The sequence below is a fragment of the Streptomyces longispororuber genome, assembly GCF_014656095.1.
Classification (GTDB): Bacteria; Actinomycetota; Actinomycetes; order Streptomycetales; family Streptomycetaceae; genus Streptomyces; species Streptomyces longispororuber.
On the sequence record NZ_BNBT01000033.1, the window covers coordinates 1 to 55,867 of the forward strand.

The window sequence follows — 55,867 nt, forward strand, 5'->3', positions numbered from 1 at the left end:
TTGCGCCGCCTGGCCCTGCGCCTCGGCGGCGCGGCCTGACCCGCGGGCGGGCGCCCGCCCGACCCTCATCAGGCCAGGCCCGCGTGCCGCAGCGACGCGCGGGCCGGGTGCCCCTTTCCGCGCCGGGGGCCACCGCCCGTCCCGCCGGTTCGGGGACCGGTACGTGAACGTCCGTGGCCGCACACCCTTCCCGGAAGTGAACACTCGCGCGACCGCGTCACGAATGGGTCTCCGGGCCCTTTCCGGGGCAACTCTCCCCCGCCCGCCGCTCGTCTGCACAGCGTCACCCAAGTCGGGTGCGGCCAGCGCGGAGAGGGCGATGATGAGCGACGTCGCGGTCAGTGTGATCATTCCGGTCTACAACGCCGCCGAGTTCCTGGACGAGTGCCTGGAGTCGGTGGTGCGGCAGACCATCGGCTTCGAACACGTCGAGGTCGTGGCGGTGGACGACGGCTCCACCGACGGCAGCGGCGCGCTCCTCGACGCCTGGGCCGAGCGGTACCCCGAGAACATCCGGGTCGTGCACCAGGAGAACTCCGGCGCGCCCGGCGGCCCCCGCAACCGGGGCATCGACCTGGCCAGGGGCACGTTCCTCTTCTTCGCCGACCCCGACGACCACCTCGGCGAGGACGCCCTGCGCCGCATGGTGGAGGTCGCCGAGCGCAACGACTCCGACGTCGTCCTCGGCCGCGTCCGCGGCGTGGGCCGGGGCGCGCCCGCCGAGCCCTACGCCGCCAACGTCGAGCGCGGCGACGTGTGGTCGGTCAAGGGCGTCCACACCCTCACCCCGCACAAGCTGTTCCGCCGCTCCCTGGTGACCGAGCACGGGCTGCGGTTCGCCGAGGGCGCGCGGCTCGCGGAGGAGCAGCCGTTCATCCTGCCCGCCTACCTCAAGGCGCGGTGCATATCGGTGGTCGCCGACTACGACTGCTACTACCTCGTGGACCGCGAGGGCTTCGCCCACCTGACCAAGCAGCAACCGCCCGCCGAGGCGTTCTTCGCACCGGTGCGCGCCGGGCTGCGGTCCGTCATCGAGCTCACCGAGCCCGGCGAGCGGCGCAACGAGCTGATCGAGCGCATCGCGCGCATCCAGATCCTGGCCAAGTTCGGGCCGCGCTTCCACCACCGGTCCGCCGAGCGGCAGGAGTCGTACGCTCGGATCGCCGCCGAGGTGCTCCACGAGTGCGTGCCGCCGGAGGCGGTCGCCTCCCTGCCGCGCCTCATCCGGGTCCGCGACCGGCTGCTGCGCGAGGGCGGCCGGCTCAGCGAGCTGCTCTCGCTCTCGCGCCACGACGGCCTGTCGTGGACCGAACTCGAACCCGGGCGCGACGCGGTGGAGTGGCTCGACGGCGGCCGGAGCCTCGCGGTGCGGGTGCGCAGCCCCTACTACCTCGACGGCGGCGTCGCGGACGTCCGGCACAGCCTCGTGCTGCGCCACCCCGACGGCTTCGAGTGGCAGGTCCCCGCCGCGCGGGCCACCGCCGTCGGCGGGCCCATGACCGCCCAGGTCGTCCTCGACCTGAGCAGCCTGCACCAGTACGCGCTGCTGCCCGGGAAGTGGGAGCTGCTGCTGCGGGCGGCGACCGGCGACGGCAAGCGCCACGAGTTCCCGCTGAGCCTGCCCGAGCCGGGCGGCCGCCGCCGGCGCCGGGTGTCCCTGCACCGGGGGCGGCCCATGGTGGTGTGGCTCTCGCACCGCTCGCGGAAGGCGCGGGCCGTGCTGGTCGCCGCGGACTGGCGCACCGTCGCCCGCCGGGCCCTGCGCCGCCCGCGCCGCTGAGGACGGGCCGGGGGCCGGTGGCCGTACGCCGCTGACGCGACCGACCAGGGCCGGTCGTCGTACGTCGCTGACGGCGGGCCGGGGCCCGGGCGCCGTATGCCGCTGGCAGCGGGCCGGGCCCGGGCGCCGTATGCCGCTGGCAGCGGGCCGGGGCCCGGTCGTCGTACGCCGTTGTACGACCACCGGGCCCCGGGTTCCCCTGCGGCGCCCCGGGCCTGGCGCCCGGGTGCGCGACCGCGGTGTTCCGCGCCTCAGCCCAGGCGCGCGACCAGTGCCCGGTACTGGTCCCAGAGCTCCGCCGGCGTGTGCTCCCCGAACGTGTTGAGGTGCTCGGGGATCAGCGCCGCCTCCTCCCGCCAGACCTCCTTGTCGACGGTGAGCAGGAACTCCAGGTCGGCGGCGGGCAGGTCGAGCCCGCGCGTGTCGAGGGACTCGGGCGTCGGCAGGACGCCGATCGGCGTCTCGACGCCCTCGGCCTTCCCGTCGAGCCGCTCGACGATCCACTTCAGGACGCGGCTGTTCTCGCCGAAGCCCGGCCAGACGAAACGCCCGTCGGCGTCCTTGCGGAACCAGTTCACGTAGTAGATCTTCGGCAGCTTCGCCCGGTCCTTGTCGGCGCCGACCTTGATCCAGTGGGCCATGTAGTCGCCCATGTTGTAGCCGCAGAACGGCAGCATGGCGAACGGGTCCCGGCGCAGCTCGCCGACCTTGCCCTCGGCGGCGGCCGTCTTCTCGGAGGCCACGTTCGCGCCGAGGAAGACGCCGTGGTTCCAGTCGAAGGACTCGGTGACCAGCGGCACCGCGGAGGCCCGCCGCCCGCCGAAGAGGATCGCCGAGATCGGCACGCCCTTGGGGTCCTCCCACTCGGGCGCGATGATCGGGCACTGCGCGGCGGGGACGGTGAAGCGGGCGTTGGGGTGGGCGGCGGGCTCGCCGGACTCCGGCGTCCAGTCGCGGCCCTTCCAGTCGGTGAGGTGGGCCGGGGTCTCCTCCGTCATGCCCTCCCACCACACGTCGCCGTCGTCGGTCAGCGCGACGTTCGTGAAGACGCTGTTGCCCCACAGGGTCTTCATGGCGTTGGCGTTGGTGTGCTCGCCCGTGCCGGGCGCCACGCCGAAGAAGCCCGCTTCGGGGTTGATGGCGTACAGTCGGCCGTCCTCGCCGAACCGCATCCAGGCGATGTCGTCGCCGATGGTCTCGACGGTCCAGCCGGAGATGGTGGGCTCCAGCATGGCGAGGTTGGTCTTGCCGCAGGCCGAGGGGAAGGCCGCGGCGACGTACTTGGACTCCCCCTGCGGCGGGGTGAGCTTCAGGATGAGCATGTGCTCGGCGAGCCAGCCCTCGTCGCGGGCCATCACCGAGGCGATGCGCAGGGCGTAGCACTTCTTGCCGAGCAGGGCGTTGCCGCCGTAGCCGGAGCCGTACGACCAGATCTCGCGGGTCTCGGGGAAGTGCGAGATGTACTTCGTGGAGTTGCAGGGCCAGGGCACGTCGGCCTGGCCGGGCTCCAGCGGGGCGCCCAGCGTGTGGACGGCCTTCACGAAGAACCCGTCGGAGCCGAGTTCGTCGAGGACCGGCTGGCCCATTCGGGTCATCGTGCGCATGGACACGGCCACGTAGGCCGAATCGGTGATCTCGACGCCGATCGCGGACAGCGGCGAGCCGAGCGGGCCCATGCAGAAGGGCACGACGTACATGGTCCGGCCGCGCATGGAGCCGCGGAAGATCCCCTTCTCGCCCGCGAAGACCTCCCGCATCTCCGCCGGGTCCTTCCAGTGGTTCGTCGGCCCCGCGTCCTCCTCCTTCGCGGAGCAGATGAACGTGCGGTCCTCCACACGGGCGACGTCCGTCGGGTCGGACGCCGCGTAGTACGAGTTCGGCCGCTTGACCGGGTCCAGCTTCTTGAACGTGCCCTTGGCCACGAGCTCCCCGCACAGGCGCTCGTACTCGGCCTCGGACCCGTCGCACCAGACCACGCTGTCCGGCTGGGTCAGTTCGGCGATCTCGTTCACCCAGGAGAGCAGCTCCTGGTGGTCGGTGGGGGCGGCGCCCGCGGACAGCGGGTACTGATGGGGCATCGACGACTGCACCGACTGCGCCGCCGGAGAGGACTGCGACGACGGGGAGGACTGCGGGGTCGGGGAAGGCTCGGTGGACAGCGAGGACTGCGAGGAAGAGGGAGCCGCGATATCGCGCGCCACGATTGCTCCTATACGAGGGGTTTTAGGTTGAGGCCCCGTGGGGGCTGCGACCCGGACGCTTCACTGCATTTCGATCTTCTGGCGCTCATCCGGTGCCGACCGCACTCATTTGATCATCCGTCGCTGCCGCGCATCTGTCCAGAGGGCTTCACACGTGAGCGGGGTGAGCATGGCCACTTGTAGGATCGGGATTCACCGCTTTGATACGTAACTTACGGTTCCGTAGGTACGATGCGGCACATGACCGCTACCGTCCCCGACGCGATCACGAACGACGCCGCTGACGGCGGAAGTCCGTCCACCTCCGTGGGTGAGGTGGCCGCCGCAGTGCTCGAACCCGTCGCCGCCGCCGCGCGCCCGGTGAAGCCCAAGCTGCGCGGCTGGCTGCACGCCGGGATGTTTCCCGCCGTCGTGGTCTCCGGCGTCTTCCTGACCGCGCTCGCCGACTCCACCCGCGGCCGCGTCGCCTGCGGGATCTACGTCCTGACCGCCTGCCTCCTGTTCGGTGTCAGCGCGCTCTACCACCGGGGGGACTGGACGCCCCGCGTGGACCGCGTCCTGCGCCGCCTCGACCACGCCAACATCTTCCTGATCATCGCGGGCACGTACACCCCGCTCACCCTGCTCCTGCTGCCCGACGCCAAGGGCCGGTGGCTGCTGTGGGGCATCTGGGCCGCGGCCGCCGCGGGCATCGTCTTCCGGGTCTTCTGGGTCGGCGCCCCGCGCTGGCTCTACACCCCCTGCTACCTGGCCATGGGCTGGGCCGCCGTCTTCTTCCTGCCCGACTTCCTGCGCACGGGCGGCATCGCGGTGCTCGTCCTGGTCGTCGTGGGGGGTGTGCTGTACAGCGTGGGCGGGGTGGTCTACGGCATCAAGCGCCCCGACCCGTCACCGCGCTGGTTCGGCTTCCACGAGGTCTTCCACTCCTTCACGCTGGCGGCGTTCGCCGTGCATTACGTGGGGATCTCCCTGGTCGCCTACCAGCACGCCTGACGCCCCCTGGGGGGCGGGCTCACCTCCTGGGCCGCCGGGGTCGTGGTTTTCGCCGCGGCCCCGTTTTTCTTGGGCTGTGTCGGGTGCCTTCCAGCTCGGGGGCCGATGGCGCTTCGGCGGGTGCGGGTGGGTTGTGGTTGCTCGCGCCGTTCCCCGCGCCCCTTTGGGGCGCTGCGCGTTCGGGGCGCTGCATGTTCGGGGCGCTGCGCGTTCGGGGCGGTTCGCGTCGTGGCAGGCTGGGCGGATGAACGGTCCGGAGATTCTTGTCGACTTCGCCCCCGGCCTCGCGCTGTTCGTCGCCCACGAGCGGCGGGGCGGTCCCACCACGGCCGTCACCGACGGCGTCTCGTCGCTCGGCCACGTCGTGGAGTCGCTCGGCGTGCCGCTCACCGAGGTCGGGGCCCTGGTCGTGGACGGGCACGAGGTGCCCCCGGCGCACGTGCCGGCGGCGGGGCAGCGGGTCGAGGTGCGGGCGGTGCCGCGCCCGCAGCGGCTGACGGAGGACCCCGAGGAGCCGCTGCGGTTCCTCCTCGACGTGCATCTGGGCACCCTGGCCCGGCGCCTGCGGCTGCTCGGCGTCGACGCGGCGTACGAGAGCACGGACATCGGCGACCCGGCGCTCGCCGCCCGCTCGGCCGCCGAGCGGCGCGTGCTGCTCAGCCGGGACCGGGGCCTGCTGCGCCGCCGGGAGCTGTGGGCCGGGGCGTACGTCTACAGCGACCGGCCCGACGACCAACTGCGCGATGTCCTGCACCGCTTCGCGCCCCGCCTCGCCCCCTGGACGCGCTGCACCGCCTGCAACGGCCCGCTGCGGGCGGCCCGCAAGGAGGACGTGGCGGACCGTCTTGAGGGCGGCACGCGCGGCACGTACGACGTGTTCGCGCAGTGCGGGGCGTGCGGGCGGGTGTACTGGCGCGGCGCCCACCATGAGCGGCTCGACGCCATCGTGCGCCAAGCCCTGGCGGAGGCGAAGGGCCTGCCCGCGCCGGGCTGACGCGGGGCGGACACGACACCGGGGTGGGGGGGGGGGGGGGGCCCCCCCCCCCCCCACCCCGGTTCAGGTCCGACTGGTGTCACTCAGGGTCAGTTGCCCCAGGTGCCCTGGTTCACGGCGCAGTTCCAGCCGTTGCCGCGGACCTGGAACTTCACCTTGTAGCTGTTCTTGTTCAGCAGGCGGGTACGGACCTGCACGCCCAGCTTGGCCTTGCCCTTGAGCGTCTTGGTGTAGACGGTGACGCTCTTCGACGTCTTGTGGGTGATCTTGCCGCCCTTGGCGGTGGCCCGGCCGAAGCGGATGTTCTTGACGTTCGTGACGGTGAACTTCACCTTGCCGAACTTCTTGGTGCTCTTGTTCTTGATGCCGAAGTACAGGCCGTTGCCCGTCACCCAGCCGCCCGAGCCGATGTAGAAGCGGGAGGTGTAGACGATGTCGATCGGGCAGCCGGAGCTGCGCGTGGCGGACGGCGCGGCGCTGCTCGGCTTGTCGGCCGAAGCGGAGCGCTGGGTGGCGTCACCCGACGCGGAGGCGGTGCCGGCGAGGCCGAGCTGGCCGACGGTGACAAGAGCGGCGGTGCCCAGAGCGGCGGCGGTGATGCGCGTGCGGTTCACTACGGTGAGTACCTCTCCCCCGTGGTCCCTCCCGGGACCGACTGACGAAACGATGCGGAACATTCACAGCGCGCCTTTACGTCGCCGTGACGCCCGTATTGTTATCACGCCTCCGGTCACACAAACGGCACAAGGTCACCCCTGGGCCCCAGCCGTGACAGAAGCCGGACATTCGCGAGGCAGCCGCGAGCGGTGAATCACCGTCAGGGCTGCCTCGGGAGCGGCCTGAATCAGTCCTTCCGGTTCGTTCAGCGCAGGGCGCCCACCGTCGCCGCGAGCTCCGCCGGGTCCGTGGTCGGGCGGTCGCACACGAAGCCGCGGCAGACGTACGCCGTCTCGCGGCCGTCCACGGCCGTCCGGCCGGCGAGCAGCGGCAGTTCCCCGTCGGCCGGGCCCGCGGCCACCGCGGCGCCGGGCGCCGTGCCGAGCAGCGCGACCCGGTGCATCGCCCCGTACACCGCGCCGACCACGGCCACATCGCGCTGCCCGCCGAGCGCGGCCTCGACGGCGGCGAGCCCGTGCCCGATGAACCGGGGCGCGCGCGGCGCGAGCGCCTTGACGACGCCGAGCGCCCGCTCGGCGGCGCGCCGGTGCAGCTCGATGCGGGTGTGCGCGGCGTAGGTGAGCAGCGCGCCCGCGGCGGCGGTCCAGCCGGAGGGCGCGGCGTTGTCGGTGGGGTCCTGGGGGCGGCGGATGAGCCGCTCGCCGTCGGCCGCGGTGTCGTACAGGGCGCCCGTCTCGTCGTCGGTGAACTGCACCAGGACGTGGTCGAGGAGCAGGCCCGCGAACTCCAGCCAGACGCCTTCGCCGGTGACGGACGCGAGCGCGAGGAAGCCCTCGGCGACGTCGGCGTAGTCCTCCAGGACCCCGGCGTTGGCGCCCGCGCGGCCGTCCTTGGAGGTGCGGGCGAGCCGGGCGCGGTCGTCCATGTGGACGCGGACGAGCAGGTCGCCCGCGCCGACGGCGGCCGCCACCAGGTCGGGCCGGTCGAAGTAGGCGCCGGTCTCGGCGAGCGCGGCGACGGCGAGGCCGTTCCAGGCGGCGACGACCTTGTCGTCCCTGCCGGGCGCGGGCCGCCGGGCGCGGGCGGCGAGGAGCCGCTCGCGCAGGGACGCCACGCGCTCGGCGTCGGCGACCACGCCGTCGGCCTGCGGGAGTTGCAGTACGGAGGCGCCCTCCTCGAAGGTGCCCTCCTCGGTCACGCCGAAGTAGGCGGCGGCGAGTTCGGCGTCCTGCTCGCCGAGGACCTCGCGCAGTTGCCCGGGGGTCCAGACGTAGTACGCGCCCTCCGTGAGGCGGCCCGCGGCGTCCTCGCTGTCGGCGTCGAGGGCGGAGGCGAAGCCGCCCTCGGTGGTGCGCAGTTCGCGGACCATGAAGTCGGCCGTCTCCAGGGCGATCCTGCGGGCCTGCTCGGAGCCGGTGGCGCGCCACAGGTGGGCGTAGACGCGGCACAGCAGGGCGTTGTCGTACAGCATCTTCTCGAAGTGCGGCACGGTCCAGTGGCGGTCCACGGAGTAGCGGGCGAAGCCGCCGCCGAGCTGGTCGTAGATGCCGCCGCGCGCCATGCGCTCGCAGGTGTCGGCGGCCATCTGGAGGGCGCCCTCCGAGCCGGTGCGGGCGTGGTGGCGGAGCAGGAACTCCAGGACCATGGAGGGCGGGAACTTGGGCGCGCCGCCGAAGCCGCCGTGCTGCGCGTCGTAGTCGCGGGTCAGGCCGAGCAGCGCCTTGGCGAGGTCCTCCTCGGTGGGCCGGCCGGCGTCGCCGAAGGCGAGTTGACGCTCCGCCAGGTCCTTGACGATCTTCCCGGCGACCTCGTCGACCTCGTCGCGGCGGTCCTCCCACGCGCGCCGGACGCCGTCGAGGACCTGCCGGAACGACGGCATGCCGTGGCGCGGCTCGGGCGGGAAGTACGTACCGAAGTAGAAGGGCTCGGCATCGGGCGTGAGGAAGACGGTCATGGGCCAGCCGCCGTGGCCGGTGGCGGCCTGCACGGCCTCCATGTAGACGGCGTCGACGTCGGGCCGCTCCTCGCGGTCGACCTTGACGTTCACGAAGTGCTCGTTCATGAGGGCGGCGGTGGTGTCGTCCTCGAACGACTCGTGCGCCATGACGTGACACCAGTGGCAGCTTGAGTACCCGACGGAGAGCAGGACGGGGACGCCGCGCTCGCGGGCGGCGGCGAAGGCGTCGGCCGACCACGGCCACCAGTCGACGGGGTTCTCGGCGTGCTGGAGGAGGTAGGGGGACGTCTCGTGGGCCAGTCGGTTCGGCATGGGTCCATCCTCGCGCACCGAGCGCCCAGGGCGGGGTTCCCCGGCGCGCGCCGGGGCCCGGCGGCCTCGCCGAACCCCGGCCGCCTCCGCCGCCGGGGTGCGTACCGGGGCGGCCTGCCCCCGGGGGCGCTCCCGTGCGGGAGCCTCGCTTCCGCCGGGTGTTCGCAGGACACTGACACGTACATGTAGAGGCGGGCTGAGGGGGAACCACATGCGGGACAGCCATCGGGCCGAGGCCGAGCGGCTGTTGGCACGGGCGGTCGAGGAGGAGGTCCGCCGCACCGGCGGGCGCACCGACGGGAGCGTGCTGCTCTCGCGGGCGCGGGCCGCCCTGGACGCCATGGAGCAGACGGCGGCGGAGGAGTACGAGGCGTACACGCGGGCCCTGGACGAGGCGGCGGCCGGGCAGCTCTCGTTCGGCCGCCGGTACGCGCAGGAGGCGGCGGGGACGCCGCTGCTCGTGGTGGCCGTCGCCGCCGTGGCCGCGGCGGCGGCCGTCCTCGCGCTCGGCACGGGCGGCGGCACCGCGCTCGCCGCGGGCGGGGCCGTCGCGGTGGCGGGGTTCGCCGCGACCGTGGCGAAGGTGACGGCCGCCCACCTCCCGGCGGCGCAGCGGCACGCGGGCACGGTGCACCAGCCCGGCGGGCCCGAGCAGCTCCGGCTCCAGTGGCTGACGGCCCTGGAGGTGCGGGGCATCCGGCCGTTCCTGGACCAGCAGCGGGTGCTCACCGCGGCGACCACGGGCGGCGTCGGCGGGCGCCCCGGCCAGCCGAAGCGGGCCCCGCAGCTCCGCGGCGCCGACAAGAGCGGGGCCGCGCGGCGGCGGAGCGTCCTGGAGCAGTCCTTCGCGCAACTGCCGCAGGTGGACGCCGGGTTCGCCGGGCGGCGGGCCGAGCTCGCGCGGATCGCGCAGTGGGTACACGCGGCCCGGGCCAGCACCCAGACCAGGCCCACCGTGGTGGTGCTGCACGGCGCGCCGGGCGCGGGCCGCAGCTCGCTCGCGGTGCGGGCCGCGCACGACCTGCGGGACCAGTTCCGGGGCGCGTGCGTGGTGGACCTGCGCGGGGAGAGCCCGGACACGCCGCCGCTGTCCACGCGCGACGCGCTGCTGCACCTCCTGAACCGCCTGGGCGCCCCGCGCGAGCAGCTCCTGTTCCGCGAGCGCTCCACGCAGGCGCAGCAGGTCAAGCGGCTCGCCGACCTCTACCACCAGTACCTCACGGGCCTGGAGGTCGTCATCGTCCTGGACGACGCCGGGGACCCCGAGCAGGTGCGCACCCTGGTGCCCGAGCGGTCCGACAGCCTGCTGCTCGTCACCGCCCGCGAACCCCTCGACCTGCCCGCGGACCTGCCCGCGTGGGTGCACCGGCTGCCGGTCGACGCGCTGGACGACGCGGGCGCCGAGCAGCTCCTGCGCGAGGTGGCCCAGGACCTGCCGGAGCCGTACGACGCCCAGTCCCTGGACCGGCTGCGGGAGCTGTGCGGGGGCCTTCCGCTGGCCCTGCGCGTCGCGGGCTCCTCGCTGGGGCCGCGCACGCCCGAGGCGCTCGTGGCCGACCTGGAGGCGTACGGGCCCGTCGAGGCGGTCGAGCGCACCCTGTGGCTGCGCTACAGCGACCAGCCCGAGCCCGCGCTCCGGCTGCTGCGGCGGCTCGCGCTCGCCGGGCGGGCCTCGCTCGGCACCGCCGCCACGGCCGCGCTGCTCGGCGCCGACGAGCAGGAGGCGGGGCGGCAGCTCGCCGCGCTGTCCCGCGCGGGCCTCATCGACCAGGTGCGCGGCGGCCGCTACCGGCTGCACGACGTCGTCCGCGCCTTCGCCCGGGGGCGGCTCGCCGACGAGGAGGATCCTGCCGAGCGCGGCGCCGCGCAGGAACGTCTCATCGTCAGCTACGGCGAGCTCGCCGACTCGGTGATCCGCCTCGTCGACGGCAAGACCTCCACCCGCGCCGAGTACTTCGGGCAGCACGGCTTCACCTCCCTGGACGCCGCGCTGCGCTGGCTCGACGACGAGTCCGGCTCCCTCACGGCGGCCCTGCGGCACACCGAGGGCGTCGAGCCGCGGGCCGTGCTCGGGCTGCTCGGCGCGCTGTGCGACTACTGCCTGCTGCGCGGCGACCTCTACCGCCTGGGCGAGATCAGCGAGCTGGCGCAGACCGTGGACCAGAGCCAGTTCGGCCGGAGCGTGCGGTGGCGCACCGGCATCGCGGCCCGCCACCTGGGCGAGCTGGACCAGGCCCGCTCCACCCTCGCCACCGTGGTGGACCAGTACTTCGAGGCCCACCAGGACGCCGGGGCGGCCCGGGCGCTGGGCTCCCTCGGCATCACGCTGCACCACCAGGGCAACCTCTCCGAGGCCGCGGCCCGGCTGCGCGAGGCCCTGGACCTCCAGGTCGCCGACGAGCTGGCGGGCGACCGGGCCTGGACCCTGCACGCGCTCGCCGCCGTGGAACGCGACCGGTCCCGCCTCGGCGAGGCCCAGGAGATGCTGCGCACGGCCCTCGCCCTGCACCGCGGCAGCGGGTCCGTGCACGGCGAGGCCTGGACGCACTTCCAGCTCGGCCAGGTGTGCCTGCGCATGGGCGACGTACCGCGCGCGGAGGACGAGCTGCGCCAGGCCCTGGACCTGTACGGGCGTACGCGGGACGCGCGCGGCGAGGCGTGGGCGCTCACGCAGCTCGCCCGGGCCCGGCTGGTCGCCGGGGACCCGGCGCCCGCGGTCGACGGCCTGCGGCAGGCGGTCACGCGCCACCGGGACAACGACGACGCGCGCGGCGAGGCCTGGACGCTGTACTACCTGGGGCAGGCCCTGGAGGAGACCGGCGACCTCGACGAGGCGGTACGGGACCTGGAGCGGGCCCGCACGATGTTCTCGCGCATGCGGGACGTCTACGGCCTGGCCTGTGCCCGCCACCACTCGGCGCGGGTCACCCGCGACCAGCGCGCCGCGCGCACGGGCTCGCTGCGCAACTCCGGCTTCGCCCGGCAGCTCCTGGTCGACGCCCGCGCCGACTTCCAGCGGATCGGGGTCGCGCACGGCGAGGGCTGGACGTGCCTGGAGCTCGCCGTGGTCGACGCGGGCAACGCCCGGACGCAGGCGGCGCTGTCCCTGTGCGACGAGGCGATCACCCTCTTCGCCTCCTACGGCGACCGCCGCGGCGGGGACTGGGCCCACTTCCTGCGCGCCACGCTGCTGCCGTACGCGTCCCCCGGCGGCTGGGAGGTCGGCGTGGCGGTCGCCCAGGAGGAACTGGCCCAGCTCGCCCGCACGGGACACCCCCTGCGCGACGACAAGCTCGACGGCTACCTGGACGCCTACAGCCTCTTCCTGGACCGCAAGGCGGAACTGGAGGCGGGCTGGCAGGGCTGGCGCCTCGGCCTGACCCCGGACCGCCACGCCAGGGAGATCATGGGGGTGACGGTGGGGGGCGCCGCTTAGCGGGGACCTGCCCCAGGGTCGGGCCCTGGGCGGCGTGAGGGGAAGGCCGCCGGGGGACGGCGGCCGCGCGGCGGGTCACCCGGGGGTGATCCGCCGCTCACCACGTGCGCCGGAGTCTAGCCCTGCTGGGCCTTGGCCTCGGCCGTCGGCTCGGCCGCGTCGGCGGACGGGTCCGGGGTCTCCTTGAAGTCGACCTTGCTCATGTGCCGGTTCATCGACTTCATCAGCCGCCACACGGCCAGCGCCATCACCGCGAAAACGATGAAGCCGAGGACCCCAGGGGTCACCTTGTTCTCGTCCACCTCCTTGGCGAGGGGGACGAGGTGCGTCATTGCCAGGCTTGCGCTCATATCAGGCATTGTCGCGGATGCCCGCGAAGAGGTCGTCCTCGGGGAGGGACGTATCGACGAGGGACTTCGCCAGCTCGTACTCCTCCGTGGGCCAGACCTCCTTCTGGACCTCCATCGGGACCCGGAACCAGCCGCCGTCGGGGTCGATCTGCGTGGCGTGCGCGATCAGCGCCTTGTCGCGGATCTCGAAGAAGTCCGCGCAGGGCACGTACGTGGTGAGGGTGCGCTCCACGCGCTCGAACTCGTCCCAGCGCTTGAGCCACTCCCCGTAGGGCGACTCCAGGCCGCGGTCGAGCATCGCCTGGTGCAGCGCCTCGGTACGGGGGCGGTTGAAGCCCTGGTTGTAGTAGAGCTTCTGCGGCTGGAAGACCGGGCCGAACTCGGCCTCCGGGTACTTCTCCGCGTCGGCCGCGCCGTCGAAGGCCACCATCGTGATCTTGTGGGTCATGATGTGGTCCGGGTGCGGGTACCCGCCGTTCTCGTCGTACGTGGTGATGACCTGCGGCCGGAACGAGCGGATCTGCTTGACCAGCGCACCCGCCGCCGTGTCCACGTCCTCCAGCGCGAAGCAGCCCTCGGGCAGCGGGGGCAGCGGGTCGCCCTCGGGCAGGCCCGAGTCCACGAAGCCCAGCCACTCCTGCTTGACGCCGAGGATCTCGCGCGCCTCGTCCATCTCCTTCTTGCGCACCTCGTGAATGTGCTCCTGAATGTACGTGTCACCCTGGAGCTTGGGATTGAGGATGTCGCCGCGCTCCCCGCCGGTGCAGGTCACGACGAGCACGTCCACCCCTTCGGACACGTACTTGGCCATCGTGGCCGCGCCCTTGCTCGACTCGTCGTCGGGGTGGGCGTGAACGGCCATCAGTCGCAGCTCAGTCAAGACTCGATCCTCGGTGAATAGGGCGCCCTCGGTCATCCACTGCAATGGGCGGCTTCTATAGTGACGGAACCGGGGGGCGGAAAATTCCGGCAACCCCTGTCCCGTGTCCAATGGAGGACGATCATGACCGCGGTCAGCGGCCGTGACACCAGCGGCCCCGCCGCCCGGCCCCCGGAGGGCCGCTACGGCCGTACCCGTACCGCCGACGAGCGCGCCGACCGCAGGCTCAAGGTCGTGGGCGCGGTGCTCGGCGTCGTGGTGCTCGGCGTCGTCGGCTGGTTCGGCTACGACTCCATCGCCGGGACGGAGATCAGCGCCGAGGTGATCACCTTCGACGACGTCTCGGCCAAGGCCGTGGAAGTCCACCTGGAAGTGCGCAAGGACGCGGACGCGAACGGCTACTGCACCGTGCGGGCCCAGGCCGAGAGCGGTGCCGAGGTGGGCCGCGCGGACTTCCGCTTCGACCAGGACAAGGACCGGATCGACGAGGTCGTCACGCTGCGTACGACGGAGCGCGCCACCAGCGCCTCGCTCGTCGGCTGCCACGCGGACTGAGCGCCGCCCGGAGGTCCGCCCCGGGTGCCGCCGAAGCCCCTCCGGACCCGCCGGGCCCGTGGCGCGCTCACGCCTCGGGGACCACGGGGGCCGCACCGGACCCGTGGTCGTCCTGGGCCCCGGGACGACCGGTGCCACGCCCGGCCCCGGGTAACCCGGAAGCGGCGACTCCGCGCCGCTCACCTGCGACAACAGTTTTCCGACGGCTTATGTCCTCCCCCTTTGGCACCGGAATTGTTAGGCTCGTGGTTTCGCCCACCCATAAGGGAACATCCTTCTGGGTAGGGCGATGCTTTGTATTCCCAGTACCTACGAGGAGCACCTGTGACCCAGACCAGCGAGAACGTCACCTGGCTGACCCAGGAGGCGTACGACAAGCTCAAGGAAGAGCTTGAGTACCTGTCTGGTCCCGCGCGCACCGAGATCGCAGCCAAGATCGCGGCGGCGCGTGAGGAGGGCGACCTGCGCGAGAACGGCGGGTACCACGCGGCCAAGGAGGAGCAGGGCAAGCAGGAGCTCCGGGTCCGCCAGTTGACTCAGCTCCTGGAGCACGCCAAGGTCGGTGAGGCGCCCGCCGAGTCGGGTGTGGTCGCCCCCGGCATGGTGGTGACGATCGCCTTCGACGGCGACGAGGACGACACCCTCACCTTCCTGCTGGCCTCGCGGGAGTACGCGAGCGACGACATCGAGACGTACTCGCCGCAGTCGCCGCTCGGCACCGGTGTGAACGGCAAGAAGGTCGGCGAGGACGCGCAGTACGAGCTGCCGAACGGCAAGCTCGCCTCGGTGAAGATCCTGGAGGCCAAGCCCTACCAGGGCTGAGCCCACGACGCCCTCGAAGCCCCCGGCACGCGCGCCGCGCACCGGGGGCTTCGCCGTGCCCGGAGGGCTTCACGCCCGCCGGGTCCCGGGGCTCAGGCCGTCGCGGAGCGGTACTTGCGGACCGCGAGCGTACGGAACACCAGCAGGATCAGCACCGACCACAGGACGGACGCGAGCACCGGGTGCCGCATGGGCCAGGCGTCGGGGGTCTGGAAGCCGGGCGGCAGGTTGCCGAACAGCTCGCGGCAGGCCTGGACGGTGGTGCTGAACGGGTTCCACTCGGCGATGTGCCGGAAGAACGTGGGCAGGTTGTTGGAGTCGACGAAGGCGTTGGAGATGAACGTCAGCGGGAAGAGCCAGATCAGCCCGCCGGACGTGGCCGCCTCCGGGGTGCGGACCGAGAGGCCGATGAGCGCGCCGATCCACGAGAAGGCGTACCCGAGCAGGAGCAGCAGGCCGAAGCCGGCGAGGATCTTGGCGAAGTTCTCGTCCGTGCGCCAGCCGACGAGGAGTGCCACGAGGGCGAGGACGAGCAGGGTCAGGGCGGTCTGCACCAGGTCGGCGAGGGTGCGGCCGGTGAGGACGGCGCCCCGCGCCATGGGCAGCGAGCGGAACCGGTCGATGAGGCCCTTGTGCATGTCGTCGGCGATGCCCGCGCCCGCTCCGGCGGTGGCGAAGGTGACGGTCTGGGCGAAGATGCCGCCCATCAGGAACTCCCGGTAGTCCTGCGTCGAGAGCGAGCCGCCGACCTTGATCGAGCCGCCGAAGACGTACGTGAACAGCACGACGAACATCACTGGCTGGATGAGGCCGAACAGGACCATTTCGGGAATTCTGGTCATGCGGATCAGATTGCGCTTGGCGACGACGAGCGAGTCGCGCACGGACGATCTGATGCCGCCCGCGGGCCTGACGGCACGGGCGGTGTCGCTGACGGCGCTCATCGGCCGGTCTCCTTCCTGTGCCGGTCCCCGGCGTCCGGCGCGGGGCTCGCGTCCGGCGGCGCGGGGTCCGCGGCCGGGCGCCCGCCCGCTGCGGGGGCCGCCGCCGGGTCGGCGCCGGTGCCGTTCGCGCCGTTCGTGCCCTCGGCTTCGGCCACGTGGCCGGTGAGGGAGATGAAGACGTCGTCGAGGGTGGGGCGGCGCAGGCCGATGTCGTCGATCTCGATGCCGCGGGCGTCGAGCTCGCGGATGACCTCGGCGAGCAGCTTGGCGCCGCCGGTGACGGGCACGGTGAGCTTGCGCGTGTGCTGGTCGACGGTGGTCTCGCCCTTGCCGAACCCGGCGAGGATCCGGGTGGCGGCGGCGATGCGGTCGCGGTCGTGCACCACGACCTCGACGCGCTCGCCGCCGGTCTGGGCCTTGAGCTGGTCGGAGGTGCCGCGGGCGATGACGCGGCCGTGGTCGATGACGCAGATGTCGTGCGCCAGGTGGTCGGCCTCCTCCAGGTACTGCGTGGTCAGCAGCAGCGTGGTGCCGCCGGAGACCAGCTCCTGGATGACCTCCCACAGCGCCTGGCGGTTGCGCGGGTCCAGGCCGGTCGTCGGCTCGTCCATGAACATCACCGGCGGCGAGACGACGAGCGCGGCAGCGAGGTCGAGGCGGCGGCGCATGCCGCCGGAGTAGGTCTTGGAGGGGCGGTCGGCGGCGTCGCTCAGGCTGAAGCGGTCGAGCAGCTCGGCCGCGCGGGCCTTGGCCTGTCTGGCCGGCATCTGATAGAGCTGGCCGACCATCTGGAGGTTCTCACGGCCCGTCAAGTACTCGTCCACGGCGGCGAACTGGCCGGACAGGCCGATCGAGCGCCGCACCTCGTTCGGATGCTTCAGTACGTCGATTCCGGCGACGACCGCCCGGCCGCTGTCGGGGGTCAGCAGGGTGGTCAGACAGCGGACCGCCGTCGTCTTCCCCGCGCCGTTCGGCCCGAGGAGGCCGAGCACGGTGCCTTCCGGGACATCCAGATCGACGCCGTCCAGAGCCCTGACGTCGCCGAAGGTCTTCACCAGACCCTCGGCGTAGATGGCACCTGGCATAGGAGTCTCCCGTTGATAGGGGTGCTTGCCTAGCGAAAGCGTAGGTACGGCGGGATCGCCGCGCCCGGCATTGCGTGGAATGCGTCACACCCTAACGCGATACATCGCGTTTTCTCAAGGGCTTTCGGGCAGGCCTGTGGAAAACCCGGGCCGCCGCGCGCAGCCGGGCCGCTCCCGTGCCTCGACCGGACCGCCCGGCCCTCAGTCGAGGATCGTGTACCCCGCCTCACGCAGCGCCGCGCCCAGCTCCGCGCAGTGCTCCGGCCCCTTCGTCTCCAGGCGCAGCTCCACCTCGACCTCCGTGAGGCCGAGCCGCGGGTCGGTGCGGACGTGGCTCACGTCCAGGACGTTGGCGTCCGCCACGGACAGCGCGCCGAGGAGCGAGGCCAGGGCGCCGGGGCGGTCGGGCAGACGCAGCCGCAGCGACAGGTAGCGGCCCGCCGCCGCCATGCCGTGGCGCAGGATGCGCTGCATCAGCAGCGGGTCCACGTTGCCCCCGGACAGCAGCGCGACGACCGGGCCCGCGACGGCGCGCGGCTCGCTCAGCAGCGCCGCGACCGTACTGGCGCCCGCGGGTTCGACGACCATCTTGGCCCGCTCCAGGCACAGCAGCAGGGCGCGCGACAGCGCGTCCTCGGAGACGGTGACGACGTCGTCGACGAACTCCTCGACGAGCCGGAACGGCACCTCGCCGGGGCGGCCCACCTTGATGCCGTCCGCCATGGTCACCGGGTTCTCGATCGACACCGGGCGGCCCGCGGCGAGCGAGGGCGGGTACGCGGCGGCACCGGCCGCCTGCACGCCGACCACGCGGACGTCGGGGCGCAGCGCCTTGACGGCCACGGCGATGCCCGCCGCGAGGCCGCCGCCGCCCACGCCGACCAGCAGGGTGCGCAGCTCGGGGCGCTGTTCGAGGACCTCAAGGCCCACCGTGCCCTGCCCGGCGACGACGTCCGGGTGGTCGAAGGGGTGGATGAAGACGGCGCCCGTGGTGCGCGCGTACTCCTGCGCGGCGGCCAGCGTCTCGTCGACGACCTGGCCCTCCAGGCGCACCTCGGCGCCGTAGTCGCGGGTCGCCGCGACCTTCGGCAGCGGGGCGCCGGCCGGCATGAACACCGTCGAGCGCACACCGAGCAGCGAGGAGGCGAGGGCGACGCCCTGGGCGTGGTTGCCCGCGCTGGCCGCGACGACGCCCGCCGCGCGCTCCTCCGGCAGCAGCCCGGCGATGCGCACGTAGGCGCCGCGCAGCTTGAACGATCCTGTGCGCTGGAGGTTCTCGCACTTCAGGTGCACGGGGGCGCCGACGAGACCCGACAGGTACCTGCTGTTCTCCATCGGCGTCACCCTGGCCACGCCGCCCAGCATCTTGCGGGCGCCGCGTACGTCGTCCAGGGTCACGGCCGGCAAGGAGCGTGTCGTGCGGTAGCTCATGACCCGCAGTCTCCCAGTTCACGGCCGCCGCCCTCGGGTGTGCCCAAGCGGCGAGACGGGTTTGCGCAGCGCCGGTACGGGTAGCGCCCGGACCCCGTACCCTGTCCCCCAACCCACCACCCTTCCCATGAAGTGAGCCCACGGCCATGCCCACAACTCCGGACATGACGACCGCCAGCGATCCCGGCCTCCTCGACACGCTCCAGCACCAGGTAGCGGTGTTCGCGCGGCGTGCGGAGCAGACCCGCCTCGGCGGCGTAGGACAGGTCCGCAACTCCATGGACCGCGCCGCGTACCTCCTGCTCAACCGCCTCGACAAGGAAGGACCCATGGGCGTCAAGGCGCTCGCGGCCAGCATGGGCATCGACTCGTCGACGGTGACCCGCCAGGTCGCGCCGCTGGTCGACACCGGCCTGGTCAAGCGCACCTCGCACCCCGAGGACGGGCGTGCCGTGGTGCTCCAGCTCTCCCCGCGCGGCCAGTCCCGCCTGGACGAGGTGCGCTCCTCACGGCGCGAGCTCATGGCCGAGCTCACGCAGGACTGGGCGCCCGAGGAGCGGGCCAGCTTCACCGCGCTGCTCACCCGTTTCAACTCCGCGCTGTCCGCGCGGCAGAGCTCCCAGGCGGTACCGGACCCGGTGGCGCCCGCCGACTCCTGAGCCCGGGGCCGCGGTTCGCCGACTGCCGCGGCCCCGGACCTCGTACGGGACGCCCGTGCCCTGTGTGTCGCCGGGCGCCCGTACGAGGTCGTGGCTCAGGACGACCATTCCGCGCCCGCCGCCAGAAGGCGCGGTTCCGCTCCTGCCGGGCTCTTGACCTGGCCACGGTGCCTGGCCTCAGATGAAAACCGGGTCCCCAACGCCGGACGGCGGGAGGCGCGGTGCGAGAGCGGCAGGCCGCCCAGCAGGCCCGCCGTGCCCGGGAGTTCCAGGCGTTCGTCGCGGGCGCGGCAGGGCGTCTTCTGCATGCCGCGACGCTGCTCACCGGCGAGCCCCCGGACGCCAACCCACGCGCGCGTGCCCTGCTGACCCGCTCCCTGGCCGCGACGTACGCCTCCTGGGACCGGCTGCGGGGCGAGGACCCCTACGAGCGCGCCCGTACGCACCTGGCCGTCCACTACGCGCGCGGGGCCTGGCGCCACCGCGGCCGGGGCGGGCTGCTCGCCCGCCTGTCCCCCGTGGAGCGGCTCGTCCTCGTACTGCGCCTCTACGAAGGCGTCGCCGAGGAGCAGACCGCGGCGCTGCTGGGGCTGCCGCTGGAACGCGTGCGCACCGTGTCCGCGCGGGCCGTGGCCGCGGTCCTGCACCCGCCCCGCGGGCCCGCGCCCGCGGCACCGCCCGCCCTGGGGGAGGCGACCTCGTCATGAGCCAGCAGGAGCGCCGCGAGGCCGCCGTACGCCTGCTCCTGGACGCCGGCGCGCCCGCCTCCGTGCCGCCCGGCCTGCACGCCGAGGCCGTGCGGCGCGGCACGCGCGCCCTGCGGCGCCGGGCGCTGGCCCGGCGCCTGCTGTGGCTGCTGCTGTGCGCGGCGGCGGTGGCGTTCTGCGTGTGGGCGGTGACGGCGCAGCCGTGGGCGGAGCCGCCCTCGGAGACGACGCCGCCGCTCACCCGCTGGTAGCCGGTCAGCGGCGGCCCGCGCCCGCGCTCAGCCCAGTGCCTGCTTGAGGTCGGCGAGCAGGTCGTCGACCGCCTCGATGCCCACCGACAGGCGGACCAGGTCGGCGGGGACCTCCAGGGCCGAGCCCGCCACCGAGGCGTGCGTCATCCGGCCCGGGTGCTCGATGAGGGACTCCACGCCGCCCAGGGACTCGCCCAGGGTGAACAGGCGCGCGCGGTTGCAGACCTCGACCGCCGCCTCCTCGCCGCCCTCGACCTGGAAGGAGACCATGCCGCCGAAGGCCTTCATCTGCTTGGCGGCGATCTCGTGGCCGGGGTGCGAGGCGAGGCCCGGGTAGAAGACGTTGGTCACGCGCGCGTGGCTGGTGAGCATCTCGGCGATCCGCGTGGCGTTCTCGCTGTGCCGGTCCATGCGGACGGCGAGCGTCTTGACGCCGCGCAGCACCAGCCAGGAGTCGAAGGGGCCCGCGACCGCGCCCATGGCGTTCTGGTGGTAGGCCAGCTCCTCGCCCAAGGCGTCGTCGTCGACGACCAGGGCGCCGCCCACGACGTCCGAGTGGCCGCCCATGTACTTCGTCATGGAGTGCACGACGACGTCCGCGCCGAGGGCGAGCGGCTGCTGGAGGTAGGGGCTCGCGAAGGTGTTGTCGACGACCAGGCGGGCGCCCGCCTCGTGCGCCACGCGCGCGACGGCGGCGATGTCGGTGATGCCGAGCAGCGGGTTGGAGGGGGTCTCGACCCAGACGGCCTTCGTCTTCGGGGTGAGGGCCGCTCGTACCGCCGCCGGATCCGAGGTGTTGGCGACGGACCAGTCCACGCCCCACCGCGAGACGACCTTCGCGAAGAGGCGGAACGTACCGCCGTACGCGTCGTCGGGGATGACCACGTGGTCGCCGGGGGCGAGCAGCGCCCGCAGCAGGCAGTCCTCGGCGGCGAGGCCGGAGGCGAAGGCGAGGCCGCGGCGGCCGCCCTCCAGGGCGGCGAGGTTCTCCTCGAGCGCCGTGCGCGTGGGGTTGGCGCTGCGGCTGTACTCGTAGCCGCCGCGCAGTCCGCCCACCCCGTCCTGCTTGTAGGTGGACACCTGGTAGATGGGCGGGACGACGGCGCCGGTGAGCGGGTCGGCGGTGTTGCCCGCGTGGATGGCGACGGTCTCGAAGCTCTGGCTGCTGTGCGAGTCACTCATGCGGCCCGAGCGTAGTGCGGCCGGGCGGCGGGGACCGGCCGGGGCGGGGCCGAGCGGGCCCTTGGCCCCCGCTTTGGCCTGCGGAGGCGGCCGGGTTGGCCAATTGTCACAGGCGTCTGGTTCGCTTGAGGCATGGAGATTCTCTGGGTCCTGTTGGCCGTGGCGATGATCGGGGTGGTCCTCGGGCCGTTCCTGCTGCGCAGGCGCGGCGGCATCCGCCTGGTGCACCCCGGCGCCCCGGACGCCGCGGACCCGGCGAACTACGGCTTCGCGCGCCAGGAGGACCTGGACATCCGCATGCCGGGCCCGGACGCGGACCTCGTCGAGGTGCTCGACCTGGTGCAGCGCACGCAGGACTGGCGCGGTGCCGCGCAGCTCCTCGCCGGCACCGAGGTGCACGGGGAGCAGCGCTGGCAGCGGGTGCAGGCCTTCGCGGGCGCGGCGTCCCTGGAGCTCAGCCGGCGGCCCGGCGGGGTCGGCGACACCCCGGGCGGGCAGTGGCTGCGGGTGTGGCGCGCGGAGGCCGAGAAGGACGCGGGCGGGGCGGCCGTGCACGCGGAGTTCCTGGTGCAGCAGGCGTGGCGCACGTCGCGGCCCGGCACGGACGAGTTCCGCATCATCCTGGAGGAGGCCAAGGCGGCCTGCGGCCAGGCCGCGCTGCTGTCCCCCGGCGACCCGATCCCGTACATCGTGGAGCTGTCCATCGCGCGCGGCCTCGCCTACCCGCGCGCGGAGTTCGAGCAGCTCTGGCTGAAGATCCTGGACCGCGCGCCCGCGCACATGGGCGCGCATCTGGCCGCGCTGCACTACTGGTGCGAGAAGTGGCACGGCTCCCGGGAGGAGGCGTACGCCTTCGCCGAGGCCGCCGCGGCGCGGGCGCCCCGCGGGTCCCTGCTCTCGGCGCTCCCCCTGTTCGCGGTGTACGAGCACCTGCCCGAGGTCACCACGGTGCGGAGCTTCTACCAGAGCGAGGTCGTCAGCAAGGCCGTCGAGGGCGCCCTGTTCGCGGTGCACTCCGCCCGCCCCGACGACCCGATGCTCGCCCACGTCCGCCACCTGCTGATCTTCTTCCTGGTGCGCTGCGAGCGCTGGGGCGAGGCCATGCACCAGCTCGTGCACGTCGACGGCCACGTGGGCGCCCTGCCCTGGACCCTGTCCGCCGACCCGGCCGCGGACTACGCGCTGCACCGCGCGCTCGCGGTCGCCGGGTACGAGGCGAACGGCGGCAGCCCGGCGACACTGCCGCACTAGGACCGCCCCGCCGGAGCGGCCGCCGCACCGGCCTGCGCGACCGGCCCGCCGGACCGGCCGCCGGACCTGCCCGGCCGTCGACCGGAGGCAGGAATTCCCGGCCCGCCCCGGACGTTGTGCCTGAGGCCGACACCCGCTCCAGGAGGACCCGATGATCTTCGGCCGCACGCCCGTGCTCCCGACCCCCGAGGAGGCCCTGAAGGGCCGCGAGACCCCCGAGTTCGAGGTCCCCTCCCGCCACACGGTCCTCGGCACCGCCCTCCAGGGCCCCTACCCCGAGGGCCTGGAGGTGGCGGACTTCGCCCTGGGCTGCTTCTGGGGCGCGGAGCGCAAGTTCTGGCAGACCGACGGCGTCTGGACGACCCTCGTCGGCTACCAGGGCGGCTACACCCCGAACCCCTCCTACGAGGAGGTGTGCTCCGGCCTCACCGGCCACGCCGAAGTGGTCCGCGTCGTCTTCGACCCCGCCAAGGTCACGTACGCCCAGCTCCTGAAGGTCTTCTGGGAGTCGCACAACCCCACCCAGGGCTTCCGCCAGGGCAACGACGTGGGCACCCAGTACCGCTCCGCGATCTACACCCACACCCCCGTCCAGGAGGCCGCGGCCGCCGCGTCCCGCGACGCCTACCAGCAGGTCCTCACGGCCGCGGGCCACGGCACGATCACCACGGAGCTGCTCCCGGCCGACGGCCGCCCCTTCTGGCCCGCCGAGCCCTACCACCAGCAGTACCTGGACAAGAACCCCGACGGCTACTGCGGCATCGGCGGCACGGGCGCAACGCTCGACGCCCCGTCGGAGACCAACTGGGGCCGAGCCTGCCCGACGGGCATCGCGCCCGCGCCGGAAGCCACCTCGTAGGGCTGCCGGACCCCGCCCGGCAGCCGCCCCGGGCGCTGTCGGCGGGGGCTTCTATCGTGGGCACCGTGGCATCGAGCGCCCTCACCCCCGTCACCACCGACGGTCTCGTCGACCGCGTCGGCACGCTGCGCGTGGCCCACGCCCCGACCGGCCCCCGGCTCTACCAGCCCATCACGCTGCTGTGGGCGGTGGGGCGGGCCTTCCGCGGCGAGCCGCGCACCCTCCCCTGGGAGGAGACGCGGGCCGCGCTCGGCCGACTCCTCACGCGGCACGGGCTGCGCGGCGAGCGGGCCCGCCCCGACTACCCCGTCCTGGCCCTGCACAACGCCGGCCTGTGGACGCTCCACGGCTCCGGCGGCGCGGCCCCGCCCGCCCACGGCGACGCGGAGCTGCGCCGCTGGTGCGCCGCGCACCGCCCGGTGAGCGGCCTCGCCGAGCCCGTCCACGCGCTCCTGCGGACGTCCGGCGAGGCGCGCGTCGCGGTCATCCAGGCCCTCGTCGGCCGGTTCTACGACGGCCTCGACGAAACGCCGCTCTTGGAGGACCTCGGTCTGTACGACGCGGCGGTAGCCGACGACGGCAACCGGGTCGAGAGCAGGCCCCGGGCCCGGCCCGCGACCCCGCCCGGTACGGGCGCCCTCGTCACGGCCGCGCAGTACGAGCGGTGGTGCGCCCTCGCCGAGCGGCGCGAGGAGTCCGCGCGCGGGCGGCGGCGGGCGCACCTCTCCGAGGACCCCATACGCTCGGCGGCGGCCCGCCGCGCGGTGCTCATCCGCAGCGGGGGCCGGTGCGAGAGCCCCGGCTGCGCCGGTCAGCCGGACGACGTGACGGACAGGGGCGATCCGATACTGGAGGTCGACCACGTCCTGGAGCTCACGCGGGGCGGCCGTGACCACCCGGGCCAGATGATCGCCCTCTGCCCCAACTGCCACGCCGTCAAGACCCGTGGCAGCACGCGCGAAGAGCTGCGCGCCGTCTTCCGGACCGTGGCACGCGAGCGGCACCTGGCTCACCTGCGACGCCGCTGACCCCCGGGCCCCCGAGCCCCCACCACGGCCCGTACCCCGACGCCCCAGTCCTCCCCACCGCGACCGACGCCCGCCGCCCCCACGCCCCGACGCCCCGACGCCCCGACGCCCCGGAAGAGAGTGCCCATGCCCCACGCCCACGCCCCCGACGGCACCCCCCTGTACTACGAAGTGCGCGGTTCCGGTGCGCCGTTGGTGTTGCTCAGTGGGCAGGCCAACAGTCGGCGGTGGTGGGATCCCGTCGTGGCGGACTTCGCTCGTGTCTTTCGGGTGGTGACCCTGGACTGGCGGGGGACGGGTGAGAGCGGGCGGCCCGACACCGACTCGTACAGCACGCGGGGGTTCGCCGCGGACGTGGCGGCCGTGCTGGCGGACGCCGGGATCGGGCGGGCGCACGTGTACGGGACGTCGATGGGCGGGCGCGTCGCGCAGTGGTTCGCCGCCGAGCGGCCCGCGAGCGTGGCCCGGCTCGTGCTCGGGTGCACCTCGCCGGGCGCCCCGCACGGCGTGGAGCGCGGGCCCGAGGTGCGCCGGGCGCTCGCCCAGCCCGATCAGGACGCCGCGGCGCGGGCGCTGCGGGAGCTGATGTACACCCCCGCGTGGCTGGCGGCGCAGGAGGCCGCCGGGCGCGAGGAGTTCGCCACGCTGGGCGACCCGTCGATGCCCGGGCACGCCAGGCGGCGCCATCTGCGGGCCAGCGCCCGGCACGACGCGTGGGACGCGCTGCCGCGGATCGAGGCGCCGACGCTCGTGGTGCACGGGAGCGACGACGCCTTCAACCCGGCGGCCAACGCCCCGCTGCTCGCGGAGCGGATACCGGACGCCCGGGTGCGGATGATCCCGGGCGCGCGGCACGCCTACTTCGAGGAGTTCGCGGAGGTGGCGACGCCGCTGGTGGTGGAGTTCCTCCAGCGGGAGGAGGAGGACGAGTAGTCCCGAGCGCACTCGCCCCGGCCGCCGTCCCCCGCGAACCGCCCCGGACGCGCCCGCGGATCTCCCCGCGTCGCGCCCCGGTCACGCGTACCGGGTCGGCGAGGCTCCGGCCTCCCGGTCATCGGGCCGCCGGGCCGCACGACCACCGGGGCCGCCGGGCCGCCCCAGGCCACCCGGCCACCCGGCCACCCGGCCACCGCATTACTCGTCCCCGGCCCCGTACGGCCTGGTGATGATCTCCAGGTTGTGCCCGTCCGGGTCCTCCCAGTAGACGCCGCGGCCGCCGTCGTTGGTGTTGATCTCGCCCGGACGCCGGTGGTACGGGTCCGCCCAGTAGCTCAGGCCCCGCTCCTCGATGCGGCCGAAGATCGTGTCGAACTCGTCCTCGGAGACCAGGAACGCGTAGTGCTGCGGCACGAACGGCTGGCCGTCGCCCTCGTAGAAGTCGAGCGTCACCCCGTTGGGGATCGTCACGGGGATGAACGGGCCGTACTGGTCGCCGACTTCGAGTCCCAGGAGGTCGGCGAGGAACTGCGCGGACGCCTTCTTGTCGGTGGCGTGGACGATGGTGTGGTTCAGCTCGATGGTCATCGTGCGGACCTCCTCCGGTGCCCGGCCTGCCAGGCCTGTTGTCTGTACGAGCTGTGCGTCGACGCCACCGACGCTACGGCCGGGCCGGGGCCGCCACATCCGTCACCGGGTCCGGAGCCGGTGCGCCCTTGGGTTTAGGGCTCCGGACCCAGACGGTTTCCGGCCAGTCACCGCCCCGCCCGGGCCGCCCGCGCGAAGGGGCGGCCCCCCGCGGAGAGCCGCCCCTTGCCGTCGTGCGCCGAAGGGCTCAGATCGTCGCCGTGTCGATCACGAAGCGGTAGCGCACGTCGCTGCGCAGCACCCGCTCGTACGCCTCGTTGATCTGGTCGGCGCGGATCAGCTCGATGTCCGCGCCGAGGCCGTGCGCGGCACAGAAGTCCAGCATCTCCTGGGTCTCGCGGATGCCGCCGATGGCGGAGCCCGCGAGGGTCTTGCGCCGCAGCATGAGCGAGAAGACGTTCAGCGAGACGGGCTCCTCGGGGGCGCCCACGTTCACGAGCGCGCCGTCCGTCCGCAGCAGCCCCAGGTACTTGTCGAACGGCAGCGGCGCCGACACCGTGGAGACGATCAGGTCGAAGGCGCCCGCGAGCTGCTCGAAGGTGGCCTCGTCGCTGGTCGCGTAGTAGTGGTCGGCGCCCAGCCGGAGCCCGTCGTCCTTCTTGCGCAGGGACTGCGACAGGACGGTCACCTCGGCGCCCATCGCGTGCGCGATCTTGACGGCCATGTGGCCGAGGCCGCCGAGCCCGACGACCGCGACCTTCTTGCCGGGACCGGCGTTCCAGTGCGCGAGCGGGGAGTACGTGGTGATGCCCGCGCACAGCAGCGGCGCGGCCACGTCCAGGGACAGGCCGTCGGGGATGCGCAGCGTGAAGGCCTCGTCGACGACGATCTGGGTGGCGTAGCCGCCGTAGGTGGGCTCGCCGTTCTTGTCGAGCGCGTTGTACGTCTGGATGTTGCCGCGCTCGCAGTACTGCTCCAGGCCCGCCTCGCAGGCCTCGCACGTGCGGCAGGAGTCGACCATGCAGCCGACGCCGACGCGGTCGCCGACCGCGAACTTCGTGACGCCGGGGCCGACCTCGGCGACGACGCCCGCGATCTCGTGGCCGGGAACCATCGGGAAGATGCCCTCGCCCCAGCCGTCCCGGGCCTGGTGGATGTCGGAGTGACAGATTCCGGCGTACTTGATGTCGATCAGGACGTCGTGCTCGCCGACGGCGCGGCGCGGCACGGTCGTGCGCTCCAGCGGCGCGGAGGCCGCGGGGGCGGCGTACGCGGGGACGTGCCGGACCCCGGCGGAGGCGGCCGGGGCGGAAGCGGCCGGGGCGGAAGCGGCCGGGGCGGAAGCGGCCGGGGCGGAGGCGGCGGTGGTGTGCGTGGTCTCTGCGGTCATGCTGTCGAGGCTGTCAGCGGCGCCCGGGGACACCCAGCCCTCCGCTGTGCCTACGCACGGCGTGCGTACCACTGGTGGTGGCAGGCTCGGGGACCGCCGAGCCTGAATACTGGACGGCATGGAAGACAACGCCGCCGCCCCGGAAGGCATCGACCGCCGTGCCGAGCTGAGCGAGTTCCTGCGCACCCGCAGGGCCCGCCTCCAGCCGCAGGACGTCGGCCTGACCGCCTACGGCAGGCAGCGGCGGGTGCCCGGCCTGCGCCGCGAGGAGCTGGCGCAGCTCGCCGGGGTGTCGGTGGCGTACTACACGCGCCTGGAGCAGGGGAACGGGCGCAACGTCTCGGCGGAGGTCCTGGACTCCATCGCGCGGGCCCTGCGGCTGAGCAGCGCGGAGCACGCGCACCTCACGCACCTCGCCAAGCCCACGGCGCACAAGAAGCGGCGGAGCGCGCCGGCGCAGCAGCTCCGGCCCGCCGTGCAGCAGCTCCTGGACGCGATGGACGCCGTCCCGGCGTACGTCGGCGGGCGCCGCTCCGACATCCTCGGCTGGAACCGCATGGCCACCGCGGTGTTCGGCGACTGGGGCGCGCTGCCGCGCGAGGAGCGGAACTGGGCCCGGCTCGTCTTCCTCGACCCGGCCACGCGGGAGCTGTTCGCGGACACGTGGGACCAGAAGGCGTCGGACATGGTCAGCTTCCTGCGGATGGACGCGGGCTGCTACCCGAACGACCCCCGCCTCTCGGCGCTGGTCGGCGAGCTCTCCGTGAAGAGCGAGACCTTCCGCCGGCTGTGGGCCGCCCACGACGTGCGGGAGAAGGGCCACGGCGTCAAGCGCCTGCGCCATCCGCTGGTGGGCGAGCTGACCCTGTCGTACGAGACCCTGCGCCTCGCCGACGACAGCGAGCAGTTCCTGGTCACGTACCACGCGGAGCCCGGCACCCCGTCGGCCGAGTCCCTGCGCCTGCTGGCGAGCTGGACCGCCGACGCGCCCGTGCCGCGCGACGACCGGGTCTCCTAGGCGGTGCGCGAGGGCCCGCCCCTCAGGGCGCCGCGGCCCCCCAGTCCCACAGGGCCTGGAGCACCGGCCCCAGCTCCCTGCCGCGCGCGGTGAGCCGGTAGGTGACCGTGGCCGGCCGGCCGCGGGTGCGGGTGCGCAGGACCACCCCGGCGGCGGCCAGGTGCGCGAGGCGGTCGCTGAGCACCTTGTCGGACAGCTCCGGGAGGCGGGCGGCCAGTTCGCTGTACGTGTACGGGTCCCCGGCGAGCAGTTCGCGCACCACCAGCGTGGTCCAGCGGCCCCGCAGCGCGGCCAGGGCGACCTCCACGGGGCAGTCGGGACGCGGCGCGGTGACCCGGGCCCGCGGGTCGTCCGGGAGCCCGGGGAGCGGGGCGCACCCGTCCGGACCCGGCTTGCTTACCGTTCGGTGAGCCACGAGGGCGCCTCCTACCGTTGCGCGCATGAGCGACACGAGCGAGTCCAGCACCCCCATCCTGCCCCCGCGCGGCCAGGGCCCGGCCGCCCTGCCGAGCCGCCCCGAGGACGTGCCCGCCGCCTTCGCCGCCCGCTTCAACAGCGGTGACCCGGAGGCGGTCGCCGCGCTGTACGAGCCGCGCGCGGCCTTCGTGCCCGCCTCGGGCGCCCCCGTGCGCGGCGCGGCCGCGATCGCCGCGCAGAACGCGCCGTTCCTGGCCCTCGGCCTGCCCATCGCCGTCCGCACCCGGCACGTGCACGTCGCCGGGGACGGCGACATCGCGCTGCTCGTCGTGGACTGGGAGATCGGCGACGTGCGCGCCACCGCCACCGACGTGGCGCGACGCGGCGCCGACGGGTACTGGCGATACGTGATCGACAGCCCGTTCGGCGCCGCGCCCCGGAACGACCGGCTCACGCCCTCAGGAACCTGAGCGCGTCACTTGCCGTGGTACAGGTCACGTGCCGCGGCACGCGCCGCACGCGTCACTTGCCGTAGTACGCGTTGTAGATCGACAGCGTCGACTTGTTGCCCTTCTTGTCGGTGACCTTGGCGTGGAAGGAGATGCCCTTGCCCGCGGCCGGGTTCTTCACCGAGATCTTGCCGTTCCGCACGTCCACGGGCTTCCAGTTGCGCCCGTAGTCGTAGCTGATCCAGACGGCGAGGGACTTGAGGTTGTCCCCGGCCGCCGCGCCCTGCACCGTCACCGGGATGGACTGCTTCTTGTCCGCGGGCGCGCGGCTGTCCAGGCCGACGGCCGCGTTGAAGCGCACCCCGGAGGCGGGCAGCTTGGTGAGCGCGGTGGTCTTCTTCGACCGGAAGGTGTAGCTCGCGTCGATCCGCGTGGAGGCCGCGGCCACCCCGACGCTGCGCCTGACCGACGTGGAGAGCTGGTACTGGGCGTCCCCGGCCGGCACCTTGAACGCCTCCTCGCCGGTCAGCGGGTCGGTGTTCTCGTCGTACTGCGTGCCGTTGTGCTTCAGGGTGGTCTTCACCGAGGTGTACAGCGAGCCGCCCGCGTGCGTCTGGCCGTCGGCGAACAGCGGCAGGTAGCCGGTGATCTCGTTGCCCTTGCGGAAGACGCCGAAGTCGCCGCCGAGCCGCGGCCCGAAGACGGCGGTGTTGAAGGTCTTGCGGTACGTCTTCTCCGCGGCGAAGGTCTGCGGCGCGCCGAGCGTGTACGTGGCCTCGGAGGCCGGGGCCCCGTCCTCTCCGACGGCCCCCTGCTGCTCGAACTCCAGGCCCCACTTCACCTTGTCACCCGTGGACAGGTGCAGGGTGCGGGTGCCGGGCGCCTTCTGCGGAACGCCGAGCGCGAAGCCGCTGAGGCCGCCGGGGAGCACGCCGTTCGCGACGACCACGCCCTTCTTCCCGCTCGACGAGGCGCCGAGGCCGACCTTCACCGTGGCGAGGTCGGACTCCTTGTAGTGCTGGGTGAAGCCGGTGGCGAAGCGGGTGACCTTGCCGCCGGGCAGGACGTCGTACTCGTCCTTCGCGCCCCGCGTCCAGTGCGTGCCCCAGAGCTGGTGCAGCGAGCCGTCGGTGACCTTCGGGCCCAGGTGCGCGGTGCGGAACCCCTGGTAGGAGGGGAGGAGCCAGCCCACGCCCGCCTCGACGGCGTCGTTGGAGACCACCCACACCGGGGCCGCGAGCTCGAACGTCGCGTCGGCGGCCGGCACCGTGATGTCCACCGGCTTCGCCGTCCTCGCGTCGACCGTCAGCGTGGTGTCCTTGGTGACGTTCAGCTTCGGCTGGACGACCCAGTCGATGCCCTTGGCGGCGTCCGCGGGGTCGGCGAAGATGCCGGCGTCGAGGACGTAACCGCCCTTGGGGACGCGGACCTTGGCGGTGCCGGACGGGTCGTAGACGTTGATGTCCCGGTCGGCCGTGTCCTTGGTGACGCCGTACAGGGAGGTGCCGTAGTACTTCGCCGGCTGCCCGTCGCGGCCGATGTGCTTGACCGTCACGTCGTACGACTCGACCTCGCGGTCCACCGCGGCGGCGGTGCGCACGCTCTGGCCGCCGCCGGTCGCCGTGACGTACGCGGAGTACGCGCCGTCGAGGCTCCCGCCCAGCCGGGTGTCACTGGTCAGGTCCACGGCGGCGGTGCCGCCCGCGGGCACGGTGACCTTCTTGGCGGCGAGCGTGAAGAAGCCCGCGGGCGCGGGGGCGCCCTTGGGGCCGGTGGCCTTGAGCGCCAGGTCGAGGGTGACGTCGGCGCTGCCGAGGTTCCGGTACGTCAGCTTCTTGGTGACGGGCTTGTCGTCGGTGTGCGGCCACGCCTGCGTGCCGAAGCTCACCGACACCGGGTCCGCGATCACGCTCTGCTTGATCGCCCGGTCCACCGCGATCCGGCCCGAACCCTGCTGGAACGGCGTGTACGCGCCGCCCTTGGTGGACGCCGTCAGGGCGCCCTTCAGCTCGGCGTACGTCCACGTCGGGTGCTGCTGCTTGAGCAGCGCGGCGGCGCCCGCGACGTGCGGGGTCGCCATCGACGTGCCGGAGATCGTCAGATAGCCCTCGGGCTTCTGGCCGACCTCCTTCTCGATGTCGCTGCCGGGCGCCGCGGCCGCGGTGATGTCCACGCCCGGGGCGGTGACGTCCGGCTTGATCGCGCCGTCGCCGATCCGCGGGCCCTGGCTGGAGAACGGCGCGAGCTTGTCCTTGTCGTCGACCGCGCCGACGGTCAGGGCCTTGTCCGCGCTGCCGGGCGAGCCGACCGAGGCGGGCGCCCCGTCGTTGCCCGCGGCGATCGCGAAGAGGATGCCCTTGTCCTCGGAGACCTTGTCGACCGCGGCCTCCAGCGGGTCCACGCCGGGCGTGTCGCCGCCGCCGAGGCTCAGGTTCACCACGTCGGCACCCTGGGCGGCCGCCCACTCGATGCCCGCGATGATGCCGGAGTCGTCGCCGGAGCCGTCGTCGCCGAGGACCTTGCCGTTGAGGATCTTCGCGCCCGGGGCGACGCCCTTGTACGCGCCGTTCTTGGCGCCCGTACCGGCGGCGGTGGAGGCGACGTGGGTGCCGTGGCCGACGCGGTCCTTGGCGTCCGGGGACGGGGTGAAGTCCTCCTCGGCGACGACCTGGTCCTTGAGGTCCGGGTGGGTGGCGTCCACGCCGGTGTCCAGGACGGCGATCTTCACGCCCTTGCCGTCGTACCCGGCCTGCCAGGCCTTGGGGGCGCCGATCTGCTGCACGCTCTTGTCGAGCGTGGCCTTGCGGGTCCCGTCGAGCCAGACCCGGCCGATGCCGGACGCGGTGGTGCGGTCCGCGCCCCGCTCGGCGGTCAGCGCCTCCCACAGCTTCGCCGCGTCCCGCTGCGGGGTCCGGACGGCGTCCGCGTTGAGCGTCTTCAGGGTCCTGCGCACCTCGGTGCCGCCCGCGTCGCGGACCTCGGCCTTCGCCCCGGCGGCGGCGCCCCGGTAGGCGACGATGACCTTCAGGCCCTTCTTCTGGGCCTGGCGGGTGCTCTTCCCGCTCAGCTCGGTGAGGTCGAAGAGGCGCTGGTCGAGCTTGCCGTCGGCTATCAGGCGGCGCGCGTCGGCCGGGACGAGGAACGTGTGCCCGTCCCTGCGGCTGGTCTGCACGGGGATGTGCTCGCGCCCCTTCGCCGGGTCGAACGCGGTGACGCGCCCGGTGGCGTCCACCGTGACCCGGTCCCCCGTGAGGAGCGTGAGGTGGTGACGTACCGGCGCCACGGCGCCGTCGCGACCGGTCGCGGTGGCGGAGCCGGACCCCGCGTGGGCCGGGCCGCCGGCCTGGGCCGGGCTGGTCATCCCCGCCGTCAGGGCCACCGCCGCCTCGGCGGCGGCGGTGGCCGCCCCCGCACGCCGCGCGGTGACCGGTCTTGCTGCTTTCTTCACTTGTCTGAGCAAGTTTCCCCCTCAAGGTGAAAGCTCTGAGTCACGCAGTATGTCGAGGGGGACGATATCCGTTCAACTATGGGGCAGGAGCAATTAGTTGAGGTTGTTGGCCGGGACCCCACGGTTCCGCAACACCCCGGACACGGGACGGGGGACGCCGGTCAGGCCCCGGACGCGGGACGGGGGGGCACCGGCCAGGCCCCGGACGCGGGACGGGCCCGCACCCCGGGTGGGGTGCGGGCCCGTGCGCGGGGACCGTGGGGCGGGGGGGTCAGACGGCGGAGCCGGCCTTCCACTCCGCCCAGCTCATGTTCCAGCCGTTGAGGCCGTTGTCCGGGGCGATGGTCTTGTCGCCGGTGTTGCGGACGTCCACGACGTCACCGGTGATCGAGTTGCGGAAGAACCAGGAGCCCGGGGTCGACTTGTCGTTCGCGCCCTTGGTGTCCTTCAGGCCGATGCAGCCGTGGCTGGTGTTCACGTTGCCGAAGATCGACGACGCGCCCCAGTAGTTGCCGTGGATGAAGGTGCCGGAGCTGGACAGGCGCATGGCGTGCGGCACGTCCTTGATGTCGTACTCGCCCTTGCCGTCGTCGTCCGTGAAGCCGACCGTGGCGCCGTTCATCCGGGTCTCCTTGAACTTCTCGGAGATCACCATCTTGCCGTTGTAGGTCTTGTTGTCCGGCGAGCCGGCCGAGATCGGGATCGTCCTGACGACCTTGCCGTCGCGCATGACCTTCATCTGCTTGGTCTTGGCGTCCACCACGGACACCTGGTTGCGGCCGATCGTGAACCGCACCGTCTTCTGCTGTACGCCGTACACGCCGTCGGCGCCCTCGACGCCGTCCAGGGCCAGCTTCAGCGTGACGGTGGAGTTGCCCTTCCAGTAGTCCTTCGGGCGGAAGTCCAGGCGCTGGTTGCCGAACCAGTGGCCGACGACCTCCTGGCCGCTGCTGGAGTTCACCGTGATGTGCGACTGCACGGCCTTCTTGTCCGTGATCGCCTTGTCGAAGGAGATCGACACCGGCATGCCCACGCCCACCGTGGAGCCGTTCTCCGGCGTGAAGCTGCCGATGAAGCTGTTGGCCTTCGAGACGGTGGTGAACGAGGAGTTCTCGTGCGCCTTGCGGCCCTCGGAGTCCGCCGCCGTCACGCTGATCTTGTACCGGGTGGCGCGCTCGAGCTGCGTGCTGGGCTTCCAGCTCTTCTTGTCCGCGGATATCCTGCCCGCGACCGCGGCGCCGTCCTCGCCCGTCATCACGACCTTCGTGAGCGTGCCGTCGCTCACGGACACCTTGGCGTCGTTGTTGATGCCCGCGTTGCCGGAGCCGTTCTTCGGCGCGATCTCGATCTTGGCGGCCGAGGTCTTCTCCGCCGCCGCCTCGTCGACCTGGTTCTGCGACTCCTTGCCGCCGGAGCCGTCCTTGCCGTCGTCACCGCTACAGGCGGAGAGCACGAGCACCCCGCCGACCAGGGCGGACACGGCCATCAGACCCCTGCGCCGCTTACTGTCCGTCATTCCACGCATCTCCATCGTTGCCGAATACCCAAGAAAGTCCGAGGGTCCCCGTAGTCCCGCCTAACGCTGTGCCCGTCCGCCCCGTTCCAAATCCACCCACAGTGTGGGGAACACCACGTCCGGTGGTGCGGGCGGGGCGCCACGCGCCACCCCGGAGACGGCGGAGCCCCGGACGGCAGCCGCCGTCCGGGGCTCCGGGTCCCGCGGCCCGTGACCGGTCCGCGCCGCCGCGCCGCCGTCCCTAGAGCTCCTCGCCGTCCTCGGCGTCATCATGCTCGTCCGGGTCCCACTCCGGCGAATCGGGGTCGTAGTCGATCACCTCGCTGCTCCAGGACGCCTGCGCGAGTTCGATCCCGGGCAACTCCTTGACCAGGTCGTACGGGTCCACGAGGTAGGCGAGCGCCTCCGCGGCGTCCCCCTTGACGGCGGCCTCGGCGTGCTGCCGCTCGTCCTCGGGCAGGTGCGGGTCGTCGGCGAGGTGCTTGAGGGCGGCCTCACCCAGGCGGCCGGAGCCGTCCACCTCCACGACCAATTCGGTACGCAGCCGGACAAACCGTGATGTCTCGTTCATGCTCATGCGACGGAGGGTACGACCATGCGCGGGCTCGACTTCCGCGCGACCCGCGCCTTTCATTAGCATCGCCCCATTGGCATCGCCCAAGCGGCCAATTCGCCCGCACCACAAGGGGGATCCGCATCCCGTGACCGCACGTCGCACCCTGTTCACCGCAGCCACAGCCGGGGCCCTGCTGAGCGCCCTGTGGTTCGTCCCCTCCGCGAAGGCGGCCCCGTCGCCGGAGCAGCGCCACGCCGCCGCGACGCAGGCCGCCGACCGTGAGGACCGCCTCGCCGACTCGGGTGGCGTCGACACCACGCCGTACGTGGTCGGGGGCACGGCGTCCCTGGGGCTGGGAGCGGGGTTCCTCGCGTACGGGGTGAGACGCGAGCGCGTGGCGCTCCGCTAGGGCCGCGCGGTACCGGGCCCGGGGCCTACGCCGCCACCGCCCACCCGCCGCCGGAGGGCCGGGCCGTCAGCTCGAACCACAGCAGCTTGCCGTCGCCCACGGGGTGCCCGCCCCACGCGTACGCGTAGTGACAGACGAGGAAGAGGCCCCGCCCGCCGTCGGCCTCGGCGTCCGGCGTACGCGGCCCCGCGTCGAAGGGCGCCGGAAGGTACGGGTCGGTGTCCCACACCCCGACCCGCAGCCGCCGCCCTCCGCCCACCTCCGCCACCCGCAGCAGGAAGCTGCCCGCGCTGTGCCGGTAGGCGTTGGTGACCAGCTCGGAGGTGAGCAGCTCCGCGGTGTCCAGGACGGCGGGCAGGTCGTGCGCGACCAGCACGGAGCGCAGCGTGCCCCGGGCGACGCGGGGCGACCGGGGGTCGCGGGGCAGATGGAGGGTGTACGACCACGCCGGGGCGGACGTCGGGGGTTCGGTCGGGGATACGGTGGCCATCGTCGGCTCCTGGGTGAGAGGGGCGTGCCGCTGGGCGCTCTTCAGGCTTGCCCGCGCGGCCAGTTGAGGGATATCCCCACCGTAGGGGAGCCGCTGTGATACTTGTTACCGAACCGGCAATACCCTTCACATTTACCTCGTGTGAGTGACGTGAGAGCCACCAAGGGAAGAGAGCACACGTGCCGCCCAGCACCAGCCCCACGCTGCGGCAGCGGCGCCTGGGCAGTGAATTGCGCAAGCTGCGCCAGCAGGCAGGACTGACGGCCACCGCCGCGGCCGCCCTGCTGGGCGTCAACCAGGCGCAGATCAGCAGCATCGAAGCAGGCCGTTACCCCGTCAGCGCCGACCGCGTCCGTTCGTTCGCCCGCAGCTACGACTGCGCGGACGAAGCGCTCGTCGACGCCTTGGCCGCGATGACCGGCGGCCGCACACGCGGCTGGTGGGACGAGTATCAGGGCCTTCCGCTGCCTGCCGGACTCAACGACGTGGCAGAACTGGAGCATCACGCAAGCGGGCTGCGCGTCGCGCTGGTCACCCACATCCCCGCGCTGCTGCAGACGACGGATTACGCACGTGCGCTGTTCCAGGAAGTCGTGCCGCCCCTGCGGCAGTACGAGGTGGAGCACCGCCTCAGCCACCGCATCAAGCGACAGGGGGTCCTCCACCAGGACTCACCACCGTCCTATACGGCAATCGTTCACGAGACAGCACTCCGCATCGGATTCGGCGGGCCCACGGTCACCCGAGCCCAGTTGCGTCACCTCCTGGAGATGAGCGAACTCCCCAACGTCACCTTCCGCGTGATCCCCTTCGGTCAGGCCTCCTTCCCCGGCTCCGGCCAGTCCGTGGACTACGTCATGGGGCCTGTTCCGCAACTCGACACCGTGCTGCTGGACACGCATCATGGCTCCGAATTCCTGGACTCGGAGCCGGAGCTGGCCGCGTACAGGTCCTTGCTGAGCCGCCTAGAAAGCGCCAGCCTCTCGCCCGCTGCCTCACGCGACCTGATGCGCGGCCTGACACGAGACACCTGAGAGGGAACCATGCACCGCCACATCTGGCAGAAGTCATCCTTCAGCGGCAACGCCAACAACTGTCTCTGCGTGGCGGCCACTTCCGACGGGAGGGTTCACCTCCGGGAAAGCGACGATCCCGGTGTCATCCTCACCACCGGGGTTGACCAGTTCCAGGCCCTTCTCGGTGCGCTGCGGCAGCAGTCTGCCGGTGGGCGGCGGTGAACAGCTCACGTGACCTGGGTTGATGCCCGCGAGAGGCTGCCGCGGGACGGTATGGCGGTGGCAGCGGCGGTCACGGGGCGGTACCCGGCCCACAGCGATGGGCCCGAGGGTGCGTTGGGGGAGGAGTTCTGGCTGGTGCGGCCGATGTACTTCACGCGGCGGGTTTCTCGCGGCGGTTCGCCCTGACGTGGGGGGGGGGGGGGGGGGGGGGGGGGGGGGGGGGTCGCCCGGCCGGGCCCCCCCCCCCCCCCCCCGCACCTGCTCCCGCTCTGGATAGAACGCTCGTTCCAGTCCGAGTTGTCGTCAGCCCGCCCGCCCAACTCCCCAGCAGACGCGCGGGACTCTGGCGCTCCCCCGGCGTCCGGGCGACCATGAGCGGATGAGTGCAGGGTCCACCGAACACTCGACCCCGTCCGACGGGCGCGGATTCGTGCGGCGTATCGGGCCGTTCCAGGCCACTGCCCTGAACATGAGCCAGATGTGCGGCATCGGGCCGTTCGTGACGATTCCGCTGATGGTGGCCGCGTTCGGGGGGCCGCAGGCCGTCATCGGGTTCGTCGCGGGGGCGCTGCTCGCGCTCTGCGACGGACTGGTGTGGGCGGAGCTGAGCGCGGCCATGCCGGGCTCGGGCGGCAGTTACGTGTATCTGCGGCAGGCGTTCCAGTACCGCACGGGGCGCCTGATGCCGTTCCTGTTCGTGTGGACGGCGATGCTGTTCATCCCCGTCGGGATGTCCACGGGCATCGTCGGGTTCGTGCAGTACCTGGGGTACCTGGCGCCCGGCATGGGGCAGACCACCGGCGACCTGATCGGCCTCGGCGTCATCGCGCTCGTGGTCGCGCTGCTGTGGCGCGGCATCGAGCACATCGCGCGGATCACGGCCGTGATGTGGGTCGTGATGGTCGCCTCCGTCGGGTGCGTCGTCGTCGCCTCGCTCACGCACTTCGACGCGGACATGGCGTTCACGTACCCGGCGGGCGCCTTCGCGGTGACGGGCCACCACTTCTGGATCGGCTTCGCGGGCGGCCTGACCATCGGCATCTACGACTACCTCGGCTACAACACCGCCGCGTACCTGGGGGCGGAGGTCAAGGACCCCGGGCGCACCCTGCCCCGCGCGATCGTCTTCTCGATCCTCGGCATCATGACGATCTACCTGCTGCTCCAGATCGGCACGCTCGGCGTGATCGACTGGCACCGCATGACGGACCCGGACGACGTGGCCTCGACGTCCGTGGCGTCGGCGGTCCTGGAGGAGACCTGGGGCAAGGGCGCCGCGGACACCGTGACCGTGCTCATCCTGGTCACCGCGTTCGCGTCCGTCTTCGCGGGCCTGCTCGGCGGCTCCCGCGTCCCCTACGACGCGGCCCGCGACCGCGTCTTCTTCCGCCCGTACGCGCGGCTGCACCCGCGGCACCGCTTCCCGGTGCTCGGGCTCGCGACGATGGGCGTGGTGACGTCCGCGGGCTTCCTGCTCGGCCGCCACACCGACCTGGCGACCCTGATCCAGCTCCTGACCGCGGTGATGGTCCTGGTCCAGGCCCTGGCGCAGATCCTCGCGCTGACGGTGCTGCGCCGCCGCAGGCCCGCGCTGCGGCGCCCGTACCGCATGTGGCTGTACCCGCTGCCCAGCCTCGTCGCGCTCGTCGGCTGGCTCGTCATCTACGGGTACGCGAACGAGAACTCCCCGGGCCGCCACCCCATCGAGTGGTCGCTGGCCTGGGTCGCGCTCGGGTGCGTGGCGTTCCTGGTGTGGGCACGCCGGGAGAAGGTGTGGCCGTTCGGGCCGAAGGAGATCCGGGAGGACTTCCCCGACGACGGCCCGGAGGAGGGCCCGGAGGAGGGCCCCGACGACGGCCCCGGCGACGGCCGGTCGGCGGGCGGGGGCCCGGCCCCGGGTGAACCGGAGCCGGTGCCGGAGCCGTGACCGGGCCGAGGGACCGAGGGACCGAAGGGCCGGTGCTCAGGCCAGCGGGCCCGTGACCGGCTCCACGGCCGCGACGAGCCGCCCCTCGCGGACGAACGCCTCGGCCGCCGCCAGGTCCGGCGCCAGGAAGCGGTCCGGGCCGGGGCCCTGGACGCCCGCCTTGCGGACCGCCTCGATGACGGCACGGCTCGCGGGCGCCGGGGTGAGCGCCGGGTCCTGGGCGCGCAGCTCGACCGCGCGCGTGGCCGCGTACAGTTCGACGGCGATGATCCGGGCGAGGTTGCCGACGGCCGTACGCAGCTTGCGGGCCGCGGACCAGCCCATGGAGACGTGGTCCTCCTGCATCGCGGAGGACGGGATGGAGTCGGCGGAGGCCGGCACGGCGAGCCGCTTCATCTCGCTGACCAGGGCGGCCTGCGTGTACTGGGCGATCATCAGGCCGGAGTCGACGCCCGGGTCGTCGGCGAGGAACGGCGGCAGGCCGTGCGAGCGGTTCTTGTCCAGGAGCCGGTCGGTGCGGCGCTCGGCGATGGAGCCGAGGTCGGCGGCGGCGACGGCGAGGAAGTCCAGGACGTACGCCACGGGCGCGCCGTGGAAGTTGCCGTTGGACTCCACGCGGCCGTCGGGCAGCACGACCGGGTTGTCGACGGCGGCGGCCAGCTCCCGCTCGGCGACCGTCCTGGCGTGCGCGAGCGTGTCCCGCCCGGCGCCCGCGACCTGCGGCGCGCACCGTACCGAGTACGCGTCCTGCACGCGCGGCGCGTCGTCCTGGTGGTGGCCGGTGAGGCCGGAACCGGCGAGCACGGCCAGCATGTTGGCGGCGGCGGCCGCCTGGCCCGGGTGCGGGCGGACGGCGTGCAGCTCGGGGGCGAGGACCTTGTCGGTGCCGAGCAGGGCCTCCAGGCTGAGGGCGGCGGTGACGTCGGCGGACTTGTAGAGCACGTCCAGGTCGGCGAGGGCCAGCACCAGCATGCCCAGCATGCCGTCGGTGCCGTTGAGCAGCGCGAGGCCCTCCTTCTCGCGCAGCTCGACCGGGGTGATGCCGTGCTCGGCGAGCAGCTCGGCGGCGGGCCTGACGGTGCCGTCGGGGCCCTCGGCCTCGCCCTCGCCCATGAGGGTCAGGGCGCAGTGGCTGAGCGGCGCGAGGTCGCCGGAGCAGCCGAGGGAGCCGTACTCGTGGACGACCGGGGTGATGCCCGCGTTCAGCACGTCGGCCATGGTCTGCGCGACCTGCGGGCGCACCCCGGTGTGGCCCGAGCAGACCGTCTTCAGGCGCAGGAACATCAGCGCGCGGACCACCTCGCGCTCGACGCGGGGGCCCATGCCCGCGGCGTGCGAGCGGACGATGTTCCGCTGGAGCTGCGCGCGCAGGTCGTGGCCGATGTGCCGGGTCGCGAGGGCGCCGAAGCCGGTCGAGACGCCGTACACCGGGTCGGGTTTGGCGGCGAGGGCGTCGACGATCTCGCGCGCCGCCGTCAGGGCGACGACGGCGTCGTCGCCGAGCTCGACGCGTGCGTCGTGCCGGGCGACGGCGACGACGTCCTGTGCGCTGGTACCGGACGTCCCTACGACCACAGTCTGCATATCCATATTCAGGAGCGTACGCACTGAATCGACCCGTGTCACTGGTCGGTCCCCGCCGGGCGGCTCCCCGGCGCTCCGCGCCTTGTCCTCAAACGCCGGACGGACTGGAACTTCCGTCCCGCCCCGGTCAACGACGGAAGCGGCGCCGTTCCCCCGGCCCCGGCGGGGGCGGGGAGTCCGCGAGGCGGACCACCGGGTCGTCCGCGCCCTCGCGGCCCGCCACCACCGGCGCCACCGCCCGCGCGGCCTTCGCGCGGTACTGCGCCGCGTCCGCGAGCCGGAACAGCCGCCGCGCGGAGCGGACCGGGCCGATCCGGTCCCCCGTGGAGGCGACCCCGCAGGCGACCCCGTCGCCCAGCTCCAACCGGGCCGCCCGCGCGCACAGTTCCTCGGCGACCCGGACCACCACGTCCGACGGCGGGCCGACCGAAAGCAGGCAGAACTCGTCGCCGCCCAGCCGCGCCGCGAGGGCGCCCGGCAGCATCGCGCCGCACAGCGAAAGCAGCGAGCCGAACCGCTCCAGGAGCCGGTCGCCGACCGCGTGCCCGAGCTGGTCGTTGACCTGCTTGAGGCCGTTCACGTCGCAGACCACGAGGCTGACGACGACGCCCTCCCTGCGGTGCCGCTCCACGGCCTCGTCCAGCCGTACGTCGACCGCGCGCCGGTTGGCGAGCCCGGTCAGGGAGTCGGTGAAGGCGAGGCGGCGCGCCTCCTCCAGGCGCTCGGTCTGGGCGACCCCGGCGGCGACCACGGACGCGAGGACCGTGGCGAAGTCCGCGTCGGCCCGGTCGAAGACCGGCGCGCCCACCGGCCGCGCCACGTACAGCTCGCCCCAGGCCCGCCCGCGCAGCACCACCGGCGCCACCACGCAGCAGCCGCGCCCGCGCCGGCGCAGCGCGGCCACCCGCTGGTGGCAGTAGCCCGCGCGCCCGTCGCCGCCGTGGCCCTCGGCCGTCTCCACCCAGGCGTACGGTTCGACGCCGCCCGACCAGCGCTCGTGCAGGAACTCGGTGATCTCCGGGAACTCGTGGACGGGATAGGCCTCGTCCCGGGGGAACTCCTCCTCCCCCGGCGCCCGCTCCCCCACGTTCGCGAGCACGCGCAGGCGCCCGCGCTCCCGCTCCCACACGGACAGCGCGGCGAAGCTCCCGGCGAGCCCCTGCCGGGCCCCCTGGGCGGCCGCCCGCCAGGACCCGCGCGGGCTGTGCGCGGCGGCCATCCCCTGCGCGAGCGCCACGACAGCGCGCAGCCGAGCGTCCTGTCCCATTGGAACAGGTTACGGACATTTCATACTTCTTGAGCAAATGGAGGCCGAGGTTCAGGAAGGCCCGGCGGGCAGGGGGGCGGGCAGGCGGGCCCTACTCCCCGGGCCACTCCGGCTTGCGCTTCTCGTTGAAGGCCGCCACGCCCTCGGCCCGGTCCCCGGAGAAGGCCACCGAGCGCCACGCCGCGTCCTCCACCTCCAGGCCGGTACGCAGGTCGAGCCCGTGGCCGAGGCGCAGGGCGCGCTTGGCGGCGCGCAGCCCGACGGGCGAGTTGGCCGCCATGCGCGCGGCGAGCGCGAGGGCCTCGTCGCGGTCCTCGCCCTCGCCCGCGACCAGGTCGACCAGGCCGAGATCGCGCGCCTCCGCGGCCTCCACCCGGCGCGCCGAGAAGATCAGCTCGGCGGCGCGGGCCGCGCCGACGCGCCGGGGCAGGAGCTGGGTGCCGCCCCCGCCGGGGATCACGCCCACGGACACCTCGGGCAGCCCGACCACGGCCGTCGCGTCGGCCACGATGACGTCGCAGGACAGCGCGAGCTCGAAGCCACCGCCGAGGGCGTAGCCGTGCACCGCGGCGATGGTCGGCATCGGCAGCTCCAGGACGCCGGTGTACGCGGCGCGCGCGACGGGGCGCTGGCGCACCAGCTCCGCGTCCGTGAGGGAGTTCCGCTCCTTGAGGTCGGCGCCGACGCAGAAGGCGCGCTCGTGCGTCGAGGTGAGCACGACCACCCGTACGTCCCGGTCCGCGGCGAGCGCGTCGCAGGCCTCGGCGATGGACCGGGCCATGCCGCTGGACACGGCGTTCATGGCCTTGGGCCGGTCCAGCGCGAGCTCCGCCACGTGACCGTGCCGGCGCACCCCCACGAACTCCCCGAACCGCTGCTCGCCCATGACCCCTCCAGACTCCCGGTTAACGACCGTTACCCCGCGATCATGTCAGCCCGGGCGCGCCCTGGGTACCCGTACCGGAGCCCCGGGCCGGGCGGGCGGACGGACAGCCGTACCGGCTGAGCGGACGGACGCCCGTACCGGACGCGGTGTCAGCCGCGGCGCGTGAGCAGCCAGGGCTCGACGACGCCGAGGCCGCGGACCGGCCGCTGCCACATGGGCTGGAGCGCGAAGCGGTACGAGGGCGGCTCCTCGCCCTCCTTCTCGGCGCGCTCGGCGAGCGCCGCGGCCTCCGTCTCGGAGGCGGGAGCGTCCCCGGTCCGGGTGAGCTCCTCGGCGAGCGCCCCGTCGACGAGCACGGCGTCCCGGGGCGCTATCGAAGTGAGGCGCGACGCCAGGTTCACCGTGGTGCCGAAGACGTCGCCCATGCGCGTGGTGACCGTGCCGAAGGCGATGCCGACGCGCAGCTCGGGCATGGTCTCGTCGTTGGCCATGGTCTCGATCAGCCGCAGCGCGATCTCCGCGGCGGTCCCGGCGTCGTCGGCGGCGAAGAGCACCTCGTCGCCGAGGGTCTTGATGAGCCGTCCGCCGTGCGCGGCGACGAGGTCGGCGGCGGTGGTCTCGAAGGCCTCGACCAGCTCGCCGAGTTCCTCCTCCTCCATGCGGCGGGTCAGCCGCGTGAAGCCGACCAGGTCCGCGAAGCCGACGGCGAGCCGCCGGTCGACCATCTCCTCGTCGTCGGCGGCCTGCACGACCCGGCCGGTGGCGGCGGCGAGCTGGCGGCGCCAGACGTAGACGAGGAACTCCTCCAGCTCGGGCAGGAGCAGCTCGACGAGGGGGTACGTCACCTCGGTACGGGTCATCCCCGGCTCGGGCGGCTCGGTGAGCCCTTCGAGGAACGAGTCGATCTGCCACTCGGCGAGCCGGGCCGTGGTCTGCCCCGTCGACCGCGCCACCTGCACCGCCATGGCCTCGCTGAGCAGCCCCGCCTCGACCAGGCCCGCGAGGCGGCGCAGCGCCAGCACGTCGGCCTCGGTGAGGGCCTTGGCCTGGCCGATGTCGGGGAAGCCCATGGCCCGCCAGAAGCGGGACGCCAGCTCCATGGAGACGCCCGCGCTGCGGGCCGCCTGGAAGGGGGTGTAGCGCCGGTCGGCACCGAGGATGAGCTGCTCCAGGCGCAGGGCCAGGGGGTCCTTGTCGTCGTCCGCGTCGTCGCCGTCGCCCCCGCCGCCCCGGCCGAGGTGGTCGACGTGGTGGACGTGGTCGGCGGCGTGGTCGGCCTGGTCGCGGTTGTCGTACCGGCCGGGGCGCCGGGAGTCCCCGGCGAGCTGGGGGTCGACGTGGGAGTCGACGGGGTTCGCCGTCCGGTCGAGGGCCTCCGCGAGCGCGGGGTCCTTGCGGGGCGGGCGGTCCGCAGCGCTCTGGCCGTCTGCGGCGCCGGGGCGGCCTGCGGCGCTCTGGCGGTCCGCACCGCTCGGGCGCTCCTCGGCACCGGGGCGGCGCACGGGGCCGGGACCGTCCGGAGGGCCGGGGCGGGCCTCGCCGCTCGGGGAGCCGCCTGCGCCGTCCTCTCCGGCCGGGGCCGGCCCCGGGACGCCCTCGGCGGCCGGGCCGCCCTCGGCGTCCGGGGCGTCCGATCCGTCCGGGGTGCCTGTGCCGTCCGGGCCGCCTGGGTCGTCCGGGCCCGCCGGCCGGTAAGGGTCGTCCGGCTTCTCGGACGCCGCCGCCCCGGCGGCCGACGGCCCCGCCGGGCGGGGCTCACCGTCGGGGGCGGGCTGTGCGCCCTGGCCGGAGCCGGTGTCGTCGACGGTCACGCCTGCTGCCCTTCCGATCTGCCACGGTCAGATATCGACCGGCGCCAACTTTACGGCAGGTGTGCCGCAGCTCACGTCGGCGCCGCCCAGGGGGACGGTACGGCCCTGCCGCGGCCCGCACTCCGGCGACAGCGGCAAGCGGACGGAATCAGCCCGTCCGGCGCTTGCGGACGAGGCCGAAGGCCGATGCAGCGGGGCCCGAGAGCCAGGGACCGCCCCGCCCCGAGGGCCGGTACGCCCCCCAGCCCCTACCGCGACGACGGCGAGAAGCCGAGACGAACCAGCCCGTCCGGCGCTTGAGGACAAGGCCCCAAGGCCGATGCAGCGGGGCCCAGGAGCCGCGGCCCTGCGGCAGGGCCGTCAGCCAGTGCCCCGCACGTGGACGACGTCCCCCGCCGCCACCGGCTCCCGCACCCCCTCCGCCGTGGCCAGGACGAGCCGCCCGTCCCCGTCGACGGCCACCGCCTCGCCGCTCACCGCGCGCCCCCCGGGCAGTTCGGCCCGCACCTGGCGCCCCAGCGTCGCGCACCCGGCCGCGTACGTCTCCTGGAGCCCGCAGGCCGCCGGGTCGCCGCCGGCCGCGCGCCAGTCGCCGTACCACTGCTCCAGCGAGCGCAGCACGGCCCGCAGGAGCGGGTCCCGGTCGGTGCCCTGGGCGCCCGCGAGGGCGAGGGAGCCCGCGTGCGGCACGGGGAGCTCGTCGGCGCGCAGGGTGACGTTGACGCCGATGCCGACGACGACGCCGTCCGCGCCCGCGCGCTCGGCGAGGATGCCGCCCGCCTTGCGCTCCTCGCCGTCGACGGTGACCAGCAGGTCGTTGGGCCACTTGAGGGCGGTGTCGACGCCCGCGGCGCGGGACAGGCCGGTGGCCACGGCGACACCGGTGAGCAGCGGCAGCCAGCCCCAGCGCTCGACGGGCACCTCCGCGGGCTTGAGGAGGACGGAGAAGAACAGGCCCGAGCGCGCGGGCGCGCTCCACCGGCGGTCGAGGCGCCCGCGCGCCGCGCTCTGCGCCTCGGCGACGAGCACGGCCCCCTCGGGCAGCGCGTCGGCGCGGCCGGCCAGGTCGCTGTTGGTGGAGCCGGTGGACTGCACGACGTCCAGGGAGCGGTAGAGCCCGCCGTCGCGGACCAGCGCGCGGCGCAGCGCGGCGGCGTTCAGGGGCGGGCGGTCCAGGTCGCTCCAGCGACCCGCCGCGGTCCCGGGGTGCTGTGCGTCGTCTGAGGCATGGGAGGGCGTCATGCAAGCCACCCTAGGTGTGGTAAACGCCGCACTGCACAGGCGTATCCACGCCGATACGCTACGAGTCAGTAGCCAGCGCCACGGGGGGTGTCCGACGGGTCGGCGCAGGGCGGGGCGCGGCGTCCGGCGCGTGCGCTCGCCGGCCGCCGGAACGGCCTCGTGGCACCGCAGCCAGGGCGTTCCGGCCGCGCGGTGAGCGGGCCGGGGCCCGCGCCGCCGCGGCGGCCCGCCGGACACCCCCTGGGCGTCACCGTCCCCTTTTGAGCAGGCAGGGAGCCGCGTCCCGATGTCCGAGCCTCACGAGCCCCACCAGCCCACCGCGCAGCCCCAGGAGTCCCCGGCACCCACCGGGCCCACCGGTCCCGGCGCCCCCGGGACCGACATCCACACCACCGCCGGGAAGCTGGCCGACCTCCGGCGCCGCATCGAGGAGGCGAAGCACGCGGGCTCCGCGCGCGCGGTCGAGAAGCAGCACGCCAAGGGCAAGCTGACGGCGCGCGAGCGGATCGACCTGCTGCTCGACGAGGGCTCGTTCGTCGAGCTCGACGAGTTCGCCCGGCACCGCTCCACCAACTTCGGCCTGGACGCCAACCGTCCGTACGGGGACGGCGTGGTCACCGGCTACGGCACGGTCGACGGCCGCCCGGTCGCCGTGTTCTCGCAGGACTTCACCGTCTTCGGCGGTGCCCTCGGCGAGGTCTTCGGGCAGAAGATCGTGAAGGTCATGGACTTCGCCCTGAAGACGGGCTGTCCGGTCATCGGCATCAACGACTCCGGCGGCGCCCGCATCCAGGAGGGCGTCATGGCCCTCGGCATGTACGGCGAGATCTTCCGCCGCAACACCCTCGCCTCCGGCGTGGTCCCGCAGATCTCCCTGGTCGTCGGCCCGTGCGCGGGCGGCGCGGTGTACTCCCCCGCCATCACGGACTTCACGGTGATGGTCGACCGGACCTCGCACATGTTCATCACAGGACCGGACGTCATCAAGACCGTCACCGGTGAGGACGTCGGCTTCGAGGAGCTGGGCGGCGCCCGGACGCACAACGCGACGTCCGGGGTCGCGCACCACATGGCGGGCGACGAGAAGGACGCCATCGAGTACGTCAAGTCCCTCCTGTCGTACCTGCCGTCGAACAACCTCAGCGAGCCCCCGGCCTTCCCCGAGGAGGCGGACCTGGAGCTCACCGACGAGGACCGCGAGCTGGACACGCTGGTGCCGGACAGCGCCAACCAGCCGTACGACATGCACACGGTCATCGAGCACGTCCTGGACGACGCCGAGTTCTTCGAGACGCAGCCGCTGTTCGCGCCGAACATCCTCACCGGCTTCGGCCGGGTCGAGGGCCACCCGGTGGGCATCGTCGCCAACCAGCCGATGCAGTTCGCGGGCTGCCTCGACATCGACGCGAGCGAGAAGGCCGCGCGCTTCGTGCGCACCTGCGACGCCTTCAACGTGCCCGTGGTCACCTTCGTGGACGTGCCGGGCTTCCTGCCGGGCGTCGGCCAGGAGCACGAGGGCATCATCCGCCGCGGCGCCAAGCTGATCTACGCGTACGCGGAGGCGACGGTCCCGCTGATCACGGTGATCACCCGCAAGGCCTTCGGCGGCGCGTACGACGTGATGGGCTCCAAGCACCTGGGCGCCGACCTCAACCTGGCCTGGCCGACCGCGCAGATCGCGGTGATGGGCGCCCAGGGCGCGGTCAACATCCTGCACCGCCGCACCATCGCCGCCGCCGGGGACGAGGCCGCCCAGGAGGAGACCCGGGCGCGCCTGATCCAGGAGTACGAGGACACGCTCCTGAACCCGTACACGGCCGCCGAGCGCGGCTACGTGGACGCCGTGATCATGCCGTCCGAGACGCGCTCGCACCTCGTGCGCGGCCTGCGTCAGCTCCGCACGAAGCGGGAATCACTGCCTCCGAAGAAGCACGGCAACATCCCGCTGTAGCCCGGCCGCACACGCCGTCACGTCGTCGTGCCGTCGCGTCGTCACTGCCGTCGTGCCGTCGCGCCGTGATTGCCGTCGTGCCGTCGCGCCGTGATTGCCGTCGTGCCGTCGCGTCGTCGCTGCCGTCGTTGGCCGTCGCGTCGTCGCTGCCGTCACGTCGTCACTGTCGTCGTGTCCCGATCCCCGAGGAGTCCCTTCGTGATCAAGGTCGTACGGGGCAACCCGACCCCCGAGGAGCTGGCCGCCGCCCTGGCGGTGGTCCAGGCGCGCGCCGCGGCGGCCGTGTAGGCGCCGTCCGGCGCGCCCCGCACCCCGCCCGCCTGGTCGGACCCGGCCCGCGTCGCGCGCGAGCGACTGCCCGCGCCGGGCCCCGCGGCGTGGGGCCGCACGTACTGGCCCCGCTGACCCGCCCGGCCCGCCGGGGCGGAACCTGCGTACGCGTACTCAGGCGCCGCCCCGGCCCGGCGCGCACCATCGGAGCCATGCTGTGGTCCGACCCGGAGAACGACCCGCCCCAGGACATGCGGGACATGCAGGCCAAGATGCGCCGCGCGGGCGTCCTCCTGGCCGCCGCCATGCTGCTGGCGATGCTGATCCTGGGCGTGGTCTGACCGGGGCGTCCTGGCGCCCGCGAGGGTCCACGCCCGCGGCTACCCTGGCCCCCATGAGTGATCAGCCCCGCCGCCTCGTCCTCGCCTCCCAGTCCCCCGCCCGCCTCGGCCTGCTGCGCCAGGCTGGCCTCGCCCCCGAGGTGATCGTCAGCGGCGTCGACGAGGACGCGGTCTCGGCCCCCACCCCCGCCGACCTTGCCCGAGCCCTGGCCGAGGCGAAGGCCTCCGTGGTCGCCGCCCGGCCGGACGCCAAGGGCGCCCTGGTCGTCGGCTGCGACTCGGTCCTGGAGCTGGACGGCCAGGCCCTCGGCAAGCCCGCCGACGCCGAGGAGGCCACCGCCCGCTGGAAGTCCATGCGCGGCCGCGCGGGCGTCCTGCAGACCGGCCACTGCGTGTACGACACCGCCACCGGCCGGCACACGTCCGCGACGGCCTCGACGGTGGTGCGCTTCGGCACCCCCTCCGACGCGGAGATCGCGGCGTACGTCGCGACCGGCGAACCCCTCCGCGTGGCGGGCGCTTTCACCCTCGACGGCCGCTCGGCCCCGTTCGTCGACGGCATCGACGGCGACCACGGCAACGTCATCGGCCTGTCGCTGCCGCTGCTGCGCCGCCTGCTCGCCGAACTGGACGTCGCGATCACGGACTTGTGGCAGCGCTGATCCCGCCCACCGGACTCCCGTGCCACCAGCCCGCGGCCACGGCGCTCCAGCCGCTCTCCACCCGGAGCTGTTACCGGTAGTACCTGCGGGAGGACCGGCACGCTACTAATGGGTAAACCGGGGGACAAGGGCTGTGGCGCAGGCAAAGAATCATTGGGCCATTCGTAGGGACTCCACAAAGAAACCCGGTGCCGCGCAGCGCGGCCGCACAGAGACCTTGGCCACACCGGGGGACTACCCTGCCCAGGTGGGACCCTGCGTACCACGGTGCGACAAGGGATTTCGGGGATCGAGCGAGCCTCGGATCACGCTCCGTGTGGGCAAGCTCACCAATGGGGACGGGTCGAAAGCTCGTGTCGGCAGTCCCTAAACTCGGCTTGTTTCAAGGAGGGAGCCATCGTGCGCAAGGTGCTCATCGCCAACCGTGGCGAAATCGCTGTCCGGGTCGCCCGGGCGTGCCGGGATGCCGGGATCGCGAGCGTCGCCGTCTACGCGGACCCCGACCGGGACGCGCTGCATGTGCGGGCCGCAGACGAAGCGTTCGCCCTTGGTGGTGACACTCCCGCGACCAGCTATCTCGACATGGGCAAGGTGCTCGCCGCCGCCAAGGACTCCGGCGCGGACGCCGTCCACCCGGGCTACGGCTTCCTGTCGGAGAACGCCGAGTTCGCCCAGGCCGTCCTGGACGCGGGCCTGATCTGGATCGGCCCGCCGCCGCAGGCGATCCGCGACCTGGGTGACAAGGTCGCCGCCCGGCACATCGCGCAGCGCGCGGGCGCCCCGCTCGTCGCGGGCACCCCGGACCCGGTCTCCGGCGCCGACGAGGTCGTCGCGTTCGCCGAGGAGCACGGCCTGCCCATCGCCATCAAGGCGGCGTTCGGCGGCGGCGGCCGCGGCCTGAAGGTCGCCCGCACCCTCGACGAGGTCCCCGAGCTGTACGACTCCGCGGTGCGCGAGGCCGTCGCCGCCTTCGGCCGCGGCGAGTGCTTCGTGGAGCGCTACCTGGACAAGCCGCGCCACGTCGAGACCCAGTGCCTCGCCGACAAGCACGGCAACGTCGTCGTGGTCTCCACCCGCGACTGCTCCCTCCAGCGCCGCCACCAGAAGCTCGTCGAGGAGGCCCCGGCGCCGTTCCTGTCCGAGGAGCAGAACGCCGAGCTGTACCGCGCCTCCAAGGCCATCCTCAAGGAGGCCGGCTACGTCGGCGCGGGCACCGTCGAGTTCCTCGTCGGCCTCGACGGAACGATCTCCTTCCTGGAGGTCAACACCCGCCTCCAGGTGGAGCACCCGGTCACCGAGGAGGTCTCCGGGATCGACCTGGTCCGCGAGATGTTCCGCATCGCCGACGGCGAGGAGCTCGGCTACGGCGACCCGGAACTGCGCGGCCACTCCTTCGAGTTCCGCATCAACGGCGAGGACCCGGGGCGCAACTTCCTGCCCGCCCCCGGCACCGTCACCACCTTCGCGCCGCCGTCCGGCCCGGGCGTCCGCCTGGACGCGGGCGTCGAGTCCGGCTCGGTCATCGGCCCGGCGTGGGACTCGCTCCTCGCCAAGCTGGTCGTGACCGGCGCGACCCGCGCGCAGGCGCTCCAGCGGGCCGCGCGGGCCCTGGAGGAGTTCACCGTCGAGGGCATGGCCACGGCCATCCCGTTCCACCGCAAGGCGGTCACCGACCCGGCGTTCGCGCCCGAACTGACCGGCTCCACCGACCCGTTCACGGTCCACACCCGCTGGATCGAGACCGAGTTCGTCAACGACATCCCGCCGTTCGCCGCGCCCGCGGACGCGGAGTCGGACGAGGAGCCGGGCCGCGAGACGGTCGTCGTCGAGGTCGGCGGCAAGCGCCTTGAGGTCTCCCTCCCCTCCTCGCTGGGCATGTCGCTGGCCCGTACGGGCCTCGCGGCCGGTGCCAAGCCGAAGCGCCGCGCGGCGAAGAAGTCGGGCCCCGCGGCGTCCGGTGACACCCTCGCGTCGCCCATGCAGGGCACGATCGTCAAGGTCGCGGTCGAGGAGGGCCAGGAGGTCAAGGAGGGTGACCTCGTCGTGGTCCTGGAGGCCATGAAGATGGAGCAGCCCCTCAACGCCCACCGCTCCGGCACGATCAAGGGCCTGCAGGCCGAGGTGGGCGCGAGCCTCACGTCGGGCGCGCCGATCTGCGAGATCAAGGACTGACCTCCCCTGGCGTGGGCGCCCTGAGCCGTTCCCTGCTCGGCCCTCCGGGCCTCGGTGCCCCGCCCGGTGCGGCGCCGTCGCCGTCCGACCGTGATCCGCCGCTCCGCGACGGATGTCCCCCCGCCCGCCCGCCCCTACCGGGGCCGGGCGGGCGGGGACGTCACCCCGTCGGACGCGCTAGTCTCACCCCGTCCCCACGCGGGCCCTCCGGCCCACCCGGCCGACGCGTTCGCGCACACGGACGCGCACGGGGACACGGACGGACCCGGCACCACCGGCCCGTCCGGCGTGCAAGACAAGCCGCCCACCGGCGGCGAAGGACGGACGAGCGAGACACCACCAGCCCGTCCGGCGCTAGAGGACAAGCCGCGCAGCGGCGACGAAGGCAACGGACGCGCGGAGGAGAATCAGCCCGTCCGGCGCTTGAGGACAAGCGCGAAGCGCGATACAGGCAACGGACGTGCAGAAGACAATCAGCCCGTCCGGCGCTTGAGGACAAGCGCGAAGCGCGATACAGGCAACGGACGTGCAGAAGACAATCAGCCCGTCCGGCGCTTGAGGACAAGCGCGAAGCGCGATACAGGCAACGGACGTGCGGGAGAGATTCAGCCCGTCCGGCGTTTGAGGACGAGCGCGAAGCGCGATGAAGGGGCGGGCGGGCGGGCACAAAACGGCAAGCCCCCCGGCAACTGAGGAGGACGTATGCGCGCCGACGCCCAGCGCAACCGCCAACGCCTCCTGAAAGAGGCCCGCTCCGCCTTCGCGGAGCACGGCACGGACACCTCCCTCGAAGACGTGGCCCGCCGCGCGGGCGTGGGCATCGGCACGCTCTACCGCCACTTCCCGAACCGGCACGCCCTGATGAGCGCCGTGTTCGAGGACGCGGTCAGCGACCTGCTCGCCCGCTCGCGGGAACTGCTCGACGCCCCGCAGCCGTGCGCGGCCCTGGTGGCCTGGCTCCGGGCCCTCGTCACGCACGCGAGCGAGTACCGGGGGCTCGCGCGGGCCCTGATGTCGGTGTCGCGGGACGACACCACCCCGCTGGGGCGGTGCAGCCGGCCCATGCGGGAGGCGGGCGCGGCCCTGCTGGGCCGCGCGCAGGCCGCGGGCGCGGTCCGCCCGGGCGTGGCCATCGAGGACCTGCTCCAGCTCACCAACGCGATCGCGCTGGCCGCCGAGGAGTCCCCGCACGACCCGGAGCTGGCCGACCGCCTCCTCACCCTGACGCTCCGGGGCCTCAGGGCCGAGCACTCCGCCTGAGCACCGCCGGACCGCCCGGAGGCGCGGGGCGCCGAGGAGCCGCCCCGCCCCGCCGGAGGCTACCGGCGGCGCAGGTCCGCCACCCGCGCCGCCCGCTCCCCGGGCTGCTGTTCACCCAGGACCGTCGCGCTGCGCAACTGCGGCGCCTGGCCCCCGTGCCCCCGTCGCTGGCCGGGCAGCGGCACGTCCCGGCGGGGCTGGCGGCCCGTGGGGACGGAGTCAACTCCGGGGGCCTGGCCGGGGCCCGCCGCTCCGCCGGCCACGGTGATCTGCACGCCCTGGTCCGCCAGGGCCTGCAGCTCCGTGGCCGCGCGGTCGTCGTGCGCGGGCGGCTCGTCGGTGACGAGCCGGGTGATGACGTCCGTCGGCACGGTCTGGAACATCGTGTCCGTGCCGAGCTTGGTGTGGTCGGCGAGGACCACGACCTCCGCCGCGGCCTGCACGAGCGCCCGGTCCACGCTCGCGGACAGCATGTTGGACGTGGAGAGACCGCGCTCGGCGGTCAGACCACTGCCGGAGAGGAAGGCGCGCGAGACCCGGAGCCCCTGGAGGGACTGCTCGGCGCCGCTGCCCACCAGCGCGTAGTTAGAACCGCGCAGAGTGCCGCCGGTCATGACGACCTCCACTCTGTTGGCGTGGGCGAGGGCCTGGGCCACCAGCAGGGAGTTGGTGACCACGGTCAGGCCGGGTACCCGCGCGAGCCGGCGGGCCAGCTCCTGCGTGGTCGTACCCGCCCCGACGACGATGGCCTCGCCCTCGTCGACGAGACCCGCCGCGAGGTCGGCGATGGCCGTCTTCTCGGCGGACGCGAGATGTGATTTCTGCGGAAAGCCGGACTCCCGCGTGAATCCGCCCGGCAATACCGCACCGCCATGCCGGCGGTCGAGGAGTCCTTCTGCCTCCAGCGCGCGCACGTCCCGCCGTACGGTCACTTCGGAGGTCTGGACGACGCGGGCGAGCTCACGGAGCGACACCGCTCCGTTGGCCCGCACCATTTCGAGGATCAATTGGCGACGTTCTGCAGCGAACACGAAACTGACAGTAACCCCAACGACCGTCTGCTTTCAGCAGTTTGCGCCGAATTACAGAAGTTGTACGCACGACAGGGGTGGGAGTGGTATAGGGGTACTCGCGGCGCCTATGCCGGACGCATGCGCCGCAACAGGCTGTGACCTGCGCCGTGACGGATCCGGCCGCCGGAGGGATCACTTCCGGCGGCCGTCGCCCGGCGGTACGGGCTCCCGGGTCAGGCCTCGCCGGTCACCTTGCGGGTGTGCAACTGGCGGGCCACCTCGGCGATCGACCCCGAAAGCGAGGGGTACACGGTGAAGGCGTTGGCGATCTGCTCCACCGTGAGATTGTTGTCGACCGCGATCGAGATCGGGTGGATGAGTTCCGAGGCGCGCGGCGCGACGACGACGCCGCCGACCACGATGCCGGTGCCGGGGCGGCAGAAGATCTTCACGAAGCCGTCGCGGATGCCCTGCATCTTGGCGCGCGCGTTGCGCAGCAGCGGCAGCTTCACGACCCGGGCGTCGATCTTGCCCGCGTCGACGTCGGCCTGGGAGTAGCCGACGGTGGCGATCTCGGGGTCCGTGAAGACGTTCGACGAGACGGTCTTCAGGTTGAGCGGCGTGACCGCGTCGCCCAGGAAGTGGTACATCGCGATGCGGCCCTGCATGGCGGCGACCGAGGCGAGCGCGAAGATGCCGGTGACGTCGCCGGCGGCGTACACGCCGGGGGCGGACGTGCGCGAGACGCGGTCGGTCCAGATGTGCCCGGAGTCCTTCAGCTTGACCCCGGCCTCCTCCAGGCCCATCCCGCTGCTGTTCGGGACGGCGCCGACGGCCATCAGGCAGTGCGTGCCGGAGATGACGCGGCCGTCGGCCAGCGTGACCTCGACGCGGTCCCCGACGCGCTTGGCGGAGGCGGCGCGGGAGCGGCCCATCACGTTCATGCCGCGGCGGCGGAAGACGTCCTCCAGGACGGCCGCGGCGTCCGGGTCCTCGCCCGGCAGCACGCGGTCGCGCGACGACACCAGCGTGACGCGCGAGCCGAGGGCCTGGTAGGCGCCGGCGAACTCGGCGCCGGTCACGCCGGAGCCCACCACGATGAGCTCCTCGGGCAGCTCGTCGAGGTCGTACACCTGCGTCCAGTTGAGGATGCGCTCGCCGTCGGGCTGGGCGTCGGGCAGCTCGCGCGGGTGGCCGCCGGTGGCGATGAGCACGGCGTCGGCGGTGAGCCGCTCCTCGCTGCCGTCGGCGGCGCGCACCACGACGGTGCGCGAGCCGTCCATGGCCTGCTGGCCCTCCAGGCGGCCGCGGCCGCGCACGACCCGGGCGCCGGCCCGCGTCACCGAGGCGGTGATGTCGTGCGACTGGGCCAGCGCGAGCCGCTTCACGCGCCGGTTGACCTTGCCGAGGTCCACGCCCACGACGCGGGCGGCCTGGTCGATGTGGGGGGTGTCGTCCTCGACGATGATCCCCAGCTCCTCGTACGAGGAGTCGAAGGTCGTCATGACCTCGGCCGTGGCGATCAGGGTCTTCGACGGGACGCAGTCGGTGAGCACCGACGCCCCGCCCAGGCCGTCGCAGTCGACGACGGTCACCTCCGCGCCGAGCTGGGCGGCCACCAGGGCCGCCTCATAACCGCCGGGTCCGCCGCCAATGATCACGATCCGAGTCACGTACTCCATTGTCCCGCACCGCCGGGCACCCCGTGCCCCCGGGGGGTCCGAGCCTCCCGGGAGTGCGGGGGCCCGGCGCGTACGCGGTGCGCGCCGCTGCCGCGCGCCCTGCCGCACCGGGGCGGTCCTCCGCGGGGTCCACCCGGTGGGGCGCCCGCGCCGGAAAGTCGTACCCTCGGGGGCATGTCGCTCTATGCCGCGTACGCCGGCAATCTCGACGCGCGGCTGATGAGCCGCCGCGCCCCGCACTCGCCGCTGCGCGCGTCCGGCTGGCTCAACGGCTGGCGGCTGACGTTCGGCGGTGAGCACATGGGCTGGGAGGGCGCCCTCGCCACGATCGTGGAGGCGCCGCGCTCGCAGGTCTTCGTCGCGCTGTACGACGTCGCGCCGATGGACGAGGACTCCCTGGACCGGTGGGAGGGTGTCGGGCTCGACATCTACCGGCGGATGCGGGTGCGGGTGCACACCCTGGAGGGGGAGGAGCCCGCGTGGGTGTACGTGCTCAACGGGTACGAGGGTGGGTTGCCTTCGGCTCGGTACCTGGGGGAGATCGCTGATGCGGCGGAGTCGGCGGGGGCGCCCCACGACTACGTCATGGAGCTACGCAAGCGCCCCTGCTGAGCAAGCCCGGCCCCGGCCTAGGGCTGCCCCGCCGCCCCACCTGCCCCGCCGCGGACCTCACCCACCCACCCGCACACCCCCGGCCTGGCCTGCCCGACCCCGACCTGGCGGCTGCCCCGCCGCCCCGCCTGCCCCGCCGCGGATCTCTCCCACCCACCCGCGCCACCCCGGCATCGCCCGCCCGGGCCCGGCCCAGGGGCTGCCCCGCCGTCCCCACCTGCCCCGCCGCGAGCCTCCCCCACCCGCACAGCCCCGACGTCGCCCGCCCGGGCCCCACCAGGCGGCTGCCCCACCGCCGTCCCGCGCCGCCGCTCCGCGGCAGATGCCACCCACCCGCCCACCCGTGCGGCCCTGACCTGGCCTGCGCGGCCCCGGCCTGGCGGCTTTCCCACCGCTGCCCTGTCCCGCCGCTCCGCGGCGGACGTGGGGGGGGGGGG

The 55,867-nt window shown here is 73.6% G+C and carries 49 protein-coding genes and 1 pseudogene; 27 read left to right on the forward strand and 23 right to left on the reverse strand.

Annotated features, from left to right (window positions below; all coding sequences use genetic code 11):
• Window positions 1-319 precede the first annotated feature (319 nt).
• Window positions 320-1,780 carry a glycosyltransferase family 2 protein gene (locus tag IE330_RS13425; RefSeq protein WP_190136196.1) on the forward strand — a complete coding sequence of 487 codons (1,461 nt, stop codon included), beginning with the start codon at window positions 320-322 and terminating at the stop codon, window positions 1,778-1,780.
• Between the two features lie 251 nt (window positions 1,781-2,031).
• Here IE330_RS13425 and IE330_RS13430 read toward each other — a convergent pair whose 3' ends face one another.
• Window positions 2,032-3,858 (reverse strand): phosphoenolpyruvate carboxykinase (GTP), encoded by a 1,827-nt coding sequence (locus tag IE330_RS13430; protein WP_190136197.1) that lies wholly within the window; start codon window positions 3,856-3,858, stop codon window positions 2,032-2,034.
• A 363-nt stretch (window positions 3,859-4,221) separates the two neighbouring features.
• On the opposite strand from IE330_RS13430, the gene trhA reads away from it, so the two are divergent.
• On the forward strand, window positions 4,222-4,974 hold the full coding sequence (gene trhA, locus IE330_RS13435) for a PAQR family membrane homeostasis protein TrhA (RefSeq protein WP_373314636.1): 753 nt from the start codon (window positions 4,222-4,224) through the stop codon (window positions 4,972-4,974).
• A 244-nt stretch (window positions 4,975-5,218) separates the two neighbouring features.
• Window positions 5,219-5,968 carry a Mut7-C RNAse domain-containing protein gene (locus tag IE330_RS13440; RefSeq protein WP_190136199.1) on the forward strand — a complete coding sequence of 250 codons (750 nt, stop codon included), beginning with the start codon at window positions 5,219-5,221 and terminating at the stop codon, window positions 5,966-5,968.
• A gap of 89 nt (window positions 5,969-6,057) precedes the next feature.
• Here IE330_RS13440 and IE330_RS13445 read toward each other — a convergent pair whose 3' ends face one another.
• Entirely contained in the window at window positions 6,058-6,582 is a 525-nt protein-coding gene (locus IE330_RS13445) for a hypothetical protein (RefSeq protein WP_190136200.1), read from the reverse strand.
• Window positions 6,583-6,830: 248 nt separating this feature from the next.
• Window positions 6,831-8,855: a thioredoxin domain-containing protein gene (locus IE330_RS13450; protein WP_190136201.1), complete on the reverse strand. Its 2,025-nt coding sequence runs from the start codon at window positions 8,853-8,855 to the stop codon at window positions 6,831-6,833.
• Window positions 8,856-9,066: 211 nt separating this feature from the next.
• Here IE330_RS13450 and IE330_RS13455 point away from each other — a divergent pair, with 211 nt between their 5' ends.
• Window positions 9,067-12,291, forward strand: a complete 3,225-nt coding sequence (locus tag IE330_RS13455) for a tetratricopeptide repeat protein (protein ID WP_190136202.1) — start codon at window positions 9,067-9,069, stop codon at window positions 12,289-12,291.
• 116 nt (window positions 12,292-12,407) lie between these two features.
• On the opposite strand, the gene IE330_RS13460 is transcribed toward IE330_RS13455, so the two are convergent.
• Window positions 12,408-12,650 (reverse strand): hypothetical protein, encoded by a 243-nt coding sequence (locus IE330_RS13460; RefSeq protein WP_190136203.1) that lies wholly within the window; start codon window positions 12,648-12,650, stop codon window positions 12,408-12,410.
• Window positions 12,643-13,503 carry a mycothiol conjugate amidase Mca gene (mca, locus tag IE330_RS13465; protein WP_190136240.1) on the reverse strand — a complete coding sequence of 287 codons (861 nt, stop codon included), beginning with the start codon at window positions 13,501-13,503 and terminating at the stop codon, window positions 12,643-12,645. The genes IE330_RS13460 and mca overlap by 8 nt, the downstream gene beginning before the upstream one ends.
• A 141-nt stretch (window positions 13,504-13,644) precedes the next feature.
• On the opposite strand from mca, the gene IE330_RS13470 reads away from it, so the two are divergent.
• Together IE330_RS13470 and greA are read left to right on the forward strand one after the other, a co-directional pair.
• Window positions 13,645-14,076 (forward strand): DUF4307 domain-containing protein, encoded by a 432-nt coding sequence (locus IE330_RS13470; protein ID WP_190136204.1) that lies wholly within the window; start codon window positions 13,645-13,647, stop codon window positions 14,074-14,076.
• A gap of 324 nt (window positions 14,077-14,400) precedes the next feature.
• Window positions 14,401-14,898 carry a transcription elongation factor GreA gene (gene greA / locus IE330_RS13475; protein WP_190136205.1) on the forward strand — a complete coding sequence of 166 codons (498 nt, stop codon included), beginning with the start codon at window positions 14,401-14,403 and terminating at the stop codon, window positions 14,896-14,898.
• Between the two features lie 92 nt (window positions 14,899-14,990).
• On the opposite strand, the gene IE330_RS13480 is transcribed toward greA, so the two are convergent.
• The 3 genes from IE330_RS13480 to ilvA form a co-directional block, all read right to left on the reverse strand.
• Entirely contained in the window at window positions 14,991-15,842 is an 852-nt protein-coding gene (locus IE330_RS13480; protein WP_190136206.1) for an ABC transporter permease, read from the reverse strand.
• Complete coding sequence (locus tag IE330_RS13485) at window positions 15,839-16,927, reverse strand: ATP-binding cassette domain-containing protein (protein WP_229925618.1); 1,089 nt, start codon at window positions 16,925-16,927, stop codon at window positions 15,839-15,841. The genes IE330_RS13480 and IE330_RS13485 overlap by 4 nt, the downstream gene beginning before the upstream one ends.
• Window positions 16,928-17,128: 201 nt before the next feature.
• Window positions 17,129-18,358: a threonine ammonia-lyase gene (gene ilvA, locus IE330_RS13490; protein ID WP_190136207.1), complete on the reverse strand. Its 1,230-nt coding sequence runs from the start codon at window positions 18,356-18,358 to the stop codon at window positions 17,129-17,131.
• Window positions 18,359-18,504: 146 nt separating this feature from the next.
• Here ilvA and IE330_RS13495 point away from each other — a divergent pair, with 146 nt between their 5' ends.
• From IE330_RS13495 to IE330_RS38915, 3 genes are all read left to right on the forward strand, one after another.
• The gene (locus tag IE330_RS13495; RefSeq protein WP_190136208.1) at window positions 18,505-19,017 is read left to right on the forward strand and encodes a MarR family winged helix-turn-helix transcriptional regulator; all 513 of its coding nucleotides are present in this window, start codon (window positions 18,505-18,507) and stop codon (window positions 19,015-19,017) included.
• A 221-nt stretch (window positions 19,018-19,238) separates the two neighbouring features.
• A complete protein-coding gene (locus IE330_RS38910) occupies window positions 19,239-19,724 on the forward strand; it encodes a sigma factor-like helix-turn-helix DNA-binding protein (protein ID WP_229925619.1) in 486 nt (161 codons plus the stop codon).
• Window positions 19,721-19,975 carry a hypothetical protein gene (locus IE330_RS38915; RefSeq protein WP_229925620.1) on the forward strand — a complete coding sequence of 85 codons (255 nt, stop codon included), beginning with the start codon at window positions 19,721-19,723 and terminating at the stop codon, window positions 19,973-19,975. Before IE330_RS38910 ends, IE330_RS38915 begins: the two co-directional genes overlap by 4 nt.
• A 27-nt stretch (window positions 19,976-20,002) precedes the next feature.
• On the opposite strand, the gene IE330_RS13505 is transcribed toward IE330_RS38915, so the two are convergent.
• Entirely contained in the window at window positions 20,003-21,157 is a 1,155-nt protein-coding gene (locus tag IE330_RS13505; RefSeq protein WP_190136209.1) for a cystathionine gamma-synthase, read from the reverse strand.
• A 132-nt stretch (window positions 21,158-21,289) separates the two neighbouring features.
• Between IE330_RS13505 and IE330_RS13510 the strand changes: the two genes are divergently transcribed.
• The 4 genes from IE330_RS13510 to IE330_RS13525 all read left to right on the forward strand — a co-directional run bounded on the left by IE330_RS13510 (window position 21,290) and on the right by IE330_RS13525 (window position 25,228).
• Window positions 21,290-22,408: a hypothetical protein gene (locus IE330_RS13510; protein WP_190136210.1), complete on the forward strand. Its 1,119-nt coding sequence runs from the start codon at window positions 21,290-21,292 to the stop codon at window positions 22,406-22,408.
• Between the two features lie 151 nt (window positions 22,409-22,559).
• Window positions 22,560-23,267 (forward strand): peptide-methionine (S)-S-oxide reductase MsrA, encoded by a 708-nt coding sequence (gene msrA, locus IE330_RS13515; RefSeq protein ID WP_190136211.1) that lies wholly within the window; start codon window positions 22,560-22,562, stop codon window positions 23,265-23,267.
• Window positions 23,268-23,332: 65 nt separating this feature from the next.
• The gene (locus IE330_RS39655; protein WP_190136212.1) at window positions 23,333-24,295 is read left to right on the forward strand and encodes an HNH endonuclease signature motif containing protein; all 963 of its coding nucleotides are present in this window, start codon (window positions 23,333-23,335) and stop codon (window positions 24,293-24,295) included.
• Window positions 24,296-24,421: 126 nt separating this feature from the next.
• Window positions 24,422-25,228: an alpha/beta fold hydrolase gene (locus IE330_RS13525; protein WP_190136213.1), complete on the forward strand. Its 807-nt coding sequence runs from the start codon at window positions 24,422-24,424 to the stop codon at window positions 25,226-25,228.
• A gap of 201 nt (window positions 25,229-25,429) precedes the next feature.
• On the opposite strand, the gene IE330_RS13530 is transcribed toward IE330_RS13525, so the two are convergent.
• On the reverse strand, window positions 25,430-25,819 hold the full coding sequence (locus IE330_RS13530; RefSeq protein ID WP_190136214.1) for a VOC family protein: 390 nt from the start codon (window positions 25,817-25,819) through the stop codon (window positions 25,430-25,432).
• Window positions 25,820-26,066: 247 nt separating this feature from the next.
• On the reverse strand, window positions 26,067-27,209 hold the full coding sequence (locus IE330_RS13535) for an NAD(P)-dependent alcohol dehydrogenase (protein WP_190136215.1): 1,143 nt from the start codon (window positions 27,207-27,209) through the stop codon (window positions 26,067-26,069).
• 118 nt (window positions 27,210-27,327) lie between these two features.
• Here IE330_RS13535 and IE330_RS13540 point away from each other — a divergent pair, with 118 nt between their 5' ends.
• Window positions 27,328-28,227 carry a helix-turn-helix domain-containing protein gene (locus IE330_RS13540; protein WP_190136216.1) on the forward strand — a complete coding sequence of 300 codons (900 nt, stop codon included), beginning with the start codon at window positions 27,328-27,330 and terminating at the stop codon, window positions 28,225-28,227.
• A gap of 22 nt (window positions 28,228-28,249) precedes the next feature.
• On the opposite strand, the gene IE330_RS13545 is transcribed toward IE330_RS13540, so the two are convergent.
• Window positions 28,250-28,642, reverse strand: a complete 393-nt coding sequence (locus IE330_RS13545; protein ID WP_229925621.1) for a winged helix-turn-helix transcriptional regulator — start codon at window positions 28,640-28,642, stop codon at window positions 28,250-28,252.
• Window positions 28,643-28,667: 25 nt separating this feature from the next.
• Here IE330_RS13545 and IE330_RS13550 point away from each other — a divergent pair, with 25 nt between their 5' ends.
• Window positions 28,668-29,114: a YybH family protein gene (locus IE330_RS13550; RefSeq protein ID WP_190136218.1), complete on the forward strand. Its 447-nt coding sequence runs from the start codon at window positions 28,668-28,670 to the stop codon at window positions 29,112-29,114.
• A gap of 52 nt (window positions 29,115-29,166) precedes the next feature.
• Here IE330_RS13550 and IE330_RS13555 read toward each other — a convergent pair whose 3' ends face one another.
• The 3 genes from IE330_RS13555 to IE330_RS13565 form a co-directional block, all read right to left on the reverse strand.
• The gene (locus tag IE330_RS13555) at window positions 29,167-32,541 is read right to left on the reverse strand and encodes a S8 family peptidase (protein WP_373314637.1); all 3,375 of its coding nucleotides are present in this window, start codon (window positions 32,539-32,541) and stop codon (window positions 29,167-29,169) included.
• A 271-nt stretch (window positions 32,542-32,812) separates the two neighbouring features.
• Window positions 32,813-34,057 (reverse strand): L,D-transpeptidase, encoded by a 1,245-nt coding sequence (locus IE330_RS13560; RefSeq protein WP_190136219.1) that lies wholly within the window; start codon window positions 34,055-34,057, stop codon window positions 32,813-32,815.
• A gap of 241 nt (window positions 34,058-34,298) precedes the next feature.
• The gene (locus IE330_RS13565; RefSeq protein ID WP_190136220.1) at window positions 34,299-34,634 is read right to left on the reverse strand and encodes a hypothetical protein; all 336 of its coding nucleotides are present in this window, start codon (window positions 34,632-34,634) and stop codon (window positions 34,299-34,301) included.
• Window positions 34,635-34,758: 124 nt separating this feature from the next.
• Between IE330_RS13565 and IE330_RS13570 the strand changes: the two genes are divergently transcribed.
• Window positions 34,759-35,022 (forward strand): hypothetical protein, encoded by a 264-nt coding sequence (locus tag IE330_RS13570; protein WP_190136221.1) that lies wholly within the window; start codon window positions 34,759-34,761, stop codon window positions 35,020-35,022.
• Window positions 35,023-35,047: 25 nt separating this feature from the next.
• Here IE330_RS13570 and IE330_RS13575 read toward each other — a convergent pair whose 3' ends face one another.
• Window positions 35,048-35,512, reverse strand: coding sequence for an ATP-binding protein (locus IE330_RS13575; RefSeq protein WP_190136222.1), 465 nt, complete (start codon window positions 35,510-35,512; stop codon window positions 35,048-35,050).
• Between the two features lie 179 nt (window positions 35,513-35,691).
• Between IE330_RS13575 and IE330_RS13580 the strand changes: the two genes are divergently transcribed.
• From IE330_RS13580 to IE330_RS13590, 4 genes are all read left to right on the forward strand, one after another.
• The gene (locus IE330_RS13580; protein ID WP_190136223.1) at window positions 35,692-36,546 is read left to right on the forward strand and encodes a DUF5753 domain-containing protein; all 855 of its coding nucleotides are present in this window, start codon (window positions 35,692-35,694) and stop codon (window positions 36,544-36,546) included.
• Window positions 36,547-36,555: 9 nt separating this feature from the next.
• Window positions 36,556-36,750 (forward strand): DUF397 domain-containing protein, encoded by a 195-nt coding sequence (locus IE330_RS13585; protein WP_190136224.1) that lies wholly within the window; start codon window positions 36,556-36,558, stop codon window positions 36,748-36,750.
• A gap of 9 nt (window positions 36,751-36,759) precedes the next feature.
• On the forward strand, window positions 36,760-36,936 hold the full coding sequence (locus IE330_RS39880) for an AQJ64_40280 family protein (protein ID WP_308439003.1): 177 nt from the start codon (window positions 36,760-36,762) through the stop codon (window positions 36,934-36,936).
• Window positions 36,937-37,129: 193 nt separating this feature from the next.
• Window positions 37,130-38,677: an APC family permease gene (locus IE330_RS13590; RefSeq protein WP_190136225.1), complete on the forward strand. Its 1,548-nt coding sequence runs from the start codon at window positions 37,130-37,132 to the stop codon at window positions 38,675-38,677.
• Window positions 38,678-38,713: 36 nt separating this feature from the next.
• Here IE330_RS13590 and hutH read toward each other — a convergent pair whose 3' ends face one another.
• The 5 genes from hutH to IE330_RS13615 form a co-directional block, all read right to left on the reverse strand.
• Window positions 38,714-40,261 carry a histidine ammonia-lyase gene (gene hutH / locus IE330_RS13595; RefSeq protein ID WP_190136243.1) on the reverse strand — a complete coding sequence of 516 codons (1,548 nt, stop codon included), beginning with the start codon at window positions 40,259-40,261 and terminating at the stop codon, window positions 38,714-38,716.
• Window positions 40,262-40,388: 127 nt separating this feature from the next.
• Window positions 40,389-41,528: a GGDEF domain-containing protein gene (locus IE330_RS13600; RefSeq protein WP_190136226.1), complete on the reverse strand. Its 1,140-nt coding sequence runs from the start codon at window positions 41,526-41,528 to the stop codon at window positions 40,389-40,391.
• 91 nt (window positions 41,529-41,619) lie between these two features.
• Entirely contained in the window at window positions 41,620-42,414 is a 795-nt protein-coding gene (locus tag IE330_RS13605) for an enoyl-CoA hydratase/isomerase family protein (RefSeq protein WP_190136227.1), read from the reverse strand.
• 149 nt (window positions 42,415-42,563) lie between these two features.
• Window positions 42,564-43,916 (reverse strand): adenylate/guanylate cyclase domain-containing protein, encoded by a 1,353-nt coding sequence (locus IE330_RS13610; RefSeq protein ID WP_229925623.1) that lies wholly within the window; start codon window positions 43,914-43,916, stop codon window positions 42,564-42,566.
• A gap of 669 nt (window positions 43,917-44,585) precedes the next feature.
• Window positions 44,586-45,467 carry a biotin--[acetyl-CoA-carboxylase] ligase gene (locus IE330_RS13615; RefSeq protein WP_190136228.1) on the reverse strand — a complete coding sequence of 294 codons (882 nt, stop codon included), beginning with the start codon at window positions 45,465-45,467 and terminating at the stop codon, window positions 44,586-44,588.
• A gap of 286 nt (window positions 45,468-45,753) precedes the next feature.
• On the opposite strand from IE330_RS13615, the gene IE330_RS13620 reads away from it, so the two are divergent.
• The 6 genes and pseudogenes from IE330_RS13620 to IE330_RS13640 all read left to right on the forward strand — a co-directional run bounded on the left by IE330_RS13620 (window position 45,754) and on the right by IE330_RS13640 (window position 52,123).
• Window positions 45,754-47,418 (forward strand): acyl-CoA carboxylase subunit beta, encoded by a 1,665-nt coding sequence (locus tag IE330_RS13620; RefSeq protein ID WP_229925622.1) that lies wholly within the window; start codon window positions 45,754-45,756, stop codon window positions 47,416-47,418.
• 198 nt (window positions 47,419-47,616) lie between these two features.
• Window positions 47,617-47,823 (forward strand): annotated as a pseudogene (locus IE330_RS13625) (acyl-CoA carboxylase epsilon subunit).
• A gap of 77 nt (window positions 47,824-47,900) precedes the next feature.
• Entirely contained in the window at window positions 47,901-48,029 is a 129-nt protein-coding gene (mmpB, locus tag IE330_RS39660; RefSeq protein WP_268257287.1) for a morphogenic membrane protein MmpB, read from the forward strand.
• Window positions 48,030-48,082: 53 nt separating this feature from the next.
• The gene (locus IE330_RS13630; protein WP_190136229.1) at window positions 48,083-48,691 is read left to right on the forward strand and encodes a Maf family protein; all 609 of its coding nucleotides are present in this window, start codon (window positions 48,083-48,085) and stop codon (window positions 48,689-48,691) included.
• A 399-nt stretch (window positions 48,692-49,090) separates the two neighbouring features.
• Entirely contained in the window at window positions 49,091-50,863 is a 1,773-nt protein-coding gene (locus tag IE330_RS13635) for an acetyl/propionyl/methylcrotonyl-CoA carboxylase subunit alpha (RefSeq protein WP_190136230.1), read from the forward strand.
• Window positions 50,864-51,565: 702 nt separating this feature from the next.
• Complete coding sequence (locus tag IE330_RS13640) at window positions 51,566-52,123, forward strand: TetR/AcrR family transcriptional regulator (RefSeq protein WP_190136231.1); 558 nt, start codon at window positions 51,566-51,568, stop codon at window positions 52,121-52,123.
• Window positions 52,124-52,182: 59 nt separating this feature from the next.
• On the opposite strand, the gene IE330_RS13645 is transcribed toward IE330_RS13640, so the two are convergent.
• Entirely contained in the window at window positions 52,183-53,154 is a 972-nt protein-coding gene (locus tag IE330_RS13645; protein ID WP_190136232.1) for a DeoR/GlpR family DNA-binding transcription regulator, read from the reverse strand.
• A gap of 215 nt (window positions 53,155-53,369) precedes the next feature.
• Window positions 53,370-54,818, reverse strand: coding sequence for an NAD(P)H-quinone dehydrogenase (locus IE330_RS13650; protein WP_190136233.1), 1,449 nt, complete (start codon window positions 54,816-54,818; stop codon window positions 53,370-53,372).
• A 174-nt stretch (window positions 54,819-54,992) separates the two neighbouring features.
• Between IE330_RS13650 and IE330_RS13655 the strand changes: the two genes are divergently transcribed.
• Window positions 54,993-55,430 carry a gamma-glutamylcyclotransferase family protein gene (locus tag IE330_RS13655; protein WP_190136234.1) on the forward strand — a complete coding sequence of 146 codons (438 nt, stop codon included), beginning with the start codon at window positions 54,993-54,995 and terminating at the stop codon, window positions 55,428-55,430.
• Window positions 55,431-55,867: the final 437 nt, after the last annotated feature.

What these genes read in the sequence shown, in the direction of transcription:
- IE330_RS13425 (WP_190136196.1), top strand. Translation starts at nt 320, where the DNA reads ATGATGAGCGACGTCGCGGTCAGTGTGATCATTCCGGTCTACAACGCC.
- IE330_RS13640 (WP_190136231.1), top strand. Translation starts at nt 51,566, where the DNA reads ATGCGCGCCGACGCCCAGCGCAACCGCCAACGCCTCCTGAAAGAGGCC.
- IE330_RS13430 (WP_190136197.1), bottom strand. Translation starts at nt 3,858, where the DNA reads ATGCCCCATCAGTACCCGCTGTCCGCGGGCGCCGCCCCCACCGACCAC.
- IE330_RS13480 (WP_190136206.1), bottom strand. Translation starts at nt 15,842, where the DNA reads ATGAGCGCCGTCAGCGACACCGCCCGTGCCGTCAGGCCCGCGGGCGGC.
- IE330_RS13560 (WP_190136219.1), bottom strand. Translation starts at nt 34,057, where the DNA reads ATGACGGACAGTAAGCGGCGCAGGGGTCTGATGGCCGTGTCCGCCCTG.
- mmpB (WP_268257287.1), top strand. Translation starts at nt 47,901, where the DNA reads ATGCTGTGGTCCGACCCGGAGAACGACCCGCCCCAGGACATGCGGGAC.
- IE330_RS13450 (WP_190136201.1), bottom strand. Translation starts at nt 8,855, where the DNA reads ATGCCGAACCGACTGGCCCACGAGACGTCCCCCTACCTCCTCCAGCAC.
- IE330_RS13510 (WP_190136210.1), top strand. Translation starts at nt 21,290, where the DNA reads ATGGAGATTCTCTGGGTCCTGTTGGCCGTGGCGATGATCGGGGTGGTC.
- IE330_RS13650 (WP_190136233.1), bottom strand. Translation starts at nt 54,818, where the DNA reads ATGGAGTACGTGACTCGGATCGTGATCATTGGCGGCGGACCCGGCGGT.
- IE330_RS13565 (WP_190136220.1), bottom strand. Translation starts at nt 34,634, where the DNA reads ATGAGCATGAACGAGACATCACGGTTTGTCCGGCTGCGTACCGAATTG.
- IE330_RS38915 (WP_229925620.1), top strand. Translation starts at nt 19,721, where the DNA reads ATGAGCCAGCAGGAGCGCCGCGAGGCCGCCGTACGCCTGCTCCTGGAC.
- IE330_RS13460 (WP_190136203.1), bottom strand. Translation starts at nt 12,650, where the DNA reads ATGCCTGATATGAGCGCAAGCCTGGCAATGACGCACCTCGTCCCCCTC.
- IE330_RS13615 (WP_190136228.1), bottom strand. Translation starts at nt 45,467, where the DNA reads ATGACGCCCTCCCATGCCTCAGACGACGCACAGCACCCCGGGACCGCG.
- IE330_RS13600 (WP_190136226.1), bottom strand. Translation starts at nt 41,528, where the DNA reads ATGGGACAGGACGCTCGGCTGCGCGCTGTCGTGGCGCTCGCGCAGGGG.
- hutH (WP_190136243.1), bottom strand. Translation starts at nt 40,261, where the DNA reads ATGCAGACTGTGGTCGTAGGGACGTCCGGTACCAGCGCACAGGACGTC.
- IE330_RS13505 (WP_190136209.1), bottom strand. Translation starts at nt 21,157, where the DNA reads ATGAGTGACTCGCACAGCAGCCAGAGCTTCGAGACCGTCGCCATCCAC.
- IE330_RS13535 (WP_190136215.1), bottom strand. Translation starts at nt 27,209, where the DNA reads ATGACCGCAGAGACCACGCACACCACCGCCGCCTCCGCCCCGGCCGCT.
- ilvA (WP_190136207.1), bottom strand. Translation starts at nt 18,358, where the DNA reads ATGAGCTACCGCACGACACGCTCCTTGCCGGCCGTGACCCTGGACGAC.
- msrA (WP_190136211.1), top strand. Translation starts at nt 22,560, where the DNA reads ATGATCTTCGGCCGCACGCCCGTGCTCCCGACCCCCGAGGAGGCCCTG.
- IE330_RS13605 (WP_190136227.1), bottom strand. Translation starts at nt 42,414, where the DNA reads ATGGGCGAGCAGCGGTTCGGGGAGTTCGTGGGGGTGCGCCGGCACGGT.
- IE330_RS13540 (WP_190136216.1), top strand. Translation starts at nt 27,328, where the DNA reads ATGGAAGACAACGCCGCCGCCCCGGAAGGCATCGACCGCCGTGCCGAG.
- mca (WP_190136240.1), bottom strand. Translation starts at nt 13,503, where the DNA reads ATGGCCGTTCACGCCCACCCCGACGACGAGTCGAGCAAGGGCGCGGCC.
- IE330_RS13485 (WP_229925618.1), bottom strand. Translation starts at nt 16,927, where the DNA reads ATGCCAGGTGCCATCTACGCCGAGGGTCTGGTGAAGACCTTCGGCGAC.
- IE330_RS13585 (WP_190136224.1), top strand. Translation starts at nt 36,556, where the DNA reads ATGCACCGCCACATCTGGCAGAAGTCATCCTTCAGCGGCAACGCCAAC.
- IE330_RS13530 (WP_190136214.1), bottom strand. Translation starts at nt 25,819, where the DNA reads ATGACCATCGAGCTGAACCACACCATCGTCCACGCCACCGACAAGAAG.
- IE330_RS13655 (WP_190136234.1), top strand. Translation starts at nt 54,993, where the DNA reads ATGTCGCTCTATGCCGCGTACGCCGGCAATCTCGACGCGCGGCTGATG.
- IE330_RS13525 (WP_190136213.1), top strand. Translation starts at nt 24,422, where the DNA reads ATGCCCCACGCCCACGCCCCCGACGGCACCCCCCTGTACTACGAAGTG.
- IE330_RS13620 (WP_229925622.1), top strand. Translation starts at nt 45,754, where the DNA reads ATGTCCGAGCCTCACGAGCCCCACCAGCCCACCGCGCAGCCCCAGGAG.
- IE330_RS13590 (WP_190136225.1), top strand. Translation starts at nt 37,130, where the DNA reads ATGAGTGCAGGGTCCACCGAACACTCGACCCCGTCCGACGGGCGCGGA.
- IE330_RS13440 (WP_190136199.1), top strand. Translation starts at nt 5,219, where the DNA reads ATGAACGGTCCGGAGATTCTTGTCGACTTCGCCCCCGGCCTCGCGCTG.
- trhA (WP_373314636.1), top strand. Translation starts at nt 4,222, where the DNA reads ATGACCGCTACCGTCCCCGACGCGATCACGAACGACGCCGCTGACGGC.
- IE330_RS13495 (WP_190136208.1), top strand. Translation starts at nt 18,505, where the DNA reads ATGCCCACAACTCCGGACATGACGACCGCCAGCGATCCCGGCCTCCTC.
- IE330_RS13455 (WP_190136202.1), top strand. Translation starts at nt 9,067, where the DNA reads ATGCGGGACAGCCATCGGGCCGAGGCCGAGCGGCTGTTGGCACGGGCG.
- IE330_RS13470 (WP_190136204.1), top strand. Translation starts at nt 13,645, where the DNA reads ATGACCGCGGTCAGCGGCCGTGACACCAGCGGCCCCGCCGCCCGGCCC.
- IE330_RS13550 (WP_190136218.1), top strand. Translation starts at nt 28,668, where the DNA reads ATGAGCGACACGAGCGAGTCCAGCACCCCCATCCTGCCCCCGCGCGGC.
- IE330_RS13575 (WP_190136222.1), bottom strand. Translation starts at nt 35,512, where the DNA reads ATGGCCACCGTATCCCCGACCGAACCCCCGACGTCCGCCCCGGCGTGG.
- IE330_RS13630 (WP_190136229.1), top strand. Translation starts at nt 48,083, where the DNA reads ATGAGTGATCAGCCCCGCCGCCTCGTCCTCGCCTCCCAGTCCCCCGCC.